The sequence below is a fragment of the Tardiphaga sp. 215_C5_N2_1 genome (assembly GCF_052076055.1).
In the GTDB taxonomy this organism is placed as follows: Bacteria; Pseudomonadota; Alphaproteobacteria; order Rhizobiales; family Xanthobacteraceae; genus Tardiphaga; species Tardiphaga robiniae.
This window is the reverse complement of the sequence record NZ_CP197240.1, coordinates 3,747,501-3,803,884: the sequence shown is the minus strand read 5'-3', so window position 1 is coordinate 3,803,884 and position 56,384 is coordinate 3,747,501. Positions and strand designations below refer to the sequence as shown.

Below are 56,384 nucleotides of genomic sequence, written 5' to 3'. Positions count from 1 at the left end.
GCTCCATCGCCGCGGGCAAGGCGACACTGGCCAGAGGCGTGTGACCGCCCATCACCGCATTTAGCGCGGGACCTGCACCCGTGAACGGCGCATGCACGATGTTGGCCTTGGCGTTGAGCCTGAATATTTTTTCGGCCGACAAATGCGGCGTGGTGCCGACACCGGCGGTGCCATAGGTGAAGTTTTCCTTGGCGGCAGAGGCGATCACCTCGCGCAGGGTCGATGCTGTGAGACTAGGCGCGCCGACGATTAGATTGGGCGTGGTCGCCGCAACCACCACGGTCTTGAATTCGTCCGGCGAATAACCGGCCTTTGCCGACAGGCTCGGATTGACGGCGAATGCGCTTGTAGTCACCAGCACGGTATAGCCATTGGGTTTGGCCCTTGCAGCCGCGGCAGCCGCGATATTGCCACCGGCGCCACCGCGATTCTCGATTACGACGGGTTCGCGCCACAGGTCGTTCAGTTTCTGTCCGACAATGCGCGCGATGATATCGGCGGGGCCGCCCGGCGCGAAAGCGACGAGCAGGCGCACCGGCTGCGCCGGGTAGGGCTGCTGGGCGACGGCGGGACCGATCGCCGTCAACAGCGCTGCGGTGATGACGACCGCACTGGATGCGCGCTTGAAGAAGTGCGTCACGATATTCCTCCTCGATGTCTTTTCGGGAGGCTTTTGCGCCTCCTCAATGGGTGTGGTTCAGAACACCTCGTCCTTGAACCACCGGCCCTGCGCCAGCGCGTATTCGGCTATCTCCATACGCGTGCCGATCCAGACATCGTCGCGCTTGCGCGCCAGCTTGATCATGGCGTCGTAAACCCACGCGCCTGCCGGCCGACCGAACACATGGGTATGCGCGGTGACATCGAGCATGAACGGTGCCGCGTCGGCCTGGCTTGCGTTGTCGAGGATGGCGCGGAACTGGTCGATCAACGTCGCCGGCGCATTGCCGTAGCGGATGCTGTGCGGCAGATCGTTCACGTCCATCGTCAGCGGAATGCCGACGATGCGTTGCTCCGGCGCATCTTTCTGCATGATGATCGAGGGCAGGTCGTCGTCATTGCAGTCGCCGAACCAGACATAGCCTTCCTCAGCGAGCAGCTTTGGCGAAATCAGGCTTCCGGTGCCACGTGGGCTGATCCATCCTTTCGGACGTTCACCGGTGACGGCGGCGATGAGGTCACCGGTGCGGCGGATATTGGCGCGCTCACCGGCCTCGTCGAAATAGACCGGGATGACATCCATGCCATAGGAATGCGCCACGATCTCGTGACCGGCGGCATGAAGCTCCTTCAGCACGGTCGGGTGGGTTTCGGCGAGCACGCCGTTGACCATGATGCTGGTCTTCACATCGTTTGCGGCAGCGATGCGCGTGAGGCGCTGGATGCCGCGCACGGCGCCGTAGCTTGCCCAGGAATGTGCGTTGGTATCGAAAAAGCCGGGCTGCAACACGTTGCCCATCGGCCCGATGCCCGGTGCCTTGCCGGGCGACCAGGCCTCATAGGCCAGATTGAAGACGATGCCGATGCGTGCGCCATTCGGCCAGCGAAAGTCTGACGTCGCGCGCTGTACGCGAAATGTCCGGGAATCACTCATGTTGTTGTCCTTGTTTTTGGCGCGTGCGTTGCCGTGTCAGGCCACGATGCTGTTGGACAGGATGCCGATGCCTTCGATCTCGGCTGTGACGCGATCCCCCTTGAGCAGGAAGCGCGGCGGCGTCATCGCATAGCCGACCCCGGACGGAGTTCCGGTGGCGATCACGTCTCCGGGCTCCAGCGTGAGACCGCGCGTCAGATGTTCGATGATGGCCGGAATATCGAAGATCATGCGGCTGGTGCGGCTGTCCTGGCGTACCTCGCCATTGACCGTGCTGAAGATCCTGATGTCGGCAACATTCGGCAGCGCGGACGCATGGACCACAACCGGCCCGAACGGGCAGGAGCGATCGAGGCCCTTGCCTTTGAACCACTGGCCGTAACGACGCTGCATGTCGCGACCGGTGATATCGTTGATGATCGAATAGCCGAACACATGATCGAAGGCGTTCTGCGCAGAAATGTTGCTGCCCGCCTTGCCGATGATGACGGCGAGCTCGACCTCGTAATCGAGCTGTTCGGTGACATTGGCATGCTGCGGAATGTTTTCACCTGAAGCGATCACGGCGGTCGGCGGTTTGGTGAAGAATTCCGGCACGCTTGGCAGCGGGGCGGGCGCCTTGCCCTGCGCGCGCATGCCTTCGTCGATATGGTCCTTGTAATTGCGGCCGACGCAGAAAACGTTCTTCTTCGGCCGCGGAATCGGTGCCATCAGCGTCAGCGATGCCAGCGCAACAAGGTTCGCGGCATTCACTGCCGATGCGAGACCACGCACGATGGCGAGCCCCGCTTCGCCGGCTTCGGCGAGATCGCCGACATGGCGCGGCGCGGAGGCCTGGCCATCCGGCCACGCCTTCGTCAGATCAAGAACATTGTCATCGATCACGAGGCCGAGATGCGATCCGTCTGCGGCTGCAAAAGTGAGGAAGATCATGTGGTGGTCTCATTCTGTTCGGGGAGGTCAAATTCTTTCAGCGATGCCGCTGCCTGGTCGCGCAGCAAACGGACATGTCGTCGCGCGAGTGTTTCCGCGCGGTCGGGATCGCGCTGTGCGATCGCGTCGATGATGTCGTGATGCTCATGAAACGATTGCGAGCCGCGATTGAGACGCTCGATGAAGCGCAGTCCCGCCATTTTCAGATGGCCGAATGAGTCCCATGTTTTGCCGAGCAGGGCGTTGCCGCTCTCTTTGATCATCAGCGCATGAAAGGCGGTGTTGGCAGCGGCATATTCGGCGGGGCGTGCCAGCGCGCCGGCCTCATCGAAATCGGCGAACACGGCCCGCAGGCGGAGCGCGACATCATTCGCGCCGTTGAGGGCGACTTCGCGGGCTGCCAGACCTTCCAGCATTTCCCGGATCGACAGCCATTCGAGATATTCCGGTAGCGATGTCGGCATCAGCCGTGCGCCGCGGCGCGGGCGAAACGTGATCAGCCCTTCCTGCTCGAGCCTGCGCATGGCCTCACGTACGGGCGTCCGGCTGACCCCGAGCTCTGCCGCAAGCTCCTCTTCTCGAAGTCGCAAGGGGGCCGTGAGGCCGGCCGCGCGCACCCCCAGCCGAACTTTCAGGGCCGTATAGACCTCGTCTCTCAGATAGGGCCTGGCGGCGATCGGGCTGATGCTCATGAATTTTGTATATGTATACAAAATCGAGAAGTCTATGGTATTTCAATGTTGCGTCGCAGCGATCTTGCCGAATGTGAGTGACTTGGATGATCTGTAACTGGGGCTGACAGATCTTTCGTCGAGCGCGGAGATGGCCGCTTTGCCGTCGTATCAGTATGGTCTCTGGCTTCTCGCTCGGTCCTGGATTGATGGGGCCAAACGATTTGCCCGGAGCTTCCGATGAGCGACATAGTCGTCGACGATATCGTTGTTCTGCTGCCGCCCCTGCTGCAGTCGCTCGAGGCGCTGCAATTCGTTGCGCGCAATCTGCATCCGCCGACTTTCGGTGCCGTCATGGAAGCGGTGGGCGAGCCCGATCAGGCGCTCAAGGCGGTGCGCGCAGAGCTCAACGCGTGGCCGGATGATTTTAGCGATCTGCGGGCACATCTCGATGCGGCGAGTGACGCGGCGCTGGCGGCCTTTACCGGCCTGCGCGCCGCCCAGCAGCCCGGTGGCGATCTGCCGATGGTGTTTCGTGCATTGCGCCACGCCACGCGCGCGCAGGAATCGCTTTATGCCACGGTGGCGCGGCTGCCGCCTGTGAGTACGTTCTTTCTTCCGCCTGACGAGCGCGAGAACGCGGCACTGCTTGAACGACTGGCATTGCCTTCGGCAGAGAACACCGGCGTCATTCATGATGGTGAGCCCGGACGTCGCGGCGGTTTCTCGATGTATGTGCCGGAAACCTACACGCCGGATCGTGCCTGGCCGCTGGTGATGGCGCTGCATGGCGGCAGCGGCAATGGCCGGGCTTTCTTGTGGAGCTGGCTCGCCGATGCGCGCAGCTCTGGCGCGATACTCGTCGCGCCGACGGCAATCGGCAGCACCTGGGCGCTGATGGGCGACGATGCCGATACGCCGAATCTTTCGCGCATTCTCGATCTCGTGCAGTCGCGCTGGCATATCGATCCCGCGCAATTGCTGCTGACCGGCATGAGCGATGGCGGCACCTTCTGCTATGTCAGCGGCCTGCGCGCCGAGTCGCCCTTCACCCATCTGGCGCCGGTGGCTTCGACCTTCCATCCGCTGATGGCGCAGTTTGCCGATGCAGATCGCCTGCGCGGCCTGCCGATCCATCTCGTCCATGGCCGTCTCGACTGGATGTTTCCGGTGCAGACTGCGCGCGAGGCACAGCAGGCGCTCACGATCGCCGGCGCCGATGTCACCTATCGCGAGATCGACGATCTCAGCCACTGCTATCCGCGCGAGGTCAATGCGGTGCTGCTGGCGTGGCTCGCACAACGTCGCGGTGCGTAACCAAACGCCGCAGGGCCGCTAAGTTCACAGGCTGGACTTCCACGTCCGCGATCGGTTCTTATATGGCGGGGGCTACCCGTTCCGGACAAAGGAGATTTTGCATGCCTTCACTGACCGAGTGGAAAGTGCCCCCGGGCGTGCAGCCGCGTGCTGAGGATTACGGATTCGACCTCGAACAGGCGCTGGAGGCGGTGGTGGGGCTGCATTGCATCATCCCGGAAGATGCTTTCACGGCAGATACGCTCGGCACCGAGCGCGCCGGCAATGGCGTGTTGATCGGTGACGGCCTCATTCTCACCATCGGCTATCTCATCACCGAGGCCGAAACGATCTGGGTGCATCTCGGCGACGGCCGCGTGGTGCAGGGCACGGCGCTGGGCGTCGATCAGGAAAGCGGTTTCGGACTCGTGCAGGCGCTCGGCGAGATCGACATCGCGCCGCTGCCGCTCGGTGAGTCGGCGAGCGCGAAGATCGGCGATCGCGTGGTGGTCGGCGGCGTCGGCGGACGCACGCGGTCCGTGGCCGGCAAGATCGCCGCGACACAGGAATTCGCCGGCTATTGGGAATACCTGCTCGACGACGCGATTTTCACGCATCCGGCGCATCCGAACTGGGGCGGTGCCGCCCTGATCAACGCCAAGGGCGAGTTGATCGGCATCGGCTCGCTGCAGATCGAGCGCGAGCACGGCGGCAAGAACGAGCATCTCAACATGGTCGTGCCCATCGATCTGCTGAAGCCGGTCCTCGACGATCTCAAGACATATGGTCGTGCCAACAAGCCGCCGCGGCCGTGGCTCGGGCTGTATGCCGCCGAGGTCGAGGACAAGGTCGTCGTGGTCGGGATCGCCAGGAAGGGGCCCGCGGCCCGGGCTGAACTCAAGACCGGCGACGTGATTCTTGCCGTAAACGGTGAGGAGGTATCCGATTCCGTCGAATTCTATCGCGCACTCTGGGCGCTAGGTCCGGCTGGTGTCGACGTGCCGCTGACGCTCTATCGCGGTGGCGATACATTCGATGTCGAATTGGTATCGACGGACCGCTCCAAGATGCTGAAAGCTCCCCGGCTGCACTAACGCCACGATACACCCGACACAATCGCGGCCTTGTCCGTAGACATCAGGCGCACCGCAACATGTGCGGTGCGCAGCATTTCGACGTGATCAGTGCGCGTGTCCGCCGCCGGCTGGTGCCGACGCGCCGACGGCGTTGACGTCGAGTTCGATGTCCACCTTGCCGGCCTTCTCGAACTGCAGCTGCGCCTTCACCTTGTCGCCTTTGGCGAACGGCTTGGCGAGATCCATCAGCATTAGGTGATAGCCGCCGGGCTCGAGCTTCACGGTGGCGCCGGGCTTGATCTCGAGCCCCTCATTGAGCGGACGCATCTTCATCACGCCATCGGTCACGCTCATCTCATGCACTTCGATGCGGCTGCCGCCGGTGAATGTGCCCCCTAGGAGTTTGTCGCTGGTCTTGCCGTTGTTGGTGATGGTGAGATAGCCGCCGGCCACCTTGGCCGCGGGCGGTGTGGCGCGCGTCCAGGGCGTCATGATCATCAGGTCGCCCGCATGGACCATGCCGGCCATCTGCGCCATTGCATCATGTGGTGATGCCGCGGCAAGGCGAACGATCGGCGCCGGTGATTTCAGACTGTGCGGATCCTGCCCCGCAGCCGGGATCTGCGCCCAGTCTTCCGAGCCCTGCTCGCAGGTCTGCAGTGTCGGCACATACAGCGGTGCATCAGCCTTCAATGCGGCAGGCAGATAGGCCGAGAATACGAACTCGTCATAGAAGTCGTTGTCGAGCTTGCCGGTCCAGGTGATTTCCTTGACGCCTTCCGACGCCTTCATGCCGTGCATGAAATCGTAGGACTGCGCATAGGCGCCTTTCTTCACGGCGATGGTCCAGCCTGGCTTCGGCATTGGCTTCACTGCGATCATCCCTTCCGGAATCTGCACGGTGATTTTCGTCGTCGGCGAGGCGCCACAACCATGCGGCACGGCGAGCACTGCGCGATAGGAGCCGCCGACCGTGGCCGGACCGCTCCGCACGAAGACATGGGCATAAGCAGGCGATGCCACTGCGCCCAGCGCAGTGAGAAGCAACAGCATGGAGCGGTTGGTCATGGAACGTCCTTTCGTGGATTGAAGCATAGCGGAATTCATCATCTTCACCACCTCGCCTTGACGCCGGCATAGATGGCGCGGCCGGTGCCGGGTTCGAACAGCGGCGATGTCGCCGTGGCCTGATTGAGAATGCTGGCGGAGGCGATGTAACGGGTATCGAGCACGTTGCGTGCTTCGATATAGCCCGAATATGTGCCGCCATTGTCGACGCCGGCTTTCAGGCCGAGCAGCGCATAGGGTTCGGTCTTCAGCGTATTGGCGCTGTCGACATAGTAAGCTTCCGGCACCCATTCGAGATTGGGGCCGAGATAGAAGCCGTTGGCATGTTTGTAGAGCAATTCCGCGCGCAGATAGTGCCGCGGCGCGCCCGGCAGCAGGTTATTGCCGAAAGTCGCGTCATTGTCGAAGCGGAAGTCGTTGAACGTATAGGCCATGTTGAGCCAGAGCTTGTCCGGCAGTGGCCCCGCATCGAATATGCCCTTGAACACGGCGATGCCGAGACCGGCCTCGATGCCCTGATGGATGGTGCGATCCGCATTGGTGACGTTGCAATTGCCGAAGGCGCTGTAAATACATTGCAATTCGTCGGTGATGTTGGCGCGATAGCCCGTCAATTCCCATGTCAGGTCGGGACGTCGTCCGCGGGTGCCAATTTCATAGGTGGTCGCACGCTGTGGCCGGATGCTGGTGAAGGGAATCGTCGGGATGCCCGGGCCGTTCGAACTCTCGCCGAAGCTCGGCACTTCGGCACTGAGCGAGATATTCGCGTAAGCCTGCCAGGTCGGATCAATATTCCAGAGCAATCCGCCTTTCGGACTCCACAGGTTGAATTCGGTGGCGCCCGATTGGTCGCCATCGTTCAGGAAACGGTCCTGACGGTTGCGCGCGGCATAGAGGAATTGCGTGCCGCCAATCAATGCGACGGTGGGCAGCACATAGAGCGAGTTCTCGACATAAACCGACGTGTTCTTCGAGCGGTCGATCGATGACGACGTCAGCGCACCCTTCTGCCCGGCGACATTGACATACTGGTTGTTGTCGATCCTGCCGTTGATCACATTGACGCCGGCGACAAACACGTTGCGATAGCCGCCGATATTGCGGTCGTCGGTGACCTTCGCGAAGCCGCCATAGTCCTGATAGCTGTAGTCCAGATACTGGAAGATCGGATGCATCAGGTGCCGATCGACGCCGAAGACGCCAAAGTCGATCGTAGTATTGTCGAGCCGGATGGTGGTTTTGTTGGCGAGGCGCACCGTGTCGATATTGCGCTGCTGGTCGCCGGTGAGATTGCCTGCTGCTGCCGTCTCCGGAGAATTCAGCGCCGACGTTTTGCTCACCGAGCCGGGAATGCGCTGCCGCACGCTGTTGGCATTGAGATAGAAGCGGGTCTCGAAGTCCGGCGAGAACTGGTAGCCGACATTGCCGCTGACGCGTGTTGCCTCGCCATTGCTGTGATTGCGGAAGCCATCGGCGGATTGCGTCGAGGCCGTGATGAAACCGTCCCACGGACCATTGGCGCCGCCGGTGTTGGCCTGCAGGCGACGGAAGCCGAAGGCGCCCATGTCGACCGACGCGCCGTTCGGAAAAGGATCGCGGCCAGTGGGCGTCACGAAATTGATCGCGCCGCCGAGCGAATTGGCGCCGAAGCGCAATGCGTTGCCGCCCTTGAACACCTCCACATATTTATAGGCGGTCGGGTCGATCTCCTGGAAATCGCCATAGCCGTCGGCGGTGTTGATCGGGATGCCGTCCATATAGAGCTGCACGCCGCGCAGATGGAAATTGCGCGACAGGCTTGATCCGCGGATCGACAGGCGGGTGTCGTCGCCCCATTTCGGCTGCGCGAACACGCCCGGTACGTAGTCGAGGATGTCCTTGATGGTGTTCGACGGCGTCGATGTTCGCCACGCATCCGCTGTCACCAGCGCGACGCCGCCGGGCGTCTGCTGGATCTCGCGGAGTGCCTGCTGCGCGGTGAGCACCGTAAGGGCCCCTGGGACGCTCGGTGCCTGGGCGTCGACGCGCGCCGGTGTGGCCGCAGGGGTGGTGCGGGCCGTGCGGGCGCTTGGCGCGGCGTTGCGTGGCTTGCGCGCCGCGACTGCGCGCTGCTGTGCGGGCGCATCGACGGTGACCGCTGGAAGCGATGTCGAGGAGGCCGATTGAGCCGACACCGCACCTGGAACGAGCGCGGCCGCGGATGCGAGCAGGACGCTGCGCAGCCGCATGGAAACGGATAGCATGGGGAAAACTCCACCGGGATTGAACTGAGCAACGCGCGCGCTGATGCGCGGCGTCTGACGGCGTGGAACGTCAGCTCAGGCGCGGTGGCGCGCGGGCCCGGTGGTCGGAGGTCGCGGCTTCCGCGACGATGCGATCGTCGAGGGCGGCCACGGGAGCGATCGCGATGGCGATGCGCGAGACGAGGAAAGTGGCGGAGGCAGGCGGGGCACCCGGCGCATGGGTGCCGACGCAGACCGGGCAATGCACCGCAGGTGCGCCTGACGTCTTGCCGGTGTCATCAGGGGATGCGGCAAGGTCGGGATGGGTGAGGCAGAGCTCGAAGCCTGCGGCCTGCGCAGTCGGCGAGATCGCGGCGAGCAACAGGCTGGACAGCACGACATTGAGCACAAGCGCATAGGCAGCGGCCAAAGATGCCACGGCCCCAAACCAGCGTTTGCGCGAAACATGTGTCACGGGAACGATCCTCGCCTCTCGATTAACACGGGGGCGGAACCTGTCAAAGCCGTTCGTGGAGCGAAGTTACCCGAAATCTAGAGAACGACGATGCCGGAATGCTTGGCCTTGTCATCGGGTTCGACATGGATGGTGATCAGAGCCTCGCCGATCTCCTGGCGGATCGCGGTCTCGAGCTTGTCGCAAATGTCGTGCGCGGCGCTCACGGTGGTCGATCCTGCCACCACCAGATGGAAATCGATAAAGGTCATGCTGCCGGCGCGGCGGGTGCGCAGGTCGTGAGCCTCGATGGCGCCGTCGGCATGGGCCGATATGGTCTGCTTGATGCTCGCGAGCATGGCTGGCGGGATGGCCTCATCCATCAATCCGCTGAGCGACTCCTTCATGAGACCCCAACCGGCCCACAGGATGTTGAGCGCGACGAGCGCCGCAAGGATGGGATCGAGAATGGCGATGCCCGACAGTGCCGCTACACCGACGCCGCCGAGAACACCGATTGAAGAATACACGTCGGACAGCAAATGGCGGCCGTCTGCTGCCAGGGCAGGCGAGCGGTGGATGCGACCTTGCCTGATCAGCACCCATGCCCAACCTGCATTGATGACGCTTGCCGCTGCGTTGACGAGTAGTCCGACCCAGGGGGCTTCGACGAGGCGCGGCGTCAGATAGCTTTGATAGGCTTCGCGCAGGATCAGGATCGCGGCGAGCACGATCAGCACGCCTTCGAGCACGGCCGAGAAATATTCAGCCTTATGATGCCCGTAGGGATGATCGTCGTCTGCCGGTTTCGCGCTCAGCGTGGTCGCAAGCAAAACGACGATGGCCGTCACGACATTGACGATGCTTTCAATCGCATCGGACAGCAGTGCGACGCTGCCAGTCAGATAATAGGCGGCGTATTTCATACCGAGGACCAGCAGGCCAACGGCAATGCTGCCTTGCGCAAGACTGCGAACGCTTGTCATCTGAAAATCTCGTTGGGGTAACGCGAAGTCTCACGCGGCTGTGTGCTCTAATATGCCGATCACAACGATGCAAGCCGTGAAATCCAGCTGCAAGTGCTTCGCATTATAAGGCGCGTGGACTTCATCGAACACGTCGTCCTCCCAATGGACATGATATCGATCTCGTCATGCGCGTGGCATTTGTAGCGGTCGTCCGCGCATTGATAGTTGCGGGACGACATCGTGCTGGATCGTGTCGTCATGGCGCGGTTCTCAATGTCGTCGGCCTCAACAAGCCCGGAGGGACCATGGTGGAGCGTTTCGGCGCGCGTCGGCGGGCATCGCGGCGGCGGCGGTTCCATGGGCAGGTTTGCGCTGCGCGCCGGCCGACCCTCAAAGGCGATCGATCAACCTGAGGTTATTCGTGAGCCTGCGCGGCTGTGGCGCGATCACCACAGCGGGGCGCAAAGTGCAGCGCAGAGCTGTTCTATGAGCGAAATGACACGCTGTTGAGCCTGATTTGATCGCTCAGCCCTGTATGAGGTGCGGGTCGTCCGCGTTGGACGCGTTGCAGCAAGGGTTGGGAATGACAGGTTTTGGTGGATCACGCGGGCTGCGCCTTCTGGCGCTTTTGATGTTGCCCGCTGTGCTGGCAGGATGTGCAAGCAGCGGGGTGATGGTGTCGTCCACCGGCTTTGGCGGTCCGTCCGCCAGCTATGCCGAGTTGAATGACGGCGAGCACACGCTGCCGGCCATCGACGTCTCCGGAATCGATTCGGCGATGCTGCGTCAGCGCGTCGCTTACCGCACCAAGGAGCCCGTCGGCACCATTGTGGTCGATACAGCCGCACGGCATCTCTATCTCGTGGAAGGCGATGGCAAGGCGATGCGCTACGGCATCGGCGTCGGCAAGGCCGGCCTCGCTTTTGCCGGCTCTGCTGTGATCAAGCGCAAGGCCGAGTGGCCGCATTGGACCCCGACGGAAAACATGATGAACCGCGAACCCGCGCGCTATCGCAAGATGGCTGGCGGCATGGAGGGCGGCATCGACAATCCGCTCGGGCCGCGCGCGATGTATCTCTATCAGGGCGACCGCGACACCATGTTCCGCATCCACGGCACCACCGAGCCCGAGACCATCGGCCATGCCGTCTCCAGCGGCTGTATCCGGCTGATGAACCAGGATGTCGTGGATCTCTATAATCGCGTGAAGATTGGCAGTCGCGTGGTGGTGATCCAGAGCGGCCGCGCCGAGTCCTAACTCTGTGTCTCAGTAAAATGGGGCGGGCGTTGTTCACGCTCGCCCCATTTTCGTTGATGACATCCCGTCTCAGGCATTCACTCGCGGTATTAGCAAATCGGCGATGCCGATGCGGCGGAACATCTCGGCGCGAACGCGGTCCGCGACACCGTTGACGATCTCGGCGCCATCTTCCGACGGATCGATGTGACTGCGGAACGGGCGCTTGCCGAACGGCAGATCGACCACGCGGACGATCTCTTTTGCCACATCGGCAGCATCCGCATCGGAGGGCTCCAGCGAAGCCAAGCCCTTCAACGCCATATCAGGTACCCCGGCATAGGGACCGTCGTCGTATTCAGCCGCGCGAGCGGTGTCGGCCGGTTTGCCGGAATGTGCGAAGTGGTTGGTTCCCTTGGTGAAGGCGCCGGGCACGATGATCGAGGTTTCGATGCCCCAGCGCGTCAGTTCGCTGGCATAGGAGACTGCAAGCGAATCCATCGCCGCCTTCGCGGCGAAATACAGCGACAGATAGGGTGGTGTGCCGCCGCGTGCGCTGGATGACGATACCCAGACGAGGAGACCTTTGCCCTGCTTGCGCAGTTGCGGTAGCGCTGCGCGATTGACGCGCTGGGTCGACAGAACGTTGATGTCGTAGAGCTGTGCGAATTGCTCCGGCGTGAAGGCTTCTGCGGGCCCAAATGACATGTGCCCGGCATTGTGGATGACGACATCGAGGTGACCGTTGTCGGCGATGATCCGGCCGATGCCGGCATCGGCCGATTCCTGCGAGGCGACGTCGAGTTCGACGCTGCGGAGATCGACTTTGTGCTCAGCGGCATACTTTGCGACGTCGGCGACGGCCGATGCATTGCGGCCGGTGGTCTCACGCATGCTGGCATAAACGGTGTGACCGGCCTCGGCGAGGGCGCGGGCGGTGAGCGCGCCAAAGCCGCTCGATGCGCCGGTGATGACAATGACGTGTTTCATGACACGTATTCCTTTGAATGGTTCTTGAGGGTGTTGGCGTTTGGTTCAGACCAGCCCGCCATTGGCGCGCAGCACCTGGGCGTTGATCCAGCCGCCTTCCGGACCGACCAGGAAAGCAACGGCATTGGCGATGTCCTCGGGTGTGCCGAGGCGCTCCATTGGCGTCGCTTTGGCGAAACGCTCGATCAGCTCCGGTGACTTGCCATTGAGGAACAGGTCGGTTGCGGTCGGGCCGGGTGCGATGGCGTTCACGGTAATCGAGCGGCCCCGCATCTCCTTGGCCATGATACCCGTCATGGTTTCGACCGCAGCCTTGGTGGCGGCATAGATCCCGTAGGTTTCCAGCTTGGTGCCAACCACGCCCGTGGAGAAGTTCACGACCCTGCCCCCGTCGCGCAGCCGCTTGGCGGCCTCGCGCATGGTGTTGAACGTGCCTTTCAGATTGACCGCGATCTGCTGGTCGAACGATGCGTCGTCGGCGTCGGCGAATTTCGCGAGCTTCATGATGCCGGCATTGTTGATCAGCACGTCGATGCCGCCAAAGGCGGTCTCCGCTGCATCGAACATCCCGCGCACAGCGGCGGGATCGCTGACATCGGCCTTGGCGGTCAGCGCGCGGCCACCCGCGGCTTCGATCTTTTGTGCGACGGCCTCGGCCAGCGCGGCATTGCCGGAGTAATTGACGATGACCGTGAAGCCGTCGCGGCCCAGCCGCTCGGCGATGGCTGCACCGATGCCGCGGGATGCGCCCGTCACGATGGCTACCTTGCTGGATTGGTTGGTCATTTCGCTTCTCCTCGATAAGACGGCCGACTGGCAGCGCCGTTCTGATGGGAGAAATCTAGACAGTTTCATTTGCCGGATAATGATGCATTATCTGGCATCACAATCCGGATTTAGCGAACAAAGAGATGGACCGTTTCGAGACGATGCGGGTGTTTACCCGGGTGGTGGAGCGGCGCAGCTTTACGGCGGCAGCGGCGGATCTCGGCCTGCCGCGTTCGACCGTCACCGACGCCGTGAAGCAGATCGAGGCGCGGCTCGGTGTGCGGCTGCTCGAGCGCACCACGCGGCTGGTGCGACCGACGCTGGACGGCGAGGCCTATCACCAGCGCTGCCTGACGCTGATCGCCGATCTCGAAGACGCCGAAAGCGCGTTCTGCGGCGCCAAGCCGAAAGGGCCGTTGCGGGTGGATATGAATGGCACGCTGGCGCGCAATTTCGTGCTGCCGCATCTGCCGGACTTTCTCGCCGAATATCCTGATATCCAGCTCTATCTCAGCGAGGGCGACCGGCTCGTCGATCTGATCCGTGAGGGCATCGACTGCGTGGTGCGTGTCGGCGAGCTCCGCGACAGCGATATGGTGGCGCGCCGGCTGACCATGATGGACGAAGTCACCTGCGCCGCGCCGTCCTATCTCGCGCGCATGGGCATGCCGATGTCGATCGATGCGCTCGAAGGCCATCGGATGGTCGGCTATCACTCCTCGGCGACGGGCGCGGTGCTGCCGCTGGAATTTCAGGACAGCGGCGCGCTGCGTCTTGTCTCTTTGCGGGTGGCGATCACGGTGAACAGCGCGGAAAATTACGTGGCCATGGCGAAACTCGGCTTCGGCCTGGTGCAGGTGCCGCACTATCGGATCAAGGGCGAACTCGCCGATGGCACGCTGGTCGAGGTGCTGCCGCAACATCCGCCGACGCCGTCGCCCGTGTCGCTGCTCTATCCGCGCAATCGCCAGCTCTCGCCGCGGGTGCGTGTGTTCATGGACTGGCTGACGCGTGCTTTCGCGCGCGACCTGATCTAGGCAAACCTGTGATGGCCCCTGTTTTTCGCTTCGCGCCCAGCCCCAACGGCTATCTGCATCTCGGCCACGCCGCTTCGGCGCTGCTGAATTTCGATCTGGCGCGCGAGGCCGGTGGCCGGTTGCTGCTGCGGATCGAGGATATCGATGCCACGCGCTGCCGGCCGGAATTCGAGGCGGCGATCTACGAGGATCTTGCTTGGCTCGGCATCGCCTGGGAGATGCCGGTACGGCGACAGTCGCAGCATTTCACCGACTACCGCGCAGCGACCGAGCGGCTCGCCGCCATGGGACTGCTCTATCCGAGCTTCGAGAGCCGCGCCGAGATCGCGCGCATGATCGCGGCCGAAGAAGCGAAAGGCTCATGGCCGCGCGATCCCGACGGTGCGCCTCTCTATCCCGGCATTGCCAGATCGCTGTCGCCACAAGCCGTCGCCGAACTCAAACAGGCGGATGCGCCGATGGCGTTGCGGCTCGATATGACCAAAGCCATTGCGGCCAGCGGTTCGCTCACATGGACCGAGCAGGACACGGGTCCGGGCGGCGAGACGGGCACCGTCACCGCGCAACCGGAGGCTTGGGGTGATGTCATCCTCGCCCGCAAGGAAACGCCGACCAGCTATCATCTCTCGGTTGTCCTCGATGATGCGCTGCAGGGCGTGACCCATGTGGTGCGCGGCCAGGATCTGTTCTGGTCGACCAGCGTGCACCGGCTGCTGCAGCAACTGCTCGGCCTGCCGCAACCGCTCTATCGGCATCATTTGCTCGTGCGCGATGGCACCGGCGCCAAACTGTCCAAATCGACGGGCTCGACCAGCCTACATGAGTTGCGAGCCGGGGGCACTACACCAGCGGATATCCGCCGCATGGTCGGGCTGCCTGACCCGTCTGCCGCAAGTTAGCCGCAAGCGCGCCGCAAGAAATTCGCAAGCTGGACCAGGCCCGCGGCGTGACTCCGCGCGCCTCGCCGTGGCATGGTGCCGCCGGGACGGGTGGGCAACATATGGCGCTGACATCGCGCTCTCCGCGCAAGATGCGGACGCGCACCAAGCAAACGCTGAAAAAACGCGCGGCCAAGAAGCGTGCGGCAAAGAAGCCTGCATCGAAGCCGCGCGCCAAGCGCAGATCCGCGCATGCCGATACGATGGTGGAAACCGCGCTGGCGGTGTTTGCCCATGAAGTGCGCACGCCGCTGACCGGCATTCTTGCGGTCAGCGACCTGCTGGCCACCTCCGATCTCGACGAGCGTGAGCGGCGCTGGGTCGAGACGATCAAGGCTGGCGCCGAACATCTGGCGGGTCTCGCGACATTGTTCGTCGATGCGGCACGCAGCAGCAAATCCAGGTTCGAACTACGGCAGGACTTCTTCGATCTGCGCGCGCTTGCCCGCAACATCGGCGACTCGCTCGCGGGCCGCGCGGCTGCCAAGGGACTGCTGTCGCGGGTCGCGATCTCCGACAGACTGCCGGTGTTCGTGGTCGGCGATCCCGTGCGGCTGCGCGCGGCGCTGGAAAATCTGATCGACAATGCGGTGAAATTTACCGAGCAGGGCAATGTCGCGCTGAAGGTCTCGCCTGTGCGCATGGCGGGCAAGGTCGGCGTATCTTTCACCGTCTCCGATAGCGGCATCGGGCTCACGCTCGCCGAGATCAAGCGGCTGTTCAAACCGTTCTCGCAGGCCAATGTGTCGATCGCGTCGCGTTTTGGCGGCGCCGGCCTCGGCCTGTCGTCGGTCAAACAACTCGCCCGCGCCATGGGTGGCGACATCACTGTGGCGCAGAGCCGCGGCGGTGGGACAGTGTTCGCGCTGACGGTCGGCCTCGACAAGACGAGCGGTCCGATCGCCATCATGTCGAGCGCCGATGATGCTGCTTTTGCGCCGGGAGACGCGCTGCGGGTGCTGAGCGTTGAGGACAATCCGTTTGGTCGCGTCGTGCTCAATGCCATTCTCACCGAACTCGGTCATCAGGCCGAGTTCATCGGTCGTGGCGAAGCAGCGGCGGAGCGCGTTGCGCAGGGCACGTTCGATGCGGTGCTCATGGACATGGTGCTGCCGGGTATCGATGGCGTCGAGGCGATCCGGCAGATTCGTGCGCTGAGGGCGCCGCATGGCCACGTCGCGATCATTGGCGTGTCCGGTCGCAGTGAAGACGAAGCCGCATCGCGTCACGCGGGCGCCGACGCATTCCTGATCAAACCGGTGTCTCCGCGGGCGCTAGCGACTGCGCTGCTTGAAGCGAGACGCCGTGGGGCAGCCGTGACTTGATGATGGCGGCATTGAGTTCGCCGCCGAATACGAAGATCGCCGCGATAAAGTATAGAAACACCAGCGCGATGATCACCGATGCCAGGCCAGCATACATCGTCACGTAATTGTTGGCGAAGCGCGCCAGATAAAGACCGAAGCCGATGCCCGACGCCAGCGACGCCAGCATCGTGAAGATGATGCCCGGCAGGATCTGACTGAAGGTGCGGCGGCCTGCCGGCAGCCACACATGCAGGATGAATAATGCGATTACCATCGCGACGATGGTGATGCCGTAACGCGCCACCGTCAGCAGCCGCTCGTTGTTCTCGACCATCAGCGGGACATAGCGCCTCACGATTTCCAGCATCAGCGGGCCGAGCACGATCAGGAACGCCATGGCGAGCGCGGTGACGGCAGCGACCAGCGTGTAGCCGATCGACTCCAGCCGCAGCCAGTACCAGCGCCGCAGCTCGATCACCGAATATGCGCGGTTCAGGGCAACGCGCAGGCTCTCGACGCCGTTGGAGGCGAAATACACTGCGAGCACGAGACCGATGGTGAGCGCATCGCCGCGGGTGGTGGTCAGCACGTCGTGGATCTGCGAGGACAGGGCGCCAGCCACCTGATCGGGCCAGACCTCCAGCAGCAGGCCGACGGCCTGATCGGCGAGATTCTTGGAGCCGAAAAAGCCGGCCAGCGAGGCCAGCACGATCAGGAACGGAAACAGCGCCATCAGGGTGGAGAGAGCGATATGGCTGGCGATCGCCCAGCCGTCATCGGCAAGAAACGTATAGAAGGCGTCCATCACAACATCGTAGACGGTGCGTATCTGCCCCACGTGCCACCTGGTCCGGGATCGGCCCGGCAAATCACCGGCCCTCATGTTAGCTTCTGATATCTAACGCGAAAAAGCCAGATCGTTGCATTGCGGCGCGCGCGTAACCGCTGTGCCATTTTGAAGGTCGGCGATAGCGCAGCCCGTGACGCAGTGTTATGTAGCCGATATGACATCAACGCTCAGCAACATTATCCTCCCCATCGCGGTCGGCGCCGTTGCACTGGTCCTGCTGCTTGGCCTGTTCAATATGATGCGCGGCGGCTCGCCTGATCGCTCGCAGAAGCTGATGCGGTGGCGCGTGGTGCTGCAATTCGTCGCTATTATCCTCACCATGGCCACCGTCTGGGCGATGGGCCGCTGACGCAAATTCCTTAACTGGCGCTGGATCAATTCGATGGTCGTTCTCAACCGCATCTACACCCGCACCGGCGATGACGGCACGACGGCCCTCGGCACCGGCGAACGTCGGCCGAAATACGATCTCCGTGTCAGCGCCTATGGAACCGTCGATGAGACCAATGCCGCGATCGGCGTGGTGCGATTGCATCTCGCCCATGCGCGGTCCCTAGATGCGATGCTCGGGCTGATCCAGAACGATCTGTTCGATCTCGGGGCCGATCTCGCGGTTCCGCAGCGCGAGGGCAAGGCCGAGCGGCTGCGCCTGCTGGCGAGTCAGGTCGAGCGGTTGGAGAATGATATTGACATGCTCAACGCGCCGCTGGCCGATCTGACCTCGTTTGTTTTGCCTGGCGGAACTCCTGCCGCCGCTCACCTTCATGTCGCCCGGACGATCTGCCGCCGTGCGGAACGGATCATGGTGGAACTCGCCGCCCAGCCCGATGAGCCGGTCTCCGACGCTGGTATCCAGTATATGAACCGGCTGTCGGACTTCCTGTTCGTCGCCAGCCGCTCGCAGAACGACAATGGCGCCGGCGACGTGCTCTGGGTGCCCGGCCAGAACCGGTAATTTCGGCTAAATCGGCGGGCCTAGAGACATTCGATTTTCGGGTCTGGCGCGTTGACCCCGTGTGGCAGGGGCTTTAGGTTCCGCGCCCAAGCTTCCGAGCAAGCTCTGAAACAATAAAACTCACACGAAAGAGGATCGATGAAGGTTCTGGTCGCGGTCAAACGGGTGGTCGATTACAACGTCAAGGTTCGCGTCAAGAGCGACGGATCGGGCGTCGAACTGTCCAACGTCAAGATGTCGATGAATCCGTTCGACGAAATCGCTGTCGAGGAAGCCCTGCGCCTGAAAGAGGCCGGCAAGGCAACCGAGGTGGTCGTGGTCTCGATCGGTCCCGCACAGGCGTCCGAAACCCTCCGCACCGGCCTCGCGATGGGCGCCGACCGTGGCATCCTCGTCAAGGTTGACGGCACCGTCGAGCCGCTCGCCGTGGCGAAGATCCTCAAGGCCGTCGCCGATGAGGAAAAGCCGGGCCTGGTGATCCTCGGCAAGCAGGCGATCGACGACGACGCCAACCAGACCGGCCAGATGCTGGCCGCGCTGCTCGGCTGGCCGCAGGCGACCTTCGCCAACAAGCTGGTTGTCGAAGGCGACGACGTCACCGTGACCCGTGAAGTCGATGGCGGTCTGCAAACCGTCAAGCTCAAGGGACCGGCAATTGTCACCACCGATCTTCGTCTGAACGAGCCGCGCTATGCGTCGCTGCCGAACATCATGAAGGCAAAGAAGAAGCCGATCGACGAGAAGACCGCCGATGGTTACGGCGTCGATATCTCTCCGCGTCTCGAGATCATCAAGACCAGCGAACCGGGCGGCCGCAAGGCCGGCGTCAAGGTCAAGGACGTCGCCGAACTGGTATCGAAACTCAAGACTGAAGCCGGGGTGCTCTAATGCCGACATTGCTGCTTGCCGATCACGACAACGCCACCCTGAAGGATTCCACCAACAAGGCGCTCACCGCTGCCACCCAGATCGGCGGCGAGGTGCACATCCTCGTTGCCGGCCAGAATGCGAAGCCGGCCGCGGAAGCTGCCGCCAAGCTGCAGGGCGTCACCAAGGTGCTGCTCGCCGACGACGCCTCTTATGCCCACGATCTCGCCGAGCCGCTGGCCGCGCTGATCGTGTCGCTGGCGCCCGCCTATGACGTGCTGATCGCCGCTGCGACCACGCGCTCGAAGAACGTGATGCCGCGCGTCGCCGCCCTGCTCGACGTGATGCAGGTGTCGGAAATCACCAAGGTCATCGCACCCGACACCTATGAGCGTCCGATCTATGCCGGTAACGCGATCCAGACCGTGAAGTCCAAGGATGCCAAGAAGGTCATTACGGTGCGTACCTCGACCTTCGGTGCAGCCGGTGAAGGCGGCAGCGCGGCGGTGGAAGACGTCAAGGCGGCCGAGAATCCGGGTTTGTCGACCTTCGTCGGCGAGGACATGGCCAAGAGCGATCGTCCGGAACTGACCTCGGCGAAGATCATCGTCTCCGGTGGCCGTGCCATGCAGAGCCGCGAGAATTTCGCCAAATATATCGAGCCGCTCGCCGACAAGCTCGGCGCCGGTGTCGGCGCCTCGCGCGCCGCGGTGGATGCCGGCTATGCCCCGAACGACTGGCAGGTCGGCCAGACCGGCAAGGTCGTGGCTCCGGAGCTGTATATCGCCATCGGCATTTCCGGCGCGATCCAGCATCTCGCCGGTATGAAGGACTCCAAGGTGATCGTCGCGATCAACAAGGACGAAGACGCGCCGATCTTCCAGGTCGCCGATTACGGCCTGGTCGCCGACCTCTACCAGGCCGTGCCGGAGCTGACCGAAGCACTCGGCAAGTAGAGGCCCGGCAGGCAAGGATTTGGCAAATAAGGCCTTGCTGAATTAGGGCTTTGCGCCTCAATTAACGACATCGGCCGGAGTGACTGACTCCGGCCGATATTTTATGTAAAGATAGCTTTCCGAACGCGGCATGCGCGGGCGGCGTGTTCCCAGAGATGACAAGCAAGATGGCGGTTATGATCAAGAAAGTCGGCGTGATCGGCTCGGGCCAGATGGGCAATGGCATTGCGCATGTGGCTGCATTGGGCGGCCTCGAAGTTGTGCTGAACGATGTCTCTGCCGACCGCCTGAAGTCTGCCATGGCGACGATCAACGGCAACCTGTCGCGTCAGGTGTCGAAGAAGGTCATCACCGAGGATGCACGCAAGGCCGCGCTGGATCGCATCACCTCGTCGGACACGATGGACGGCCTTGCCGATTGCGATCTCGTGATCGAATCCGCCGTCGAGAAGGAAGAGATCAAGCGCAAGATCTTCCACGATCTCTGCGCCGTGTTGAAGCCGGAGGCAATCATCGCCTCCAACACATCGTCGATCTCGATCACGCGCCTCGCCGCGTCGACCGACCGTCCCGAGAAGTTCATCGGCATTCACTTCATGAATCCGGTGCCGTTGATGGAGCTGGTCGAACTGATCCGCGGTATTGCCACCGATGACGCGACCTTCGATGCGTCCAAGGACTTCGTCACGAGGCTCGGCAAGCAGATCGCCGTTTCGGAAGATTTCCCGGCCTTCATCGTCAACCGCATTCTGTTGCCGATGATCAACGAGGCGATCTACACGCTGTATGAAGGCGTCGGCAATGTCGAAGCCATCGATGCTGCGATGAAGCTCGGTGCGCATCACCCGATGGGCCCGCTCGAACTCGCCGACTTCATCGGCCTCGATACGTGCCTGTCGATCATGCAGGTGCTGCATGAAGGCCTCGCCGACTCCAAGTATCGGCCGTGCCCGCTGCTGGTGAAATATGTCGAAGCCGGCTGGCTCGGTCGCAAGACCCAGCGCGGTTTCTACGACTATCGCGGCGAGAAGCCGATCCCGACGCGCTGAGGCGAAGCGCTCGTCTTTTTTAAGATAGAACGCTGTCATTGCCGGGCTTGACCCGGCAATCCACCTTCACGCATGCAAGGAAGAAGGATGGATCCGCGGGTCATCCAGCGAAGCTTGCTTCGCGCTGCCCGCGGATGACGAGGGTGTGTGTGGTTGGCCTCGCGGCCAAGTTAAACCAACATCCGCATCAAGCTCACCGTCGCCGGTACCATCCCGACGATCATCGCCATGCCCATGCCGACTCCGCACAGATGCGCCGTCAATGTCTCGCGCTGCGTAATCATGTCACGTACTGCGCCACGCCATTGCCGAACGACCAGTTCTCCGGCAGCACCTCGACGAGGTTGATGAAGACGTCTTCGGGCCGCAGGCCCGGTCTGTCAGTCAACTTCTCGACGATCTGTTTGTAGAGCGCCTGCTTCTGCTCACGCGGGCGGGTGTTACTGACCGTCAGCTGGATGATGACGAGGTCATCGGTCCGGCGAATGCCGAGATAATTCGGATCATAGATGAAAGTGCCATCCTCATGCTCCGAGATGGTGACGAAACGGTCGCCCTCCGGGACGTTGAAGGTCTCGCGCAGCGCCTGATAGACGCCTTCGGCGATCGCCTCCCGATAGGCGGCAGGCTTGCCCTTATTCAGTGAAATGCGAACCAGCGGCATGGTGGTCTCCTGTCGTTCAAATCCGATACAGCAAACCTAATCCCATATTGATCATTGGAAAATCGTATGAAATAATATTTCAATGATGTCATATTGAAATGATTGGTCGATGAAAGCGCTCGATATCGAGGCCGTGCAGGCCTTTGTGCTGGTGGCCGATCTCACCAGCTTCACCCGCGCCGCCGAGGCCATGGGAAGCACGCAGTCGGCGATCAGCCTGAAGATCAAGCGGCTGGAAAGCGGGCTGGGTAAGCGCCTGCTGGAGCGAACGCCGCGGCTGGTGCGCCTGTCGGCGGAGGGGGCGGCTTTTCTGGCCTCCGCGCGAAATCTCGTCGCGGCGCATCAGTCGGCCATTGGCTCATTCGCTGCGGAGCGGCGGCGTCTCGTGGTGGGGATCAGCCATCATCTCGTCGGCGCCGATCTTGCCGACGTATTGAAACGCATGAGCGCGACCGATCCGTCCCTGGTGATCGAATTGCGGATCGAGTCATCGCGGGTCCTGCTGTCGGCCTATGATGCTGGCGATCTCGACGCGGCGATCGTGTTGCGGATCGACAGGCGACGTGGTGACGGCGAGGTCTTGATGGAAGAACCATTTGGCTGGATGGGCACGCTGGATTTTCGGCACGCGCCCGGTGAGCCGCTGCGACTCGCGGCGCAATCCGCGCCATGTACGGTCCGTTCGGCGGCGATTGCGGCACTCGATGGGGCTGGCATTCCGTGGACCGAAGCCTTCGTTGGCGGCGGCGTTGCGACCATCGGCGCAGCGATTTCCGCCGGTCTCGCCGTTGGTGCGCTGGTCCGCCGTGTTGCTCCCGCCGGCAGTATCGATCTCGGCCCGCGCCTCGGTCTGCCGAAATTGCAGGATGCCGAGACGATGCTGCATTCCAGCCTCACCGATGCGCGGGCGCGCGGCGCGCTGCGCACGCTGGGTGCGGCATTTCGGGCGAATGCCGGCTGATTGTTGCACCAGGTCAACATTCGTTAACCCCGCACCGCTATACCGGCGGTACGACGTTACGGAGTATTTCTATGGATATGGCCTTGGTTGCCAGCGCGCTTGCCATGAAGGCGGCGGGAACGCAGTCGCAGATCGCCACCTCGATCATGAAGTCGAATGCCGACATGGAAAAGAACACCGTGTTGACGCTGCTCGGCGGCGCGCAGCAGGCCTCGCAGGCCAATCTCGGCGCGGGCGTCGGCGGCAACGTCGATATCGCCGCTTAAGGCGCTGTCGAACCTGGCTGGTCGTCGCTGGACGCAGCAGTCAGTGTCGCGCGAAAATGGCTGGGCGGCGTGCCAATGATGCGCTTGAAGGCACGACTGAACGCTGCTTCCGATTCATAGCCAAGCCGCCGTGCGACGACCGCGATCTTTAGGCGGTCGCGAACGAGCCACTGCTTTGCTTCCTGCATCCGCAATTGCGCGACGTAACGGGCCGGTGTCTGGCCGACGACATTGGCGAAGCGCAACGCAAATGCCGAGCGTGACGCATGCATGACGTTCGCCAGCGCCTCGACGGTCCAATCCCTGGTCGGATCGCGATGGATCGCAGCGAGAACTCGCCCGATACCGGGATCGCGTGCTGCTGCGACCCAACCGGCAGAGCCGCAGCCCTTCTCCACCCAGTTGCGGATCAGTGCAGCGGCGACAACATCGGCCAGCCGCGTCAGCATGCCGCCGGCACCGACGCGATCCAGCGCCAGTTCGGACGTCATGGCCTCAAGCAGATGCGGGATGGCGGGCTCGTCGGTGGCCAGTTCGTGCATCTGCATCAGCTCAGGCATCATCAGCAGTAACGGATGCTGGCTGTCGAGGTTGAAGGTCATGCCGGCGCCGAACAGCACGGTTTCTTCGCCATTTCTGTTGCCGCCGCTGCAGGTGTCGAGGATGCCGCAGCAAACCGGCTCGAACTGGCAATTCTCGACCGGCGCCGGGAAGGCATCGGGTGAACTCGCCAGCGCATGTTCCGCGCCGCGCGGCAGCAAGACCGCATCACCTGGTTCAAGGCGGACCCACGCGTTATCAAGAGTTCGCAGCCAGCAGCCGCGTTCGGCGACGAAGTGGAATTGCGCCTTCGGCCGTGCCGGGAATACCAGCCCCCATGGCTCGGTCATGCGGCAGCGGACGTAATCGACGCCCTCAATCTTCAAGCCCCGGAGCATTTCGGTCAGGGGGTGAGTGGCGACAGTTGTGGACGAATGATCAAGCATTGAGGGTTTTCTAGCATGGAAACTCCAGGAGGTCACCTCCATCTCCGGGGTCCCTGCTGGAGACTGCCATGACTGATTCCGCCACTGCTGCACTTGATGCCGATGTTTCTCCCGTAACCACTGAGCGGACGGACGCGGCTTGGGCGGCTGTTGTCTCCTTGATGCTTGGCGCGTTCAGCCAGGTCACGGCTGAATTCCTGCCCGCCAGTCTGCTTACGCCGATCGCCACCGATCTCGGCGTCTCGGTTGGTGCTGCCGGGCAGGTGGTGACGGCGACTTCCCTTGTCGGAATCATCGCCGGGCTTGCGACGGCCATTGTGACACGCGCCATGGATCGCCGCGTCGTCCTGTGGTCGCTCACAGTGCTGCTGATCGTGTCCAATCTGCTGTCAGCTACCGCAAGCAACCTGCCGATCCTGTTGCTTGCCCGCGTGCTGCTCGGCATCAGCCTCAGCGGTTTTTGGGCAATGGCAACTGCCACAGCGATGCGGCTTGTTCCGGCGGAGGCGCTGCCGCGCGCGATCTCGCTGATTTTCAGTGGCGTTTCGATCGCCACCGTCAGCGCTGCGCCCATCGGTGCATATCTTGGCGATCTGTGGGGCTGGCGGAACGTGTTCTTGCTGGCGGCCGCTGTCGGCGCCGTCGTGCTCGTCTTTCAGGTGCTGACGCTGCCGCGCTTGCCGCCGCTCACATCACCGGATGTGCGCACGCTGTTCGTGCTGATGCATCGGCCCAGTGTCCGGCTTGTGATGATCGCAATCGCCGTCAGTATCTCGGGCCACTTCGCCGGATTCACTTACGTCCGGCATTTCCTCGAACAAGTGCCGCAGCTTCCGGTCACTGCGATCTCGCTCGTCCTGCTGGCTTATGGCGTTGGCGGTTTCTTCGGCAATTTCGCGGGCGGGGTGCTTGTCGCCCGCAGTGCGAAACTTGCGATCGTCACGGGATCTGCGGCGATCGCCGTGCTCGCGCTGGTGCTGTTTGTCTTTGGCGCTTCGGGCCTTGTCGCGGGCATCGCAGTTGGCCTCTGGGGTTTTGCGTTCGGCGTGCTGCCGGTTGGCTTCCAGACATGGATGGTGCGGGTCGCATCGGACGAAGCTGAATCTGCGGGCGGCCTGCTCGTGTCGGCTTTCCAGGTCGCGATCACGGTTGGCGCAGTCGTTGGCGGCATTCTGGTCGACGGTTTCGGTCCGTTCGGTGCCGTTGGTTATCTCGCAGCGGCGACACTGGCGGGCGCGCTGCTCGTATTGCTGTCGCGCAGCGGCGGCGAAGTGCCGGCCTGAAGCGCGAAGGGAGGCAGCAGCCTGCTGCCTCCCGGCTTCTCTTACGCGACCGGTGTGATCCAGCCGATCCCGGCACCGCCGGGCTGCAGCAGGATTGCGAGCCGGCCGACATCGGGAATGTCGAATACCGGCCGCATCAGCGTCGCGCCGGCCGCGACGGCTTTCTTCACTCTGATATCGACATCGTCGACCGCGAGATACGGCATCCAGCCATCGGGTACATTCTCGTAGCCCGGGCCTTCCGCGTGGAAGATGCCGCCGACCGGCACATTGTCCATCATTGCGATCCAGTAGATGCCGCCGCCCGCCAGCTTCTTGGCCTGATAGGTCCAGCCGATGGTCTCCTGATAGAAGGCTTTCGCGCGCTCGGGATCGCGCGTCACGAATTCATTCCAGTTGAAATGACCGTGCGGCGTCATGGCGTCCTCCGTTGTTGCGTCAGACTGAAACCAGCGTCTTGAAGCCACCATAGATCATGCGCTTGGCATCGAACGGCATTGCCTTCGGATCCATCATCTTGGCGAGGCGCGGATCCTTCATCACTTTGGCGTTGATGCGGTCGCGATCTTTGCGCGTCTTGTAGATGATATAGGAAAACACAACGGTCTCGTCGGGTTTCAGTTTCACGCTGCGCGGGAACGATGTCCATTTGCCGACGCTGACGTCATCGGCGACACATTCCTGATAGTCGAGTGCGCCGTATTCGCGCCAGATTTTGCCGGCCTTGCGCGCGATGGCGGCATAGGCTTTTAGCTTCTTCTTCGGCACCGGAACGAGGAATCCGTCGATATAGGCCATTGGTCGTTTCTCCCTGCTGTCATGCGTCGGCGCCGGGCGCGCGTGGCCCGGTTGTTTTCAAGACGAACGCAATTGCGTTCATCCGACAGCATTCTGGAGAATTTTGCGATCCGCGCAGGCGGCCGTATGTCGCAGTGCCGTGGTCTTCAGAAACTGGCCGCGGCGGGCTTCACCGCCGCTTTCAGCAGCTTGATGGCATCTTCGCTGTCCCATTCGGCGGGGCCGGCGATGGTCGCGATCTCGCAGCCCTTGCCGTCGATCAGCACCGAGGTCGGCATACCCAGTGCACGGCCGATGCCCTTGAGGTCCTGGAACACCTTGGCTGAGGTGTCGGTGAAATAATCCAGCCGGTTGAGGCCGCCGTCTTTCAGGAAAGCCTTCGGCTTCTCGGCGTCGCGGGTGTCGATATTGATTGCCACGACCTGGAAATCCGGGCCGCCGAGCTTGGTCTCGAGGTTGTTCAGCGCCGGCATTTCCTTGCGGCAGGGCACGCACCAGGTGGCCCACAGGTTCACCAGCACCGTCCGGCCGCGCCAGTCGGACAGCTTCTTCTCCTGGCCATCGGCATCCCTGAAAGCGAGGTCCGGCAGTTTCAGCGGCGTCCTGGCCATGGTCAGGCCGGCGACTTCGCCGCGCGCCAGCGGCTCGATCTTCTTCGACAGCGCTATGGCCGGTGCACAGGTTGGATCGCCCGGCGCAGCCTGTTGCCGCAGCCGATCCATATTGGATACCGCGGCAAAGCCGATCACGGCGCCCACGAGCACCGCGCCAAGCACGATCAGGCGGCGTTTGGCCGGACGGGGGGCAGGCTGGTCGGGCATAGGGTTTGTCATTCGGTCTCAGTTAGGGCTATGCAACGGTTGGCGACGGACGATCCGTCGGCTGCGGTTAAAGATGAGTGACAATTCATGGCTTCGCGCAAGGGCAACGGCAAGTCCAGCAATGACGGTAAGGGCTCCAATGTGAGCAACAAGATGTGGGGCGGGCTGTTCGATGAAAGCCCCGACGCCATCATGGAGGAAATCAATGTCTCCATCGACGTCGATCGCCACCTCTATGCCCAGGACATTACCGCGTCCAAGGCCCATGCTGCGATGCTTGCCAGGCAAGGGATTATCACCGCGAAAGATGCGAAAAATATCGCAGGCGGTCTAGACACGATCCTGTCAGAGATCAGCAAGGGGGCGTTCACATTCAAGCGGGCGCTCGAAGACATTCACATGAATGTGGAGAGCCGGCTAGGCGAGCTGATCGGCCCGGCCTCCGGCCGTCTGCACACGGCGCGTTCGCGCAACGACCAGGTTGCGACCGACTTCCGGCTGTTCGTGCGCGATACCATCGACGAGATCGATGCGGCCTTTGTGTCGTTGCAGCGGGCACTGGTCGATCGTGCGCTGGAGCATGCCGACACGGTGATGCCCGGCTTCACCCATTTGCAGACTGCGCAGCCGGTGACCTTCGGTCATCATCTGCTGGCTTATGTGGAAATGGTGTCGCGCGATCGCGGCCGTTTCGCCGATGCGCGCAAGCGCCTCAATGAAAGCCCACTCGGCGCCGCCGCGCTGGCCGGCACCTCGTTCCCGATCGACCGCCATGCCACCGCCAAGGCGCTGGGCTTCGATCGCCCGATGGCCAATTCGCTCGATGCGGTGTCGGACCGCGATTTCGTACTCGAGACGCTGTCGGCGGCTTCGATCGCAGCCGTACATCTGTCGCGCTTCGCCGAGGAGATCGTGATCTGGACCTCGCCGCTGGTCGGCCTCGTCAGACTCTCGGACAAGTTCACCACCGGCTCCTCGATCATGCCGCAGAAGCGCAATCCGGATGCCGCCGAACTGGTCCGCGCCAAGACCGGCCGCGTGATCGGCTCGCTCACCGGATTGTTGATTGTCATGAAGGGCCTGCCGCTGGCCTATCAGAAGGACATGCAGGAGGACAAAGCGGGCGCGATGGAGGCCTATTCGGCGCTATCGCTGGCGATCCGCGCGATTGCCGGCATGGTCCGCGATCTCGTGCCCAATGAGGAGCGCATGAAGCTTGCTGCCGGCGAGGGCTATGCCACCGCCACCGATCTGGCGGACTGGCTGGTACGGACGCTGAAAATGCCGTTCCGCGAGGCGCATCACGTCACCGGCCGGATCGTCGGCATCGCCACCAAGAAGGGCGTGGCGTTGCACGAGCTCGACCTGAAGGAGATGCAGGCGGTGGAACCGAAGATCACGGCAGAAGTGATGAAGGTGCTGTCGGTGGAATCGTCGGTGAAGAGCCGGGTCAGCTATGGCGGCACGGCGCCGAAGAATGTGACGTCGCAGGCGAAGGCCTGGCTCAAGCGACTGGAAAAAGAGCGGAAATTGGGCTGATCGGGCTTGGCGTGCGAAAATTCAATGGATTTCGGGGTCTCGCCAGAGCGCGGCAATCTTTGTATGGTGCGCCCGCATTTGGGGATTTAGCTGTGACTCGTCCGACCCGCCCTGCGTCCGCGCGATGGGCCATTCTCGTTCTGACCGTTTCTGCTTTGGCGCTGGCTGGCTGCGGCCGTAAAGGCGGCCTCGATCTGCCGCCACAGGCGTCCGCGCAGCCGATGGGCACCGGCGCTCCGGCAGCGGATCCCGATGCACAGTCGGCTGCCAACAAGGGCAGGGACGTGTTCGCGCCCTCGAACGGTGTCGATGAGGGCCCGCCGGCAGCGACCCGTGGCCGCAAGAAGCCATTCCTGCTCGATCCGATCCTGGACTAACTCGCCATGCGCCATTTCGACTATCGCAACGGCGTGCTGCACGCCGAAGGCGTTGATATTGCCGAAATGGCGGATGCCGTCGGCACGCCATTCTATTGCTATTCGACTGCAACGCTGGAGCGGCACTACCGCGTCTTCACCGAGGCCTTTGCCGATACCAAGGCGCTGGTCTGCTACGCCATGAAGGCGAATTCCAACCAGTCGGTGCTGCGCACGCTGGCCAAGCTCGGCGCGGGCGCTGATGTGGTCTCCGGTGGTGAATTGAAGCGCGCGCTGGCCGCCGGCATCCCGCCGAAGAAGATCGTGTTTTCCGGGGTCGGCAAGACTGCGGACGAGCTGCGGTTGGCGCTCGATGAGGACATTCTCTGCCTCAATATCGAGTCGGAGCCCGAACTCGAAATGCTGTCGGCCATCGCCGGCGAGACCGGCCGTACGGCACGGATTTCGATCCGCGTGAATCCGGACGTGGATTCCGGCACGCATGCCAAGATCTCCACCGGCAAGTCCGAAAACAAGTTCGGCATCCCCATCAGCAAGGCACGCGAGGTCTATGCCCGCGCTGCGAAGCTGCCGGGGATTGAGGTCACCGGCGTCGACATGCATATCGGCAGCCAGATCACCGATCTCGCCCCGATGGAGCAGGCATTTCGCATCCTGGCTGATTTCGTCACCGTGCTGCGCAACGACGGCCACACGATTTCGCATGTCGATTTCGGCGGCGGTCTCGGCATTCCCTATTACGAGGACCGCGCCGCACCGCCGGAGCCGATGGCCTATGCGGCCATGGTCAAGCGTGTGACGCATAATCTCGGCTGCACGCTGATGTTTGAGCCCGGCCGCATGATCGTTGGCAATGCCGGCATTCTCGTCGCGCGCGTCATCCATGTGAAGCATGGCGACGGCAAGACCTTCGTCATCATCGACGCTGCCATGAACGATCTGATCCGGCCGACTTTGTACGAGGCCTACCACGAGATTCTGCCGGTGGCGGCGCCCGCGCCCGGTGCGAAGCTCGCGGCCGTTGATGTGGTCGGCCCGGTCTGTGAAACCGGTGATTATCTGGCGCTGGACCGCAAGCTGCCGGAGCTGAAGTCCGGCGATTTGCTCGCGATCATGACCGCCGGTGCCTATGGCGCCGTGCAGGCGGGAACCTACAACACCCGCGCGCTGGTCCCGGAAGTGCTGGTGAAGGACGATCAGTATGCGGTGGTCCGCCCGCGGATCGAAGTCGAGCAGCTGATCGCCATGGACAAGGCCGCGCCCTGGTTGTGACTCTTGTCCCTCCCCCAAGCGGCGTAGCCGCGCAGCGGGGAGGGTGGATCGACCGCGCAGCGGTCGAGACGGGTGGGGTATATCCTCACGCTCTGCGCCTGCGCAGGCACCCCACCCCGGCCTATCGGCCGACCCTCCCCACTGCGCTTCGCTTGGGGGAGGGATGCCGCTACCATCGGTGTGTACCTGCCTCACGCCTTCGTGACCCCAATCGCCCCGAATCGACTTAGGCTCAGGCTTTGCATGTGCACGGATGGCCCCCGCGCCATGCCTCATTGCCGCCGCCGTGCTAGTGTGTCGTGCGGTAACATCGGAGATCGTCGTTGAGCGCTGCGCCCCCCGACCGACCAGACCCCGAACGCGACGTACATGCCGATCGTCAGGCGGCGGCACAGCTTCAGCTCGCGCAGGCGCTGCAGCGCGCCCGGGTGGCGATTGCCTGGGAGCGGGGCTGGCCGCATCTGGCCCGGCTGCTCAGTGTCGTCGGGTTGTTTCTGGTGGCGTCCTGGGCCGGTCTGTGGCTGACGCTTCCCTTCACTGCGCGTGCCATCGGTCTTGCGTTGTTCGTCATCGCCGCGCTGGCGACGCTGGTTCCTCTCCTGAAGTTTCGCTGGCCGTCGCGTGAAGAGGGCTTGTCACGCCTCGATCGCGGCACCGGCATTGCACATCGCCCCGCAACAGCGCTGACCGACACGCTGTCGTCGCAGGACCCGATGGCCCGGGCGCTGTGGCTGGTTCAGCGCGAGCGGACGCTGGCCTCGCTCAAGAAAATCCGTGCTGGCCTGCCGTCGCCGCGCCTCGCGATCCATGACCCCTGGGCGCTGCGCGCCATCGTGGTCGTGCTGCTGTTCGCCACCTGGTTTGCCGCCAGTGGCGAGCGCGGCGCGCGGATCATGGCGGCGTTCGACTGGAACGGCGTGCTGGCGCCGGCGAATGTACGCGTCGACGCATGGATCACGCCGCCGCCTTATACCGGCAAGCCGCCGATCATCCTGTCGGCCGCCAACAAGGACGCGTCCACAGCCGATGCCGCTGCATTGCCGGTGCCGTCGGGCTCGACGCTGATCGTGCGCTCCAGCGGTGGCGCGCTTGATGTCGTTCTCACCGGCGGTGTCGCTGACGTGGCGCCGACGGCGGAAGCCCCGAAGGGCACCAACGAAAAGCATTTCATCATCACGTCTGACGGGACGGCACATGTCCGTGCGCCGTCCGGCCAGCCGCAGTGGAAGTTCACGGCAACGGGCGATCGTCCGCCGACCATTGCGCTCGCGAAGGACCCCGAGCGTCAGGCGCGCGGTTCGCTGCAGATGTCCTACAAGCTCGAGGACGACTACGGCGTTACCGAAGCCCATGCGCAATTCGCGGCGCGTCCCGCCGAGACCAAGGATGGCATCAAGGAAGCCGCCAAGCCGCGGCCGCTGTTCGATGCGCCGTCATTTGCGCTGGTTCTGCCAAATGCGCGCACGCGCAACGGCGTCGGCCAGACCGTCAAGGATCTCAGCGAGGATCCCTATGCCGGCGCCGATGTCACGCTGACGCTGACCGCGAAGGATGAGTCGGGCAACGAGGGCAAGAGCGAGCCGTTCAGCATGCGACTGCCGGAGCGGCTGTTCACCAAGCCGCTGCCGCGCGCGCTGATCGAACAGCGCCGTATCCTGGCACTCGACGCCAATCAGCGCGGTCAGGTCTCCTTCGCGCTGCAGGCCCTGATGATCGCGCCGGAAGCTTTCACGCCGGAAGCCGGTCAGTATCTCGGGCTGCGCAGTGTTGCCACCCAGATCGAACGCGCCCGCACCGACGCGGCCCTGAAAGAAGTCGTCGCCAGCCTGTGGGCGCTCGCCGTCACCATCGAGGACGGCGACATCACCGATGTCGACAAGGCGCTGAAGGCGGCGCAGGACGCGCTGAAGCAGGCGCTGGAGCGCGGCGCCAGTGACGAGGAGATCAAGAAGCTCACCGAGAACCTGCGTGCGGCGCTGGACAATTTCCTGAAGCAGCTTGCCGAGCAGATGAAGCAGAACCCGCAGCAGCTGGCGCGTCCGCTCGACAAGAACACCAAGGTGATGCGGCAGCAGGACCTCAACAATATGATCGAGCGCATGGAGCGGCTGTCGCGCTCCGGCGACAAGGACGCCGCCAAGCAGTTGCTCGAACAGATGCAGCAGATGCTGGAAAACCTGCAGATGGCGCAGCCTGGCCAGTCCGGTGACAGCGAGATGGATCAGGCGATGAACGAGCTTGGGGATATGATCCGCAAGCAGCAGCAGTTGCGCGACAAGACCTTCAAGCAGGGCCAGGACCAGCGCAACGAGCGCCGCCGCGGCAAGCAGGGCGAGCAGGGTATGGGCGATCTGCAGCAGGATCAGCAAAACCTGCGCGACCGCCTCAAGCAGCTGCAGGATCAACTGGCCAAGCAGGGCATGGGCCAGGGTCAGAAGGGTCAAAAAGGACAGCAGGGGCAAAAAGGCCAGCAGGGCCAGCAAGGGCAGGGCCAAGGTCAAGGCGGCGACGATCAGGCGGACGCCGATGGTGACGGCGACGGTGATGGTCTTGGCGATGCCGACAGTGCCATGGGCGATGCCGGCGGCCAGCTTGGCGAGGGCAATGCCGATGGCGCTGTGGGTTCGCAGGGCAAGGCACTCGATGCGCTCCGCAAGGGTGCACAGAAGCTTGCGCAGGCCATGCAGCAGGGCGAGGGCGAAGGCCAGAACGACGGCCCCGGCAACAATCCCGGCCGCCAGCAGAGCGGTGGCCGGCAAAGCGATCCGCTCGGGCGTCCGCTGCGTGGCCGCGAACTTGGCGACGACCTCACGGTGAAGATTCCCGGCGAGATCGACGTGCAGCGCGTGCGGAGAATCCTGGAAGAGCTGCGTCGTCGCCTCGGCGACACGACGCGGCCGCAGCTTGAGCTGGATTATATCGAGCGGCTGCTGAAGGATTATTGAGGGCGGAGTTAGGAAGTGCCGGTGCCAGTGGTTTCCCTCCCCCAAGCGAAGCGCAGCGGGGAGGGTCGGCCGATAGGCCGGGGTGGGGTGCTTCGGCAAGTGAGAGCGGCGTTTGTGGCACGACCCCACCCGTCTGGCCTTCGGCCAGCCACCCTCCCCGCTGCGCGGCTCCGCCGCTTGGGGGAGGGATAAGAAAGAGCCCTCTATCCCTTATTCTTCACCGCCAGTGCGTCCGCCACCGCAGTGCGGATATCCGCCACCGAAAACGGCTTCGTCACCACATCGTGCACGATCGCATTGAGGCCCGTCGCGCGTTCGCGCTGGTCGGCGTAACCGGTCATCAGCAGGATTGTCAGTTCGGGAAAATCGCGCGCGACGGCCAGCGCCAGCGCGATGCCGTCCATGACAGGCATCTTGATGTCGGTCAGCAGCAGGTCGAATGCGCCGCCCTGCTCGGTAAGGATTTCCAGCGCCTCGGCGCCGTCTTCGGCCGTGACGATCTCGTGGCCATCCATGGCGATGGCGCGGCCGACCAGCAGCCGCATCGATTCTTCGTCATCAGCAATCAGGATACGCGCCACGACAACTCCTTGGACTTACGCGCCGGCGACGTCGCGCTTGGTGAAGAAACGCACATCGATACTGCGGCCCTCGGCCGGCGGCGAGGCCAGCCGCGATCGAAACCATGTCTTGTCGCCGGGATTGAGGCCGGGCTGTTCGAGCACGGCGTTCCAGCCATATATTTCAGTCCCCTTCTCGTCGCGTACCACGAAACGCAGGCGCGGCAATGCGGTGGGCGTGCGGGTTTCGGACACGATCAGGCCTTCGATGAGCAAGACCGACTTGCCATCGACGGTCTCGGTGGTGACCTTGACGTCCTTGAAGGCAAGGCCGCGCACATTCACGTCGAGGCCGACCGCCTGATAGAAGGTCGCGGTCTGCGGCATCAGCTTGACCAGATCGACGCGCCAGATCACCAGTGCGAGCAACAGCGACGCCATGGCCGCGGTGGCGATCGGCAGACTGTGGCGCGGCATGACGAACAGGCGCGGCAGCGACGGCACGAAACGGCGGAGCGCTGCCAAGCGCGACGGCGGGGTGGCCCGCATCGCGGCCACCGCGTCGTGCTGCGCCAGCGTGGCCCAGTCGGCGGTTTCGGTGCGATCATTGGCGTCGGTCGGCCAGTCAGCGGAAATCGACGGGCTTTCCACCACCGGAACGTTCGGCGCCGAGGCGTCGTCGTCCTCGGTCACGTCCCAGGCGCTCATGTCCTCGTTCGGATCGGGCTCGCTGGCCTTCGCCGCCATGGCGGGAACACGGGCTTCGGCGCGGGAGAGGTCCTCCGGCCGCGCCAGCCAGACTTCCTTGCAGCGGGCGCAGCGCACCGTCCGTCCGGCATCGCCGAACGTAGCCGGGTTCACGGCGTAGGACGTCGTGCAATTGGGGCAAACGATATGCATGGAGCCGATAGCCGATGACATGGCCGGCAGGCTACAAGACGACCGTTAACGAATCGGAAACCATAACGGCCGCACAAGCAATTGACCGTCTTTTTGAGGCTTTTTGAACCCATCGAACGGAGCTGAATGTGGTCCGGTTCGAAAATGTTGGTTTGCGCTACGGGCTTGGCCCGGAGATTCTGCGCGACCTCAATTTCCAGATTCCTGCGCATTCGTTCCAGTTCCTGACCGGTCCCTCTGGCGCCGGCAAGACCTCGCTGCTGCGTCTCCTGTTCCTGTCGCTGCGGCCGACCCGCGGGTTGGTCAATCTGTTCGGCCAGGATATCTCGCTGCTCGGCAAGGACGAGATCGCCGACTTGCGCAAGCGCATCGGTATCGTGCTGCAGGATTTCCGTCTGCTCGACCATATGACGACCTATGAGAATGTCGCGCTGCCGTTCCGGGTGATGGGGCGTGAGGAGTCCAGCTATCGGCGCGAAGTCATCGATCTCTTGAAATGGGTCGGGCTCGGCGATCGCATGGATGCGCTGCCGCCGATCCTGTCGGGCGGCGAGAAGCAGCGCGCTGCGATTGCGCGCGCGGTGATCGCGCGGCCCATGCTGCTGCTGGCGGATGAGCCGACGGGCAACGTCGATCCGACGCTGGGCCGGCGTCTGCTGCGGCTGTTCATCGAACTCAACAAGTCGGGCACCGCGGTGATTATCGCGACCCACGATATTACATTGATGGATCAATACGACGCGCGGCGCATGGTGCTGCATCAAGGCCGGCTGCATATCTATGAGTAGAATCGGCGAAGAACACGGCCCGCTGATGGACCTCGGCACCGATCGCCCGCAGGTCCCGGCGAAGGCGCGCAACGCATCCCCGATCGTGCCGCGCGGCTCGATCGCCGGCCGCGCGCTGGTCGCCGTCGTCGCTATCATGACCTTCCTCGCCTCCATCACGACAGGCGCAGTGCTGCTGATCAGCGCCTCGGCGTCGGAGTGGCAATCGGAAGTCGCCAGCGAAATCACCATCCAGGTGAAGCCGCAGGGCGGCCGCGATCTCGACCGCGACACACAGGCGGTGACCGATGCCATTCGCGGCCAGCCGGGGATTGTCGAGGTGCAGCCCTATAGCCGGGAGCAATCGGCGCAGTTGCTGGAGCCGTGGCTCGGCACGGGACTGTCGCTCGACGAGCTACCTGTGCCGCGCGTCATCATTGCACGTGTCGCGCCGGGGACGGTGCTGGACATCATCGGCTTGCGCAAACGGGTGACGCAGGCCGTGCCCTCGGCCAGCGTTGACGATCATCGCGCCTGGGTCGAGCGGATGCGCTCGATGACATCGGCAACGGTGCTGGCCGGGCTCGGCATCCTTGCGCTCGTTATTATCGCCACCATTATCTCTGTATCCTTTGCGACGCGCGGCGCGATGGCGGCGAACCGGCCGATCGTCGAGGTGCTGCATTTCGTCGGCGCGGGCGACCGCTACATCGCCAATCGCTTCTTCCGCCACTTTCTGCGGCTTGGCCTGCAGGGCGGTATCATTGGCGGCGGTGCCGCGATGCTGATGTTCGGGTTTTCAGAGTCGATCGCGAGCTGGTTTTCCGGCACGCCGGTGGGCGACCAGTTCGCTGCATTGCTGGGGACGTTCTCGCTGCGGTCGTCAGGCTATCTCGCGGTGGCAGGGCAGGCGCTGTTGATAGCAGGAATTACCGCCTGGGCGTCGCGCCGCACATTGTTCTCGACGCTGAACGACATCGAGTAACGCGTCAGGTAAAGGCGATGGCATCGCCAAGGCGCCGAAAAATACCTAAGATTGCTGCCAAAGGACCAAACGTCAGACCGATGACCTTGCTCGACGACCAGGACACCACGGAGATGCCCGTTGCCGCGCCACCGCGGCGGCGCGTCATCCGTGCGGCACTTGTGGTCGCATTTGCACTGTCCTTCATGGTCGGCGCCATCGGCTTTGTCGCGTTCCTCGCGCAACTGCGCAGCGGCGAGCTGAAGCCCTCGGCGAATGCCGACGGCATCGTGGTCCTGACCGGCGGTTCGTCGCGCGTTGCGGATGCGCTCGAATTGCTCGCCAATGGCTTCGGCAAACGGTTGCTGATCTCCGGCGTGCATCCGACCAACGGCGCCGCAAATATCTCGCGCACGCTGCCGGACAGCCAGCGGCTGCTGGATTGCTGCGTCGATCTCGATCGCTCCGCCGTCAACACCCGCAGCAACGCGGTGGAGACCAAACGCTGGGTCCATGAGCGCGGCTTCAAGTCGCTGATCGTGGTGACCTCGAATTATCACATGCCGCGCGCGATCGTCGAAATGTCGCACGAGATGCCGGATATCGAGCTGATCCCGTTCTCGGTGATTGGCGACAAATGGCGTGACGAGCCGTGGTGGACCAGTGGCCCGACGCTGCGGTTGCTGCTATCGGAATATGTCAAATATCTCGCGGCCGAAGTGCGGGTGCGGCTGGCGAATATCGGCATTGATCTGATGCCGGATTCCGGCAGCGACCAGCAGAGCGACGCGCCGCAGCGCCGGCCGGCCACGGCGTCTGCGAATTGAACTGCAATTGAGCTGATCGGAACACCATGACTTCGATATTCGTGCGTTCGTTGATCTACAACGTGCTGTTCTATGTGCTGCTGGTGTTCTGGATCCTGGTGGCGATTCCAACCTTCGTGATGCCGCCGCGTGCCTTCATGGCGATCGCGAAGGCGTGGGCGACCAGCAGCATCTGGCTGATGCGTATCGTCTGCAACACCAGGGTCGATTATCGCGGACTCGAGAAAATTCCGGCGGGGCCGCTGGTGGTCGCCTCGAAACATCAATCGATGTGGGAGACCTTCGCGCTGATGCCGTTCTTCGACCGGCCGCTGTTCATCTACAAGCGCGAGCTCGGGCAGATTCCGTTCTTTGGCTGGTACCTGAAGAAGTCGAAAATGATCGGCGTCGATCGCGATGGCGGTGCGCGTTCGCTCATCGATATGGCCAAGCGCGCCACCGAGGAAATCCAGCTCGGCCGTCAGCTCATTATCTTTCCCGAAGGCACGCGTCGGCCTGTCGAGGCACCACCGGATTACAAACCCGGTGTCGCGCAGATCTACGCCAAATCCGGCGCGCCGTGTCTGCCGGTGGCGCTGAATTCCGGCCTGTTCTGGCCGCGCCGCACCTTCCTGCGCTATCCCGGCACGCTGGTGGTGGAGTTTCTCGATCCTCTGCCGGCCGGCCTGCCCCGCAAGGAATTCATCGCGGCGATCAGCACGTCGATCGAGGCCGCCACCGATCGTATCGTTGCGGAGGCGCGCGCGGAGCAGGCGACGATCTTCGGGCGCGTGCCGAATGTGGCAGTGAAAGAAAGCTAGCGCTTGGTCACTCGTGCAGCATGGCTGCGAGCTGATGGAGCTGCGCGTCACGAAAACCTTCGGCCTCGATGGCCTTCACGGTCGACAGCACGTAATCGCGGTTCAGCCCGGAACGACCGTGGCCCTGCCGCACGAAGTGCAATTGTTCGCTAAGGCTCAATCGTCCAGCATATTGCACATGGCCGCGATCGACCACATAGGCCAGCGCGCTGACGCGGGTGCGCTCCACATCATCCAGCCAGACCGAGCGCATGACCTCGCGATAGACATGGGTGGTCTGCTCGCGCTCCCTGAGATAGGCGATGGTGTCGTGGCGCAGCTTGGCCGCCACGCGAAAGGCAATGCCGCGGCAGGCGCCGCCGCGGTCCAGGCCGAGCACGAGGCCGGGCTTTTCCGGCGTGCCGCGGTGGTCAAAGGAATAGACGCAGAGCGCCCGATGTTCGCCGATCAGCCGGGCCGGGACCTGTTCGATGAACTCGAAGCCCGGCCGCCACATCAGCGAGCCATAGCCGAACACCCAGAGATCGCTGTCGGAATCGGGCTGGGCGGTGATTTTCGCGGTCATGATGCCGACCTAGCAGAAACCTTGGGCCCGGGCGATCTTGATTTCCTGCAATGTGGCCCTGCGACGACAGGATAACCCCATGAAAGGGATCGCCGATTTGACAAAATCATGCGATCTACGTCCCGCCATGTCCGAATATGCACAGCCCACCCAGCGCCGCCTCTGGCCGATTTTCATCCTGCCCGTCATCATCGTCGTCCTTGCGGCGGCGTGGAGCGGCTTCTGGTTCTATGCCGCGTCCAAGGTCGACGAAAACGTCGATATCTGGCGCGCCCGAGAGGCCGCGGCTGGCCGCGTCTATGATTGCGCCAACCGTTCGGTCTCCGGCTTCCCGTTCCGGCTCGAAGTCCGCTGCAGCGGTGTCAGCGTTTCGCTGACCTCGCAAACCGCCACCCAGAATGCGACGCAGGTGCCGATCACCGCGAAGCTCGGCGAGATCGTCGTGGTTGCGCAGATCTACACGCCGCGGCTCCTGGTCGCCGAATTCACCGCGCCGGCAGTCCTGTCCGATCGCGGTCAGCCGGCGATGGTAATGAATTGGGGCTCGGCGCGCAGCAGCATCACCGGTCTGCCCGGTACGCCTGACAGCGCCGACATCGTGTTCGACGATGTGTCGCTCGACCGCTTCGCCGGCTCGGTGCAGGCGCCGACCGCACGTGCCAAACAGGTCGAATTGCATGGCCGCACGGCAGCAAACTCCACGCCGGACAAGCCGGTGATCGAGACGGCCCTGCAGATCAGGAGCGGCAGCATTGCCGATGTTCATCCGATCCTCGCAGCGCCGTTCGATGCCGATATCCGCGCATTGCTCAGCGGACTCAAGGATGTCTCGCCCAAGCCCTGGCCGCAGCGTTTCCGCGAGCTTCAGGCTGCAGGTGGACGCGTCGAGATCGTGCAGTCGCGCGTCCAGCAGGGCGAGATCATCTCGCTGGCGACGGGCTCGCTCGGTCTGACCGCCGCGGGCAATCTCGACGGCGAATTGCAGATGACCGTGGCGGGGCTGGACAAGGCTATCGCCGCCCTCGGCATCGACAAGTTGCTGGAGATGGGCGTGCCTCAGGAGGCGCTGGATCGCATTGCGCCCGGCGTGAAGTCGCAAGACGTCAACAACATCCTCGGTGCGCTGGATCGCGCGATCCCCGGTCTCGGCAATGTCGTGCGCAAGAATGCCGGCAGCGGCCTTGCCGCCGGCGTCAATTCGATCGGGACTGCGGCTGTCTTGGAAGGCAAAGCGGCGCGGTCGTTCCCGCTGAAGTTTGTCGATGGCGCGGTGTTCCTCGGGCCGCTGCGCGTGGCGCAGATCCCGCCGTTGTTTTAGGCGTGAGGTTCACCGGCCTCTCCACGTCATTGCGAGGAGCGAAGCGACGCGGCAATCCAGAAGCCGCAAAGCAAGTAAGGCTGGATTGCTTCGCTTCGCTCGCAATGACGGCTGTTGGTCCTGCGCTCAATCCTTCTTCGTCAGCGCCTGATGCTTGCGCCCGAAGTCCGGCGCCGCTTCATCCTGACCGATACTCACGATGCCGCGGCGGATCGCGCGGGTGCGGGTGAAGTGCTCGAACAGCGCATCGCCGTCATCGCGGCGGATGGCACGGGTCAGTTTCGAAAGGTCTTCCTGGAAGGTACCGAGCATTTCCAGCACCGCGTCCTTGTTGGCGAGGAACACGTCGCGCCACATGGTCGGGTCTGATGCTGCGATACGGGTGAAATCGCGGAAACCGCCCGCGGAGAACTTCAGCACTTCCGACCTCGTGACATCTTCGAGCTCGTCGGCCGTGCCTACGATTGTATAAGCGATCAGATGCGGCAGATGGCTGGTGACCGCGAGCACCAGATCGTGATGCGCGGCCTGCATGATCTCGACATTGGCGCCGAGCGCAGCCCAGAAGCCGGTGAGCTTTTCGACGGCCGCAGGATCCGCGCCCTCGGGCGGCGTCAGAATGCACCAGCGATTGCTGAACAGTTCTGCGAAGCCGGAGTCGGGACCGGAGTTTTCCGTGCCGGCGACCGGATGCGCGGGAATGAAGTGGATGTTGTCCGGCAGATATTCCGACATCGCGTGCAGCACGGAGGCTTTCACCGAACCGACGTCGGACACGATCGCGCCGGGCGAAAGATGCGCCGCGATACTTTTCGCAACGTCGCCCGCCACGCCGACGGGGACGCAGGCGATGACCAGATCGGCATCCTTGACGGCGCTGGCATTGTCGTCGGCGATGCGGTCGGCGAGCTTGATTTCCACGGCGCGTGCACGCACGGCCGCCGAATTGTCGGTGGCAACGAGTTCACCGGCAAGGCCAAGCTGCTGAATGCCGCGCGCCAGCGACGAGCCGATCAGGCCGAGGCCGATCAGGGCGATACGTTTGAAGGGCGGCGTGGCGCTCACGTCATTGCCCCGAATTCGATGCCATGAATTCACGCAGCGTCTCGATCACCAGCCTGTTGGCTTCCTCGGTGCCGATGGTCATGCGCAGCGAGTTCGGCAGGCCGTAATTGGTCACGGCGCGCAGCACCAGCCCGCGCCTGGTCAGGAACGCATCGGCATCTGCTGCGGTCTTGCCGGTCGCCGGAAAATGCATCAGCAGGAAATTGGCCACGCTTGGCGTCACCTCGATGCCGAGCTTGGTTATTTCCTCGGTCAGGATGCCGATCCACTTGGCGGTGTATGTGCGCGACATCTCGACATGGCCGGTGTCCTCGATCGCGCCCACCGCGGCCATCATCGCCGGCGCCGAGACGTTGAACGGCCCACGAATCCGGTTCATCGCATCGACGATGTGCGCAGGGCCGAACATCCAGCCGATCCGCAGGGCGGCCAAGCCGTGCACCTTCGAGAAGGTGTAGGTGGCGACGGTATTCTCGGTGGTCTTCGCCAGTTCCAGGCCGTTGTCGTAGTCGCCCTTGGTCACGTAGTCCCAGTATGCGGCGTCGAGCACCAGCAGCACGTGCTCCGGCAGGCCGGCGCGCAGGCGTTTGATCTCGGAGGACGGCAGATAGGTGCCAGTCGGGTTGTTCGGGTTCGCCAGCCACACCAGCTTGGTGCGCGGTGTGACGCAGTTCAGGATCGCATCGACGTTGCAGGTGAAGTTGGTTTCCGGAGCGACCACATTGGTGGCGCCGTTCGCCTGGGTAGCGATCGGGTAGACCAGGAAGCCGTGTGCGGTTGAAATCGCCTCGTCGCCGGGGCCGAGATAGACATGCGCAATCAGGTTCAGAATTTCGTCGGAGCCGGCGCCGCAGATGATCTGCGCGGGATCGAGGCCGAAGCGGTGGCCGAGCGCCTCGCGCAGCACCTTCGACGTGCCTTCCGGATAATCCTCGAGATGCGCGACAGCGGTGGCGAAGGCGTCCTTGGCGCGCGCCGACGGACCGAACGGGGTCTCGTTGGCCGACAGCTTGTAGGTCTTGCGGCCGGGCTCCACCACCGGGCTCTTGCCAGGGGTGTAGGGCGCGATATCGAGAATGCCGGGCTTCGGCACAGGACGGGACATCTTCAACTCCAGAACGTCAGATTGGCTTACGAACGCGGTGCGTCGCTGGCGGCCACGGTATAGCGGGTTGCGTGGCTGCCGACGAGAGCCGTGGAGCGCACCGAGGCGCCGGCTTCGATCAGCGCCGACTTGATCTTGTCGAGGCTGGAGGCTCTCGTGATCGAGATCAGCAGCGCCGCGCCGTCAAAGGCGGTATCCGGCACGGCGACGATTTCGGCCAGCGGCGACAGCGCACGCGCGGTCTCGGCATTCCAGCCGGACACCCGCACGCTCCACATCTCGACCTCGGTCACCATGGCGCTGTCGGCAACGCGCGACACCACGAACACCGGCAATGCGGCCGGATGGTCGGCGCGTTCGATGAACGGCAGGCGTGCGATGATCTTCGGCGCGCCCAGGGCTTCCAGCGGGATCCACCACGGCGTGCGGCTGGACGTCGCCGAGACCAGCGCGAGATCGCCCTTGGACTTGGCCACGGCCTCGACCGCTGCGGCGGCGCTGAAATGCGCGACGTAAGGCACCGTGAAGCCGAAATGAAAGCGCGCGGAATCCCGCATCGCGCTCTCGCCGAGCGACAGATCCGCATGCACCGAGAACGGCGCCTGAACGTAAGTGAAAGTCGAAATGATCACCCGCCAGATGCTCTCGACGGTGTCGATCGGCAGGATGCCGCGATGGCGCTGCACCAGACGGCGCATCATGTCGGCCTCGCGCGCCGGCCGAAAGGCCGAGCCGACCTCCTGGGTCTGCTTCACCGAAATCAGCCGGTCGATGATGTCGCCGCGCTGCATCAATAGGGCGTGAACCTGCGCGTCGATGCTGTCGATCTCTTTGCGCAGTTCATCCAGCGAGGGCGGGGCGGGTGGTAATTTCGACATGTTCAAAACCTTCGGGACGGGAGGCGTGATAGGTCCCGTCGAGCTTGCCGGGCCGGCTCCAGGGAGCCGGCGGGCACGGCCATTGATTAGGTAAGACGGTGCCGGAAAGCAAAGAAAACATGGAAGATTTGGCCGCAGGGCAGTTGGGCAATTTGACCGGGGTATGCCCATATTGACGGCAGGCGGGTGTGGGACTAGTTTCTGGGCTCTTCCGTGGTCATTTGAGCCGGCCGGCTTGCAGCCACGTTAAACAACTCGCTAAACAGGCCGGGGACAGTTTGATCCCGGCCGAGCTATTTGTTCAGGCCGGGTTTTTTATGGCCTGATTCCGGTTTTGGTTTGAGAACCTCCTGAGGAGGCCGGTATCAAGATGGTAAATGTCGAACTGGTGAAGAGTCCGGTTGTCCGCCCCGATGAGCGTGGACATGAAGCCGATCACCCGACCTCGCTGGTCGCGGGTTTTGGCATGGATCAGCCGCTGCGGCTTGATTGCGGCGTCGACCTCGCCCCGTTCCAGATCGCCTATCAGACCTACGGAACGCTCAACGCCGACAAATCCAATGCGATCCTAGTCTGCCACGCTTTGACCGGTGACCAGCACGTCGCCAATATCAATCCGATCACCGGCAAGCCCGGCTGGTGGCAGACACTGGTCGGCCCCGGCAAGGCGCTCGACACCGAACGCTACTTCATCATCTGTTCGAATGTGCTCGGCGGTTGCATGGGCTCGACCGGTCCGGCCTCGACCAATCCCGCCACCGGCAAGATCTGGGGACTGGATTTTCCGGTCATCACCATTCCCGACATGGTGCGTGCGCAGGCGATGCTGATCGACAGTCTGGGTATCGGTCAGTTGTTTTGCGTCGTCGGCGGTTCCATGGGCGGCATGCAGACGCTACAATGGACCGCGGCCTATCCGGAGCGCGTGTTCTCCGCGCTGGCGGTTGCCTGCAGCACGCGGCACTCGGCGCAGAACATCGCGTTCCACGAATTGGGTCGTCAGGCCGTGATGGCCGATCCCGATTGGCGCGGCGGGCGTTATTTCGAGGAAGGCACACATCCGCATCGCGGCCTCGGCGTCGCGCGGATGGCCGCGCATATCACCTATCTGTCGGATGCCGCCTTGCACCGCAAGTTCGGCCGCCGCATGCAGGACAGGGAGTTGCCGACATTCTCCTTCGATGCGGATTTTCAGGTCGAGAGCTATCTGCGCTATCAGGGCTCGTCCTTCGTCGAGCGCTTCGATGCCAACTCCTATCTCTACCTGACGCGTGCGATGGACTATTTCGATATCGCAGCCGACCACAACGGCAAGCTTGCGGAAGCGTTTCGCGATACGCAGACGCGTTTCTGTCTGATGTCGTTCACATCAGACTGGCTGTTCCCGACGGCAGAATCGCGCGACGTCGTGCACGCGCTGAATGCCGGCGGCGTCCGCGTGTCCTTTGCGGAGATCGAAACCGACAAGGGTCATGATGCCTTCCTGCTCGACGTGCCCGAGTTCCTCGATATCGCCGGTGCATTCCTGAACTCCGCAGCCTCCGTGCGCGGCCTGCCTGTTACGGGGACATAGAGATGGCGTTTCCACAACAAGCCTTGCCGCTGAATTCTGCGGTGGCGACGCCGGCGCCGCGCGGCACGCAGGATTATCGTGGCGATCACCTCCTGGTCGCGGAGATGATCAAGCCGGGTTCGAAGGTGCTCGACGTGGGCTGCGGCGATGGCGATCTGCTGCAATTGCTGGAAAGCCGCGGCATTGACGGCCGCGGCATCGAATTGTCGCGCGAGGGCGTCAACCGCTGTGTCGGCAAAGGCCTCGCAGTGGTGCAGGGCGACGCCGATACGGACTTGATCAACTATCCCGACGATGCGTTCGACTACGTGATCCTGTCGCAGACGCTGCAGGCGACGCGGCAGCCGCGCGTCGTGCTGGAAAATCTGCTGCGCATCGGCCGCAGCGCGATCGTGTCGTTTCCGAATTTCGGCTTCTGGAAGATGCGGGTGCAGTTGCTTGTCGGTGGCCGGATGCCGCGTACGGAGAATCTGCCGGCGACGTGGTACGACACGCCGAACATTCACTTCTGTACCATCAAGGATTTCGTTGTCTTGTGCGACGAGATCAACGTGAAGATGGAGCGCGCCGTTGCGCTCGATCTCTATGGCCGTCCGCTGCGCCTCAATGCGCCGTGGTGGTTCTGGAACATGTTCGGGGAGCAGGGCGTTTTCCTGCTGAGCCGCGCGAGTAAATCGGCGCAACCCTGATCGCGTGTAGATTTCTGCCTGATGGAAACAGAAATACCGCATTCCATGCGGCTTTTCACGCCGTGTGTCGACCTGCGATACACGCCAAAGATGTGCGTAAAAGCTAATTCGAATAGGTAATATAAGCGCGCATTCTGTCGAATGGGTGGCTGCTATGTCTATACGTATGGCGTCCGTTGAAGTTGAAGCGATTCCCTCCGATGTCGCCGTTAAAAAATCGTCACTTGAACCGTTCTAGGTCTTGTTATCGCCATACCAACTTCGTTACCACGCCCGTCCCGATTGTTAGCCCGCGTATTTGGGCTGATGGGGTTCGGGGGTGTTAAGAGGAAAAATTCGGTATGGTTCAGTTCTTTGCGTATCGCCGTGCACTTCGCATCTCGGCTCTTGCGGTGTGTTCGGCGGCAGTTCTCGCGTCAGTCTCTCCCGCGTCGGCACGTCCTCATCATGGTGCTTCGCGTCATTCGCACCACGTCGGCAAGTACACACACAGCACGCGTCATCACGTCCGGCATCGCGCGCGGTATGCACGGCGCAGTGCCCGAGTCGAACAGCAGGCGCCTTCGTTCGGCGACTCCACAAATTTCAATAACGCCAATGCAAGCATGAACCAGCCTTCCGGCGGCTTCGGCGGTTCGGGCATCGTCGATGCAGCGCGCAGCTTCATCGGCCGCGGCAATCCGACGGCGCGCGGTCGCTTGTGGTGCGCAGCGTTCATGAACCTCGTATTGAAGCGCACCGGCCATCAAGGCACCGGGTCTGATATGGCGCGCTCGTTCTCGAGCTATGGCCAGCGCATCTCCGGTCCGCAGGTCGGCGCCATCGCCGTGATGTCGCGCGGTCGTCGCGGCGGTCATGTCGGTGTCGTCTCGGGCGTCGATGCCAAGGGCAATCCGATCATCGTCTCCGGCAATCACGGCAACCGCGTCGCCGAGTCGGTGTATTCGCGTGGTCGCGTTTACGCCTACGTGATGCCGACGAGCTGAGTTCGTCTATTCTGCGACGACGATCTTATCGCCGGCGGTGATCGTGCCGCCGGTGATGACCTCAGCGTAAATTCCGCAATCGGCATGACCATAGGTCTGCAGCAGCGTTTTCGGAATCGTCAGATCTCGTGCGGCCGTATCCGGATCGACATTGGTCGCTGCACAGCGGACGATGCGCTTCACCACTTTGAACCGGGTGCTGCCGATAGCGAGCGTCCGATCGATCAGGTCGAATTCATGCCAGGCCGGCCAGCCCGCTACATGCACGTTGCCGCGAAAGCGTAGCGGATGCACCGGCTGTCCGACGGCCTTTTCGAGATCTTTGACGCTGGCGAGGTTGATGATCGACACCACCTTGCGCGGCACATCCGAAAAGCTATGGCCGTCCGCGAACAACACCCTGGGTGGTCCGCGCAATTCATCGGCAAAATTCTTCGCGAAGAACGCTTCGATCTCTGCACGTCCTTCGGTCGTCTGCAGGTCGGCTCGCGCCACCGCTAGATTGTCCTGCCGGATTGTCAGCGTATGGCTGGCGTCGTCGTAGTGGCTGCGGAGCGCCGCCAGGCGCTCGTTGCGCATCAGCATCAGAAACTGGGTCTTGGGAAAATATTGCGGTGCTGCCGGGTCGAACCCGATCGGGCCGTTCTCGATGGCATAGCGCCGGTCGGCCGGCAGGGTCTGACCGGGCTTCAGCGTGACTTGTTCCAGAGGCTCGGGCGTCAGGCCCTTCACCGGATAGCGGTAGATGCTGGCAACGCTGGCGTAAGACTGTTCTGGCATGGTTCCGGTCTTAAGAGATTTGGGCCCGCGGCGCCATCGCCTGGCCGATTGGAATTTTATGCGGACCCCTTCCGTTTCGGGAACTGGCTGCCCACATTTGCATCAAGCTGGTTTTGACGCCAGCGACGACCGCAGCCGGTTGACCACCATCAATGCGGCCTGCGGATACCCAATGAAGATGCCCCATCCGTGCTTTCGAGGCGGACAGGGCAGGCCGAGGGACAACACACAATGAATATTGAGAAATACACCGAACGGGTGCGCGGCTTCATCCAGTCGGCGCAGTCACTGGCCGTGCGCGAGGGCCATCAGCAATTCTCGCCGCTGCACATTCTGAAAGTCCTGCTGGACGACAGCGAAGGTCTGGCCGGCGGCCTGATCGATCGCGCCGGCGGCAACTCCCGCGCCATCCTGAAGGCGACGGAAACCGAGCTGGGCAAGATGCCCAAGGTCTCGGGCGCAGGGGCCGGGCAGGTCTATCTGGCGCCGGCGACCGCGCGCGCCTTCGATGCCGCCGAAAAGGCCGCCGAAAAGGCTGGCGACAGTTTCGTCACCGTGGAGCGGCTGCTACTTGCGCTGGCGCTCGACAAGGACTCCGAAGCCGGCAGCCTGCTGAACAAGGGCGGCGTCACGCCGCAAAATCTCAATGCCGCGATCAATGCGCTGCGCAAGGGCCGCACGGCGGATTCCGCCACGGCCGAAAACGCTTATGACGCGTTGAAGAAATATGCCCGCGACCTGACCCAGGCTGCGCGTGATGGCAAGCTCGACCCGGTGATTGGCCGCGACGAGGAAATCCGCCGCACGATTCAGGTATTGTCGCGGCGAACCAAGAACAATCCCGTGCTGATCGGCGAACCCGGCGTCGGCAAGACCGCCATCGTCGAAGGTCTCGCGCTGCGCATCCTCAATGGCGACGTGCCGGAGAGCCTGAAGGACAAAAGCCTGCTGTCGCTCGATCTCGGTGCGCTGATTGCCGGCGCGAAATATCGCGGCGAGTTCGAGGAGCGGCTGAAGGCGGTGCTCGGCGAGGTGACCTCGGCCGAGGGCGGCATCATCCTGTTCATCGACGAAATGCATCAGCTGATCGGCGCCGGCAAGGGCGATGGCGCGATGGATGCGTCCAACCTGCTGAAGCCTGCGCTCGCCCGCGGCGAATTGCATTGCATCGGCGCCACCACGCTCGATGAATATCGCAAGCATGTGGAGAAGGACGCGGCGCTGGCGCGGCGCTTCCAGCCGATCTTCGTGGCTGAGCCGACTGTGGAAGACACCGTCTCGATCCTGCGCGGCCTCAAGGACAAATATGAACAGCATCACGGTGTCCGCATCACGGATAGCGCACTGGTCGCTGCCGTCACGCTGTCGAACCGCTACATCACCGATCGCTTCCTGCCGGATAAAGCCATCGACCTGATGGACGAGGCTTCGGCACGGTTGAAGATGCAGGTCGACTCCAAGCCTGAAGAACTCGATTCGATGGACCGCGAGATCATCCGGCTCAAGATCGAGCAGGAGGCGCTTGGCAAGGAAACCGATGCAGGCTCGAAGAGCAGGCTCGAAACGCTCAAGAAGGAACTCGCCGAGCTCGAAGAGAAATCGGCAGCGCTGACCCAGCGCTGGTCGGCCGAGAAGAACAAGCTGTCGAATGCGCAGAAGCTCAAGAGCGAGCTTGATGGCTTGCGCTTAGAACTCGCCGAAGCGCAACGCCGCGGCGAATATCAACGCGCGGGTGAGCTGGCCTATGGCCGGATTCCCGATCTTGAAAAGCGTCTGGCCGATATCGAAGCCAACGAGAATTCCGAGATGATGGAAGAGGCGGTCACCGCCAATCACATCGCGCAGGTGGTCTCGCGCTGGACCGGCGTGCCGGTCGACAAGATGCTGGAAGGCGAGAAGGACAAGCTGCTGCGCATGGAGCTGAGCCTTGGCGAGCGCGTCGTCGGCCAGGCCGAAGCTGTGCGTGCGGTGGCAACTGCCGTCCGTCGTTCACGGGCAGGCCTGCAGGATCCGAACCGGCCGATCGGCTCGTTCATGTTCCTCGGCCCCACCGGCGTCGGCAAGACCGAGCTGACCAAGGCGTTGGCGTCCTATCTGTTTGACGATGACACCGCGATGGTTCGCCTCGACATGTCCGAATATATGGAGAAGCACTCGGTCTCACGCCTGATCGGCGCGCCTCCGGGTTATGTCGGTTATGACGAGGGCGGCGCGCTGACCGAAGCTGTGCGGCGGCGGCCCTATCAGGTCGTGCTGTTCGACGAAGTCGAGAAGGCGCATCCGGACGTGTTCAACGTGCTGCTGCAGGTGCTCGACGATGGCCGCCTGACCGATGGCCAGGGCCGCACCGTCGATTTCCGCAACACGCTGATCATCATGACGTCGAATCTCGGTTCGGAATTCCTGGTCAACCAGCCCGAGGGCGAGGATACGTCAGCGGTGCGCGACCTGGTGATGGGCAACGTCCGCGCCCATTTCCGGCCGGAATTCCTGAATCGTGTCGACGAGATCATCCTGTTCCACCGCTTGCAGAAGAGCGAAATGGGCCGGATCGTCGAGATCCAGTTCGCGCGGCTCACCAAGCTGCTGGAAGATCGCAAGATCACGCTGGTGCTGGAGGACGAAGCCCGTGACTGGCTCGCCGACAAGGGCTGGGATCCCGCCTACGGCGCCCGTCCCCTCAAGCGTGTGATCCAGCGCAACGTGCAGGATCCGCTGGCCGAGATGATCCTCGCCGGCGACGTCAAGGACGGTGACCATGTCGACATAAGCGCCGCCGGCAACGTCCTGACCTTCAACGGCAAGCCGGCCCGGACCGCGGAGATCGCCGAGTTCGAGGCGCCGGTGCCGAAGCGGCAGCTGAACTGACGGCACGGGTTTAAACGCAACGAAACGGCCTGAACCTCACGGTTCAGGCCGTTTCCACGTTGGAGAAAGATCATGACCCGCATTCTCGTGGTCGGCGCCACCGGCCTTGTCGGCCGCCATGTCATCGCCAAAGCGCTCGCCGACAGTCGGATCACGCGCATCGTTGCGTCGACGCGGCGGCCGCTCGAGGCGCATGCGAAGCTCGACAACCCGCTGGTCGACTTCGACCGGTTACCAGCCGAGGAGGACTGGTGGGACGTCGATGGTGTGATCTGTGCACTCGGCACGACGCGCGCCAAGGCCGGCTCGGATCAGGCATTTCGCGTTGTGGATTATGATTACCCGCTGGAGGTCGCCCGGCTGGCGCGCAAGCACGGCGCTAGCCGTTTCGCGCTCAATTCGTCGGTGGGTGCCAATGCGCGCTCAAAGCTGCTCTATCCGCGTACCAAAGGCGAAGTGGAGGAAGCGCTGAAGGCGATGGGCTTTCCGTCTTTGACGATTGTGCGGCCGGGCTTGATCGGCGGTGACCGCGACGAATTCCGGCTGGGCGAACACGTCGCGGCGGCGGTGCTCGGTGTGTTGGGTCCGGTTCTGCCGCGCAGTTATCGGATCAGCCCCGCCGACAAGATCGCCGACGCATTGATCGAGGCAGCCGTGATCGGCGCGCCTGGCGTTCACCTGATCGGGTCTGCAGAGCTCGCTGCGGATTGATCGTCGGACCTCAGCGGCCCTTTTGCCACTGTCCCAAGCGTCCCCTAGCCCACGCGGCATCGGTCTGACGCGCAGAACAAGACGAAAAATACGAATTTAGCGGCTGGTCGTCGGCCGTGCTGGTGGCACCGCGCCGGTCACGCCTGCGTCGGACACGCGGGCGCCGGGGCCTCGCATGGTCATCTGGGCGTCGATCCGGTCACGTTCCTTCTCGAAGCCGGCCATGATCGGCCCTTCGAGCGAGCGGCCGCGTGGCAGTTTCACGCGCATAGGATCGACGAAGCGGCCGTTGACCAGAATTTCGTAGTGAACGTGGGCGCCGGTGGACATGCCGGTGGAGCCGACGAAGCCGATGACCTGACCCTGCCGCACGCGCTTGCCGGGCTCCATGCCCTTGGCAAAGGCCGACATATGACCGTAGGCGGTCTCGTAGCCGTTGTTGTGCTTGATGCGGATATATTTGCCGTAGCCGCCTTCCCAGGCTGCTTTTTCGATCACGCCATTGCCGGATGCGAAAATCGGGGTGCCGTAGGGCGTCGACCAGTCCACGCCGGTATGCATCTTGGTGTAGCCGAGGATCGGGTGGCGGCGTCCGCCGAAGCCCGAACGCATGATGGCGTTATTGACGGGCTTGCGGACCAGAAACTTCTTCGCGCTCTTGCCGGTCTCGTCATAGTAGTCGACGACCGAGTCGTCGGTGGTCAGGAAGCGATAGTATTTTTTGGTTTCGCCGCCCACCGTAAGCGAAGCGAACAACACTTCGGTCTTTTCGGTGATGGTGGCGCCTTCGTCTTCGCCGGCAAAGAACACGTCGAACGAGTCGCCGGGCTGTACTTTGCGCTGGAAATCCACGTCGTAGGAGTAGATCCGGATCATGTCCTCGATGACGGTGGCCGGGACCTTGTTGCGCAGTGCCGTCTCGTAAATGCTCTGATAGAGCCGCACGCCGGTGCCGTCATCCTCCTCGTCATCGTCCGATGCGCTTGGCGCTTCGGCGACGGTGTTCATGCTGGAGACATCGACGGCGACGTATTTGCCGAGATCGGAGAGGGCGGCGACAGCTTCGATGGTGGAGTCGTTGGCGACGATCACGCGATACGGCTGCAAACGCTGGCCCGGTCCGGCCGGCGACATCAGGATGCGAACTTTCTGACCTTCCTTCAGTCCGCCGTCGCGGCCACGGGCACCCAGCGTAGTGGCAATGGCCTTGGCTTCCTCGGGCATCGCGCCTTGGTCGCGCAGGATGGTCAGGATGGTGTCGCCCTTCTTGACGATATGGATACGCTCGCCATTCGGGTTGCCGCCGGTCGCCTGATCCTTGGTCTTGGCCAGCAGCGTGACGTTTTCCGGCACGATGCGGGTTTCGAAGCCCGCATAAGGATCGGCTGTGGTGCCTTCGGCGGCATAGGCCATCTTCATGTCGGGCTGTCCGCCGATATCGCCGGTGGCGCTGGCGACCGTCGTGTAGCGAACGCCAGTATTGCCGCGCCAGTTGGAGGCGTCGCGCACGCGCATCAAGACTTCATCAATAGCAACGCTGGCGCCGATCTTGGCTTTCGGCAGTACCTGACCGAGATCGCGGGTGACGAAGGAGACCTCGGCATCGGGCTCGACGGCATTCGGATTGACCGCGGCGTCGTCGCTGTTCGGAGCGGGGCTGCCGACATCGGTCAGCAGGCGCTGTGCATTGAAGGGCGGGATCTTGGCACTGAGATCGCTGGTCGCCATCGCCAGATTGCCGGAAATTCGGATAAAGGGCCGCACACGCATCACGTCGCGATTGCCGACGCGGGTGACGGTGGAGACTTTGAGTACCTGGCGCGCGGCGGAAGAGTCGCTCGGCGGCGGCAGGCGGTCACTCTTATGCAGGCTTGCTTGTTTGTCGGTGGCACTGAAGGCGCCGCGTAGCGCGCCTTCGACACGCTCCGGTACCTTGGCAAAGGTCATCTCGCCGTCAAGCGACGCAAAAACGGCGCCGCCGATCAGAGCCGCGCCGCAGAGACCTGTGAGGATAGTACCACTGAACCACTGTACCGAGACGCGGCGACGATCGATGACTGCGGCTTCGGAGCCATCAACGGATAGCGGCGGCTCGTGGCCGAGATCAATCATCCCGGTCTCACGATTATAGGCGCCACCGCGTGACAGTCCGTGATTCAAGCCGACATCCCCCGAATTCCCAGCATCATGCGAAGAGTCTTCCCCAAGCACATCGCATCGACGGTCGAACAGTGCGCGCCAAAATGCTGGCCGAATGGACGAACGTCAATGCTGCAAACTCTTTCGCTGTGTTCTCTTTGGCCCAAAAGCGCACTGCGATGACGCAGCTCGTTCTTTCGAGAGACCGTTGGGCCCAGATCCAGTTCGACCACCCCTAAAAAGTTTCAGGGGCGACGCAGAATCTTTGCACAAGGCATGCTCAGAACGTCGGAGGAATGTGGCTCTTGTACGGCGTCACCCCTGTAAAACCTACGCTTTTTGGGCCCTGAGGCCTCCTCCACAGCACGTGACGATTTTCTGACGAATGGCGTTGACAGTTTCGGGTGAGGGGGCCTATAACCCGGCCACTGAGCGCAGCGGCGCCGGGGCCTACCAGCCCGGGCGGTTGTTCGTGTCTCGGAAGCTCATCACCGCGAAGAGTGTTTCAGTAGCCGATAGGTGTCGGCTGCTGATCTGTTGTCGGGTGATTGAGTGATAAGATTTTCTCCCTCTCGGGGAGATTGACGCATCTGCGTCGGGCTGTTTGACAAGTTAAATTGAAGAAAGAGAAACGTGGACGGCGGAGTCCTTGCGGGTCTCGTTCGATGGAAGCTTCGGCTTCCTGAGGCGGGGCCGGACGAAAGACTTCGGCGGTACACGTTTTGAACAAAGGTTAACACCATCGTTGTTAGCGCTGTGAAGCGCGGACAGCAGATTGGCTGAACTTCGGTTTGGCTGATTTAGTATGGTGGGACCTCGTCAATACGTTGTGATCAGCCGGTTTAAAGTTTCAAGTCCAACTTGAGAGTTTGATCCTGGCTCAGAGCGAACGCTGGCGGCAGGCTTAACACATGCAAGTCGAACGGGCGTAGCAATACGTCAGTGGCAGACGGGTGAGTAACGCGTGGGAACATACCTCTTGGTTCGGAACAACACAGGGAAACTTGTGCTAATACCGGATAAGCCCTTACGGGGAAAGATTTATCGCCGAGAGATTGGCCCGCGTCTGATTAGCTAGTTGGTGGGGTAAAGGCCTACCAAGGCGACGATCAGTAGCTGGTCTGAGAGGATGATCAGCCACATTGGGACTGAGACACGGCCCAAACTCCTACGGGAGGCAGCAGTGGGGAATATTGGACAATGGGCGCAAGCCTGATCCAGCCATGCCGCGTGAGTGATGAAGGCCCTAGGGTTGTAAAGCTCTTTTGTACGGGAAGATAATGACGGTACCGTAAGAATAAGCCCCGGCTAACTTCGTGCCAGCAGCCGCGGTAATACGAAGGGGGCTAGCGTTGCTCGGAATCACTGGGCGTAAAGGGTGCGTAGGCGGGTTTTTAAGTCAGAGGTGAAATCCTGGAGCTCAACTCCAGAACTGCCTTTGATACTGAAAGTCTTGAGTATGGGAGAGGTGAGTGGAACTGCGAGTGTAGAGGTGAAATTCGTAGATATTCGCAAGAACACCAGTGGCGAAGGCGGCTCACTGGCCCATAACTGACGCTGAGGCACGAAAGCGTGGGGAGCAAACAGGATTAGATACCCTGGTAGTCCACGCCGTAAACGATGAATGCCAGCCGTTAGTGGGTTTACTCACTAGTGGCGCAGCTAACGCTTTAAGCATTCCGCCTGGGGAGTACGGTCGCAAGATTAAAACTCAAAGGAATTGACGGGGGCCCGCACAAGCGGTGGAGCATGTGGTTTAATTCGACGCAACGCGCAGAACCTTACCAGCCCTTGACATGTCTATGACCGGTACCAGAGATGGAACCTTCCCTTCGGGGCATAGAGCACAGGTGCTGCATGGCTGTCGTCAGCTCGTGTCGTGAGATGTTGGGTTAAGTCCCGCAACGAGCGCAACCCCCGTCCTTAGTTGCTACCATTTAGTTGAGCACTCTAAGGAGACTGCCGGTGATAAGCCGCGAGGAAGGTGGGGATGACGTCAAGTCCTCATGGCCCTTACGGGCTGGGCTACACACGTGCTACAATGGCGGTGACAATGGGATGCAAAAGGGCGACCTCTCGCAAATCTCAAAAAGCCGTCTCAGTTCGGATTGGGCTCTGCAACTCGAGCCCATGAAGTTGGAATCGCTAGTAATCGTGGATCAGCATGCCACGGTGAATACGTTCCCGGGCCTTGTACACACCGCCCGTCACACCATGGGAGTTGGTTCTACCTGAAGGCAGTGCGCTAACCGCAAGGGGGCAGCTGACCACGGTAGGGTCAGCGACTGGGGTGAAGTCGTAACAAGGTAGCCGTAGGGGAACCTGCGGCTGGATCACCTCCTTTCTAAGGATGGTTCTTCAGATGCTTGCATCTATCGAACCTCTTTTGAAACATCAGTGGCCAGACATTGGATCAATGTCTGAGCTGCATAGGCGGGACACCGCCGTCTTCGTTTCTCTTTCTTCGCGGACGAACACACGCTGGGGCGTGCTCGTGCTGCTTGTTGGCGTTTGATCGCAAGGTCATGTCGATGAGCCGAGCGCAGTCCTTTGTTGTTAGGGCTTGTAGCTCAGTTGGTTAGAGCGCGCGCTTGATAAGCGTGAGGTCGGAAGTTCAAGTCTTCCCAGGCCCACCATATTTGCGCGCTTTGCTTTCAAGGCTGCTGCTGACGTCGACATCACATGCGCAAGCATCGCATCTGCAAAACGCGAACTACAGCGTTGAGCATTCGTCTTCTGGAACGGGGGCATAGCTCAGCTGGGAGAGCGCGTGCTTTGCAAGCATGAGGTCGTCGGTTCGATCCCGTCTGCCTCCACCAGAAACTTTGGTTGGATGCTGATGAGTGATCGAGACGAAAACAACTTCAAGACATTCAGTGTGTTCAGACAGTGCGCGCCACATGGGCAGCGCCTGATTTAGTCCGCGGTATAACTTCGCTTGTCGGTCTTACGAGATCGGCTGCGGGATTTATGACATCGTAAAGAGGAGATCGTTCCGAGGTTCGGATCTGCAAGCAATTGCGGGTGCCGCAATCATAATCTCCAGGAATTGAGTGCGAACGCTTTGCTTGCAAAGCTTCCGCATCTTTATTCCTTTTCAACGAAGCTTGACCGCCTCGTTGTCGGTTCGATCTTACGAAGCAAACTGGTCTTTCTAAATCATATCCAGCTGCACGAAGTGCGCACGGCTTGACCGCCGGCGTGCGGATTTGGCGTTTCCAATTCGTTGGTTATGCCAAGCAGCGTGCAGCAAACTCTGCCGAGTGTGTGGATATTGATAATGAGAGCAATCAAGTGTCTTAAGGGTATTCGGTGGATGCCTTGGCAATGAGAGGCGATGAAGGACGTGCTACGCTGCGATAAGCTATGGGGAGCCGCGAAGAGGCTTTGATCCATAGATTTCCGAATGGGGAAACCCACCTTCGATAGCCGAAACTCTAAGGTCATCGTTACGCAAGTAACGGTGGTTTTGGATTTTCGGTTATCAGTTGAAGGTATGAGACTCCTGAATACATAGGGGGTTTCAAGCGAACCCGGGGAACTGAAACATCTAAGTACCCGGAGGAAAGGACATCAACAGAGACTCCGTTAGTAGTGGCGAGCGAACGCGGACCAGGCCAGTGGCATATCAAAGACAACCGGAACCAGTCAGGAAAGCTGGACCTCAGAGGGTGATAGTCCCGTACGGGTAATGCAATGATATGTCCTTGAGTAAGGCGGGACACGTGAAATCCTGTCTGA

52 protein-coding genes, 2 tRNA genes, 2 rRNA genes and 1 riboswitch (2 of these 57 cut by a window edge) are annotated in these 56,384 nt (G+C 62.4%); of the genes, 32 read left to right on the top strand and 24 right to left on the bottom strand.

The features are described from left to right. The 4 genes in view from AB7828_RS18120 to AB7828_RS18105 are tightly spaced (at most 57 nt apart) and all read right to left on the bottom strand, a layout consistent with a single transcriptional unit that may run on beyond the window. Positions 1-640 carry the 5' portion of a Bug family tripartite tricarboxylate transporter substrate binding protein gene (locus AB7828_RS18120; protein ID WP_441230792.1) on the bottom strand. Its footprint begins 338 nt before the window's first position, so 640 of the gene's 978 nt are visible here — the first part of the coding sequence; it begins with the start codon at positions 638-640; its stop codon lies beyond the left edge, outside the window. A gap of 57 nt (positions 641-697) precedes the next feature. Next, positions 698-1,594, bottom strand: a complete 897-nt coding sequence (locus AB7828_RS18115; protein ID WP_441230791.1) for a polysaccharide deacetylase family protein — start codon at positions 1,592-1,594, stop codon at positions 698-700. A 36-nt stretch (positions 1,595-1,630) separates the two neighbouring features. Beyond that, positions 1,631-2,527 (bottom strand): fumarylacetoacetate hydrolase family protein, encoded by an 897-nt coding sequence (locus AB7828_RS18110; RefSeq protein ID WP_441230790.1) that lies wholly within the window; start codon positions 2,525-2,527, stop codon positions 1,631-1,633. Beyond that, positions 2,524-3,219, bottom strand: coding sequence for a GntR family transcriptional regulator (locus tag AB7828_RS18105; RefSeq protein ID WP_441230789.1), 696 nt, complete (start codon positions 3,217-3,219; stop codon positions 2,524-2,526). The genes AB7828_RS18110 and AB7828_RS18105 overlap by 4 nt, the downstream gene beginning before the upstream one ends. A 219-nt stretch (positions 3,220-3,438) precedes the next feature. Between AB7828_RS18105 and AB7828_RS18100 the strand changes: the two genes are divergently transcribed. Next, entirely contained in the window at positions 3,439-4,515 is a 1,077-nt protein-coding gene (locus AB7828_RS18100) for a phospholipase (protein WP_441230788.1), read from the top strand. Between the two features lie 101 nt (positions 4,516-4,616). Next, the gene (locus AB7828_RS18095) at positions 4,617-5,588 is read left to right on the top strand and encodes a S1C family serine protease (RefSeq protein ID WP_120287257.1); all 972 of its coding nucleotides are present in this window, start codon (positions 4,617-4,619) and stop codon (positions 5,586-5,588) included. Positions 5,589-5,675: 87 nt separating this feature from the next. Here AB7828_RS18095 and AB7828_RS18090 read toward each other — a convergent pair whose 3' ends face one another. The 4 genes from AB7828_RS18090 to AB7828_RS18075 all read right to left on the bottom strand — a co-directional run bounded on the left by AB7828_RS18090 (position 5,676) and on the right by AB7828_RS18075 (position 10,300). Beyond that, entirely contained in the window at positions 5,676-6,638 is a 963-nt protein-coding gene (locus AB7828_RS18090; RefSeq protein WP_441230787.1) for a DUF1775 domain-containing protein, read from the bottom strand. A gap of 44 nt (positions 6,639-6,682) precedes the next feature. Then, positions 6,683-8,881, bottom strand: coding sequence for a TonB-dependent receptor domain-containing protein (locus AB7828_RS18085; protein WP_441230786.1), 2,199 nt, complete (start codon positions 8,879-8,881; stop codon positions 6,683-6,685). Between the two features lie 70 nt (positions 8,882-8,951). After that, positions 8,952-9,335, bottom strand: a complete 384-nt coding sequence (locus AB7828_RS18080; protein WP_441230785.1) for a DUF2946 family protein — start codon at positions 9,333-9,335, stop codon at positions 8,952-8,954. A gap of 77 nt (positions 9,336-9,412) precedes the next feature. Continuing rightward, positions 9,413-10,300: a cation diffusion facilitator family transporter gene (locus AB7828_RS18075; protein ID WP_320445626.1), complete on the bottom strand. Its 888-nt coding sequence runs from the start codon at positions 10,298-10,300 to the stop codon at positions 9,413-9,415. 655 nt (positions 10,301-10,955) lie between these two features. On the opposite strand from AB7828_RS18075, the gene AB7828_RS18070 reads away from it, so the two are divergent. Next, positions 10,956-11,540, top strand: coding sequence for a L,D-transpeptidase (locus tag AB7828_RS18070; RefSeq protein ID WP_441230784.1), 585 nt, complete (start codon positions 10,956-10,958; stop codon positions 11,538-11,540). A 69-nt stretch (positions 11,541-11,609) separates the two neighbouring features. On the opposite strand, the gene AB7828_RS18065 is transcribed toward AB7828_RS18070, so the two are convergent. Beyond that, a complete protein-coding gene (locus tag AB7828_RS18065; protein WP_441230783.1) occupies positions 11,610-12,509 on the bottom strand; it encodes an SDR family oxidoreductase in 900 nt (299 codons plus the stop codon). 45 nt (positions 12,510-12,554) lie between these two features. Next, entirely contained in the window at positions 12,555-13,295 is a 741-nt protein-coding gene (locus AB7828_RS18060; RefSeq protein ID WP_092150434.1) for an SDR family oxidoreductase, read from the bottom strand. 125 nt (positions 13,296-13,420) lie between these two features. Between AB7828_RS18060 and AB7828_RS18055 the strand changes: the two genes are divergently transcribed. The 3 genes from AB7828_RS18055 to AB7828_RS18045 all read left to right on the top strand — a co-directional run bounded on the left by AB7828_RS18055 (position 13,421) and on the right by AB7828_RS18045 (position 16,577). Continuing rightward, on the top strand, positions 13,421-14,314 hold the full coding sequence (locus tag AB7828_RS18055; protein WP_441230782.1) for a LysR family transcriptional regulator: 894 nt from the start codon (positions 13,421-13,423) through the stop codon (positions 14,312-14,314). A gap of 11 nt (positions 14,315-14,325) precedes the next feature. Beyond that, complete coding sequence (gluQRS, locus tag AB7828_RS18050) at positions 14,326-15,213, top strand: tRNA glutamyl-Q(34) synthetase GluQRS (protein WP_441230781.1); 888 nt, start codon at positions 14,326-14,328, stop codon at positions 15,211-15,213. 101 nt (positions 15,214-15,314) lie between these two features. Then, a complete protein-coding gene (locus AB7828_RS18045; RefSeq protein ID WP_441230780.1) occupies positions 15,315-16,577 on the top strand; it encodes an ATP-binding protein in 1,263 nt (420 codons plus the stop codon). Here AB7828_RS18045 and AB7828_RS18040 read toward each other — a convergent pair. Beyond that, entirely contained in the window at positions 16,504-17,364 is an 861-nt protein-coding gene (locus AB7828_RS18040; protein WP_210269064.1) for a YihY/virulence factor BrkB family protein, read from the bottom strand. The two genes, AB7828_RS18045 and AB7828_RS18040, sit on opposite strands and share 74 nt — an antisense overlap. A gap of 199 nt (positions 17,365-17,563) precedes the next feature. Between AB7828_RS18040 and AB7828_RS18035 the strand changes: the two genes are divergently transcribed. The 5 genes from AB7828_RS18035 (at position 17,564) to AB7828_RS18015 (ending at position 21,236) form a co-directional block, all read left to right on the top strand. Then, positions 17,564-17,758, top strand: coding sequence for a twin transmembrane helix small protein (locus AB7828_RS18035; RefSeq protein WP_068730376.1), 195 nt, complete (start codon positions 17,564-17,566; stop codon positions 17,756-17,758). A gap of 33 nt (positions 17,759-17,791) precedes the next feature. Then, positions 17,792-18,364 carry a cob(I)yrinic acid a,c-diamide adenosyltransferase gene (locus AB7828_RS18030; protein WP_068729209.1) on the top strand — a complete coding sequence of 191 codons (573 nt, stop codon included), beginning with the start codon at positions 17,792-17,794 and terminating at the stop codon, positions 18,362-18,364. 138 nt (positions 18,365-18,502) lie between these two features. Then, the gene (locus tag AB7828_RS18025; RefSeq protein WP_439078476.1) at positions 18,503-19,252 is read left to right on the top strand and encodes an electron transfer flavoprotein subunit beta/FixA family protein; all 750 of its coding nucleotides are present in this window, start codon (positions 18,503-18,505) and stop codon (positions 19,250-19,252) included. Then, positions 19,252-20,187, top strand: a complete 936-nt coding sequence (locus tag AB7828_RS18020) for an electron transfer flavoprotein subunit alpha/FixB family protein (protein WP_093757404.1) — start codon at positions 19,252-19,254, stop codon at positions 20,185-20,187. The genes AB7828_RS18025 and AB7828_RS18020 overlap by 1 nt, the downstream gene beginning before the upstream one ends. 167 nt (positions 20,188-20,354) lie before the next feature. Next, entirely contained in the window at positions 20,355-21,236 is an 882-nt protein-coding gene (locus AB7828_RS18015; RefSeq protein WP_089267834.1) for a 3-hydroxybutyryl-CoA dehydrogenase, read from the top strand. 280 nt (positions 21,237-21,516) lie between these two features. Here AB7828_RS18015 and AB7828_RS18010 read toward each other — a convergent pair whose 3' ends face one another. Then, positions 21,517-21,900, bottom strand: coding sequence for a tautomerase family protein (locus tag AB7828_RS18010; RefSeq protein WP_441230779.1), 384 nt, complete (start codon positions 21,898-21,900; stop codon positions 21,517-21,519). A 109-nt stretch (positions 21,901-22,009) separates the two neighbouring features. Here AB7828_RS18010 and AB7828_RS18005 point away from each other — a divergent pair, with 109 nt between their 5' ends. Together AB7828_RS18005 and AB7828_RS18000 are read left to right on the top strand one after the other, a co-directional pair. Next, positions 22,010-22,861, top strand: a complete 852-nt coding sequence (locus tag AB7828_RS18005) for a LysR family transcriptional regulator (RefSeq protein WP_089267621.1) — start codon at positions 22,010-22,012, stop codon at positions 22,859-22,861. Positions 22,862-22,932: 71 nt separating this feature from the next. Next, positions 22,933-23,127 (top strand): putative motility protein, encoded by a 195-nt coding sequence (locus tag AB7828_RS18000; RefSeq protein ID WP_068729200.1) that lies wholly within the window; start codon positions 22,933-22,935, stop codon positions 23,125-23,127. Here AB7828_RS18000 and AB7828_RS17995 read toward each other — a convergent pair. After that, on the bottom strand, positions 23,124-24,113 hold the full coding sequence (locus tag AB7828_RS17995; RefSeq protein ID WP_441230778.1) for an AraC family transcriptional regulator: 990 nt from the start codon (positions 24,111-24,113) through the stop codon (positions 23,124-23,126). The two genes, AB7828_RS18000 and AB7828_RS17995, sit on opposite strands and share 4 nt — an antisense overlap. Before the next feature lie 68 nt (positions 24,114-24,181). On the opposite strand from AB7828_RS17995, the gene AB7828_RS17990 reads away from it, so the two are divergent. Continuing rightward, positions 24,182-25,396, top strand: a complete 1,215-nt coding sequence (locus tag AB7828_RS17990; RefSeq protein WP_441230777.1) for an MFS transporter — start codon at positions 24,182-24,184, stop codon at positions 25,394-25,396. 41 nt (positions 25,397-25,437) lie between these two features. Here AB7828_RS17990 and AB7828_RS17985 read toward each other — a convergent pair whose 3' ends face one another. The 3 genes from AB7828_RS17985 to tlpA all read right to left on the bottom strand — a co-directional run bounded on the left by AB7828_RS17985 (position 25,438) and on the right by tlpA (position 27,015). Then, complete coding sequence (locus AB7828_RS17985) at positions 25,438-25,815, bottom strand: VOC family protein (RefSeq protein ID WP_120287245.1); 378 nt, start codon at positions 25,813-25,815, stop codon at positions 25,438-25,440. Positions 25,816-25,834: 19 nt separating this feature from the next. Continuing rightward, positions 25,835-26,194: a DUF1428 domain-containing protein gene (locus AB7828_RS17980; protein ID WP_089267616.1), complete on the bottom strand. Its 360-nt coding sequence runs from the start codon at positions 26,192-26,194 to the stop codon at positions 25,835-25,837. Between the two features lie 146 nt (positions 26,195-26,340). Continuing rightward, positions 26,341-27,015, bottom strand: a complete 675-nt coding sequence (gene tlpA, locus AB7828_RS17975; RefSeq protein ID WP_246297386.1) for a thiol:disulfide interchange protein TlpA — start codon at positions 27,013-27,015, stop codon at positions 26,341-26,343. A gap of 141 nt (positions 27,016-27,156) precedes the next feature. Here tlpA and argH point away from each other — a divergent pair, with 141 nt between their 5' ends. From argH to AB7828_RS17955, 4 genes are all read left to right on the top strand, one after another. Then, positions 27,157-28,554 (top strand): argininosuccinate lyase, encoded by a 1,398-nt coding sequence (argH, locus tag AB7828_RS17970; RefSeq protein WP_441232264.1) that lies wholly within the window; start codon positions 27,157-27,159, stop codon positions 28,552-28,554. 92 nt (positions 28,555-28,646) lie between these two features. Continuing rightward, entirely contained in the window at positions 28,647-28,931 is a 285-nt protein-coding gene (gene lptM, locus AB7828_RS17965) for an LPS translocon maturation chaperone LptM (protein WP_175365989.1), read from the top strand. 6 nt (positions 28,932-28,937) lie between these two features. After that, positions 28,938-30,203, top strand: a complete 1,266-nt coding sequence (lysA, locus tag AB7828_RS17960; RefSeq protein ID WP_441230776.1) for a diaminopimelate decarboxylase — start codon at positions 28,938-28,940, stop codon at positions 30,201-30,203. A gap of 323 nt (positions 30,204-30,526) precedes the next feature. Next, entirely contained in the window at positions 30,527-33,148 is a 2,622-nt protein-coding gene (locus tag AB7828_RS17955) for a TIGR02302 family protein (protein ID WP_441230775.1), read from the top strand. 203 nt (positions 33,149-33,351) lie between these two features. Here the strand turns inward: AB7828_RS17955 and AB7828_RS17950 are convergent, their stop codons facing one another. Together AB7828_RS17950 and AB7828_RS17945 are read right to left on the bottom strand one after the other, a co-directional pair. Beyond that, positions 33,352-33,729 (bottom strand): response regulator, encoded by a 378-nt coding sequence (locus AB7828_RS17950; protein WP_175365986.1) that lies wholly within the window; start codon positions 33,727-33,729, stop codon positions 33,352-33,354. A gap of 15 nt (positions 33,730-33,744) precedes the next feature. Continuing rightward, positions 33,745-34,608 (bottom strand): MJ0042-type zinc finger domain-containing protein, encoded by an 864-nt coding sequence (locus tag AB7828_RS17945; protein ID WP_441232263.1) that lies wholly within the window; start codon positions 34,606-34,608, stop codon positions 33,745-33,747. Positions 34,609-34,736: 128 nt separating this feature from the next. Between AB7828_RS17945 and ftsE the strand changes: the two genes are divergently transcribed. From ftsE to AB7828_RS17925, 4 genes are all read left to right on the top strand, one after another. Next, entirely contained in the window at positions 34,737-35,396 is a 660-nt protein-coding gene (gene ftsE / locus AB7828_RS17940) for a cell division ATP-binding protein FtsE (RefSeq protein WP_068729180.1), read from the top strand. Beyond that, positions 35,389-36,360 carry a cell division protein FtsX gene (locus tag AB7828_RS17935; RefSeq protein ID WP_120287240.1) on the top strand — a complete coding sequence of 324 codons (972 nt, stop codon included), beginning with the start codon at positions 35,389-35,391 and terminating at the stop codon, positions 36,358-36,360. Before ftsE ends, AB7828_RS17935 begins: the two co-directional genes overlap by 8 nt. 80 nt (positions 36,361-36,440) lie before the next feature. Beyond that, the gene (locus AB7828_RS17930) at positions 36,441-37,166 is read left to right on the top strand and encodes a YdcF family protein (RefSeq protein WP_120287239.1); all 726 of its coding nucleotides are present in this window, start codon (positions 36,441-36,443) and stop codon (positions 37,164-37,166) included. 26 nt (positions 37,167-37,192) lie between these two features. Then, the gene (locus tag AB7828_RS17925) at positions 37,193-37,966 is read left to right on the top strand and encodes a lysophospholipid acyltransferase family protein (protein ID WP_120287238.1); all 774 of its coding nucleotides are present in this window, start codon (positions 37,193-37,195) and stop codon (positions 37,964-37,966) included. Between the two features lie 7 nt (positions 37,967-37,973). On the opposite strand, the gene AB7828_RS17920 is transcribed toward AB7828_RS17925, so the two are convergent. Beyond that, positions 37,974-38,531 (bottom strand): gamma-glutamylcyclotransferase, encoded by a 558-nt coding sequence (locus AB7828_RS17920; protein WP_120287237.1) that lies wholly within the window; start codon positions 38,529-38,531, stop codon positions 37,974-37,976. A gap of 127 nt (positions 38,532-38,658) precedes the next feature. Between AB7828_RS17920 and AB7828_RS17915 the strand changes: the two genes are divergently transcribed. Next, complete coding sequence (locus AB7828_RS17915) at positions 38,659-39,849, top strand: DUF2125 domain-containing protein (RefSeq protein ID WP_120287236.1); 1,191 nt, start codon at positions 38,659-38,661, stop codon at positions 39,847-39,849. A 126-nt stretch (positions 39,850-39,975) separates the two neighbouring features. On the opposite strand, the gene AB7828_RS17910 is transcribed toward AB7828_RS17915, so the two are convergent. From AB7828_RS17910 to AB7828_RS17900, 3 genes are read right to left on the bottom strand one after another with little or no spacing between them, the layout of a single operon-like run. Continuing rightward, complete coding sequence (locus AB7828_RS17910) at positions 39,976-40,914, bottom strand: prephenate/arogenate dehydrogenase family protein (protein ID WP_315843993.1); 939 nt, start codon at positions 40,912-40,914, stop codon at positions 39,976-39,978. Between the two features lies 1 nt (position 40,915). Next, positions 40,916-42,019 carry a histidinol-phosphate transaminase gene (gene hisC / locus AB7828_RS17905; RefSeq protein WP_093757389.1) on the bottom strand — a complete coding sequence of 368 codons (1,104 nt, stop codon included), beginning with the start codon at positions 42,017-42,019 and terminating at the stop codon, positions 40,916-40,918. A gap of 26 nt (positions 42,020-42,045) precedes the next feature. After that, positions 42,046-42,897 (bottom strand): chorismate mutase, encoded by an 852-nt coding sequence (locus tag AB7828_RS17900; protein WP_089267606.1) that lies wholly within the window; start codon positions 42,895-42,897, stop codon positions 42,046-42,048. Between the two features lie 203 nt (positions 42,898-43,100). Further along, a riboswitch (SAM riboswitch) is annotated at positions 43,101-43,180 on the top strand. Between the two features lie 87 nt (positions 43,181-43,267). Here AB7828_RS17900 and metX point away from each other — a divergent pair. The 3 genes from metX to AB7828_RS17885 all read left to right on the top strand — a co-directional run bounded on the left by metX (position 43,268) and on the right by AB7828_RS17885 (position 46,145). Beyond that, on the top strand, positions 43,268-44,470 hold the full coding sequence (metX, locus tag AB7828_RS17895; protein ID WP_089267605.1) for a homoserine O-acetyltransferase MetX: 1,203 nt from the start codon (positions 43,268-43,270) through the stop codon (positions 44,468-44,470). Positions 44,471-44,472: 2 nt separating this feature from the next. Beyond that, on the top strand, positions 44,473-45,159 hold the full coding sequence (gene metW / locus AB7828_RS17890) for a methionine biosynthesis protein MetW (protein WP_199711970.1): 687 nt from the start codon (positions 44,473-44,475) through the stop codon (positions 45,157-45,159). 341 nt (positions 45,160-45,500) lie between these two features. After that, positions 45,501-46,145: a TIGR02594 family protein gene (locus tag AB7828_RS17885; protein WP_068729161.1), complete on the top strand. Its 645-nt coding sequence runs from the start codon at positions 45,501-45,503 to the stop codon at positions 46,143-46,145. 6 nt (positions 46,146-46,151) lie between these two features. Here AB7828_RS17885 and AB7828_RS17880 read toward each other — a convergent pair whose 3' ends face one another. Then, a complete protein-coding gene (locus AB7828_RS17880; protein WP_120287234.1) occupies positions 46,152-46,925 on the bottom strand; it encodes an MOSC domain-containing protein in 774 nt (257 codons plus the stop codon). Between the two features lie 231 nt (positions 46,926-47,156). Here AB7828_RS17880 and clpB point away from each other — a divergent pair, with 231 nt between their 5' ends. Both clpB and AB7828_RS17870 read left to right on the top strand, forming a co-directional pair. Then, positions 47,157-49,793 (top strand): ATP-dependent chaperone ClpB, encoded by a 2,637-nt coding sequence (clpB, locus tag AB7828_RS17875; protein WP_231079076.1) that lies wholly within the window; start codon positions 47,157-47,159, stop codon positions 49,791-49,793. Between the two features lie 72 nt (positions 49,794-49,865). After that, entirely contained in the window at positions 49,866-50,504 is a 639-nt protein-coding gene (locus AB7828_RS17870) for an NAD(P)H-binding protein (RefSeq protein ID WP_441230774.1), read from the top strand. 96 nt (positions 50,505-50,600) lie between these two features. Here the strand turns inward: AB7828_RS17870 and AB7828_RS17865 are convergent, their stop codons facing one another. Continuing rightward, positions 50,601-52,616 (bottom strand): M23 family metallopeptidase, encoded by a 2,016-nt coding sequence (locus AB7828_RS17865; protein WP_089267828.1) that lies wholly within the window; start codon positions 52,614-52,616, stop codon positions 50,601-50,603. Between the two features lie 884 nt (positions 52,617-53,500). On the opposite strand from AB7828_RS17865, the gene AB7828_RS17860 reads away from it, so the two are divergent. The 4 genes from AB7828_RS17860 to AB7828_RS17845 form a co-directional block, all read left to right on the top strand. Then, positions 53,501-54,987 (top strand): 16S ribosomal RNA (locus AB7828_RS17860). Positions 54,988-55,202: 215 nt separating this feature from the next. After that, positions 55,203-55,279 (top strand) — tRNA-Ile (locus AB7828_RS17855). Positions 55,280-55,386: 107 nt separating this feature from the next. Next, a tRNA-Ala gene (locus AB7828_RS17850) sits at positions 55,387-55,462 on the top strand. A 469-nt stretch (positions 55,463-55,931) separates the two neighbouring features. Further along, positions 55,932-56,384 (top strand): 23S ribosomal RNA (locus AB7828_RS17845); it runs 2,367 nt beyond the window's last position. Together the 16S and 23S rRNA genes with 2 tRNA genes alongside form the textbook arrangement of a ribosomal RNA operon.

Excerpts from the sequence above, each read along its gene's own strand:
- AB7828_RS18055 (WP_441230782.1), top strand. The coding sequence starts at position 13,421 with ATGGACCGTTTCGAGACGATGCGGGTGTTTACCCGGGTGGTGGAGCGG.
- AB7828_RS18040 (WP_210269064.1), bottom strand. The coding sequence starts at position 17,364 with ATGGACGCCTTCTATACGTTTCTTGCCGATGACGGCTGGGCGATCGCC.
- clpB (WP_231079076.1), top strand. The coding sequence starts at position 47,157 with ATGAATATTGAGAAATACACCGAACGGGTGCGCGGCTTCATCCAGTCG.
- AB7828_RS17945 (WP_441232263.1), bottom strand. The coding sequence starts at position 34,608 with ATGCATATCGTTTGCCCCAATTGCACGACGTCCTACGCCGTGAACCCG.
- AB7828_RS18045 (WP_441230780.1), top strand. The coding sequence starts at position 15,315 with ATGGCGCTGACATCGCGCTCTCCGCGCAAGATGCGGACGCGCACCAAG.
- AB7828_RS17985 (WP_120287245.1), bottom strand. The coding sequence starts at position 25,815 with ATGACGCCGCACGGTCATTTCAACTGGAATGAATTCGTGACGCGCGAT.
- AB7828_RS17900 (WP_089267606.1), bottom strand. The coding sequence starts at position 42,897 with ATGTCGAAATTACCACCCGCCCCGCCCTCGCTGGATGAACTGCGCAAA.
- AB7828_RS18025 (WP_439078476.1), top strand. The coding sequence starts at position 18,503 with ATGAAGGTTCTGGTCGCGGTCAAACGGGTGGTCGATTACAACGTCAAG.
- AB7828_RS18095 (WP_120287257.1), top strand. The coding sequence starts at position 4,617 with ATGCCTTCACTGACCGAGTGGAAAGTGCCCCCGGGCGTGCAGCCGCGT.
- hisC (WP_093757389.1), bottom strand. The coding sequence starts at position 42,019 with ATGTCCCGTCCTGTGCCGAAGCCCGGCATTCTCGATATCGCGCCCTAC.
- AB7828_RS17990 (WP_441230777.1), top strand. The coding sequence starts at position 24,182 with ATGACTGATTCCGCCACTGCTGCACTTGATGCCGATGTTTCTCCCGTA.
- AB7828_RS18015 (WP_089267834.1), top strand. The coding sequence starts at position 20,355 with ATGGCGGTTATGATCAAGAAAGTCGGCGTGATCGGCTCGGGCCAGATG.
- AB7828_RS18075 (WP_320445626.1), bottom strand. The coding sequence starts at position 10,300 with ATGACAAGCGTTCGCAGTCTTGCGCAAGGCAGCATTGCCGTTGGCCTG.
- gluQRS (WP_441230781.1), top strand. The coding sequence starts at position 14,326 with ATGGCCCCTGTTTTTCGCTTCGCGCCCAGCCCCAACGGCTATCTGCAT.
- AB7828_RS18105 (WP_441230789.1), bottom strand. The coding sequence starts at position 3,219 with ATGAGCATCAGCCCGATCGCCGCCAGGCCCTATCTGAGAGACGAGGTC.
- AB7828_RS18060 (WP_092150434.1), bottom strand. The coding sequence starts at position 13,295 with ATGACCAACCAATCCAGCAAGGTAGCCATCGTGACGGGCGCATCCCGC.
- AB7828_RS17980 (WP_089267616.1), bottom strand. The coding sequence starts at position 26,194 with ATGGCCTATATCGACGGATTCCTCGTTCCGGTGCCGAAGAAGAAGCTA.
- AB7828_RS18110 (WP_441230790.1), bottom strand. The coding sequence starts at position 2,527 with ATGATCTTCCTCACTTTTGCAGCCGCAGACGGATCGCATCTCGGCCTC.
- AB7828_RS17930 (WP_120287239.1), top strand. The coding sequence starts at position 36,441 with ATGACCTTGCTCGACGACCAGGACACCACGGAGATGCCCGTTGCCGCG.
- AB7828_RS18115 (WP_441230791.1), bottom strand. The coding sequence starts at position 1,594 with ATGAGTGATTCCCGGACATTTCGCGTACAGCGCGCGACGTCAGACTTT.
- AB7828_RS17865 (WP_089267828.1), bottom strand. The coding sequence starts at position 52,616 with ATGATTGATCTCGGCCACGAGCCGCCGCTATCCGTTGATGGCTCCGAA.
- AB7828_RS18090 (WP_441230787.1), bottom strand. The coding sequence starts at position 6,638 with ATGACCAACCGCTCCATGCTGTTGCTTCTCACTGCGCTGGGCGCAGTG.
- AB7828_RS17995 (WP_441230778.1), bottom strand. The coding sequence starts at position 24,113 with ATGCTTGATCATTCGTCCACAACTGTCGCCACTCACCCCCTGACCGAA.
- AB7828_RS17870 (WP_441230774.1), top strand. The coding sequence starts at position 49,866 with ATGACCCGCATTCTCGTGGTCGGCGCCACCGGCCTTGTCGGCCGCCAT.
- AB7828_RS18100 (WP_441230788.1), top strand. The coding sequence starts at position 3,439 with ATGAGCGACATAGTCGTCGACGATATCGTTGTTCTGCTGCCGCCCCTG.
- AB7828_RS18020 (WP_093757404.1), top strand. The coding sequence starts at position 19,252 with ATGCCGACATTGCTGCTTGCCGATCACGACAACGCCACCCTGAAGGAT.
- AB7828_RS18030 (WP_068729209.1), top strand. The coding sequence starts at position 17,792 with ATGGTCGTTCTCAACCGCATCTACACCCGCACCGGCGATGACGGCACG.
- AB7828_RS18035 (WP_068730376.1), top strand. The coding sequence starts at position 17,564 with ATGACATCAACGCTCAGCAACATTATCCTCCCCATCGCGGTCGGCGCC.
- AB7828_RS18070 (WP_441230784.1), top strand. The coding sequence starts at position 10,956 with ATGGTGTCGTCCACCGGCTTTGGCGGTCCGTCCGCCAGCTATGCCGAG.
- AB7828_RS17935 (WP_120287240.1), top strand. The coding sequence starts at position 35,389 with ATGAGTAGAATCGGCGAAGAACACGGCCCGCTGATGGACCTCGGCACC.
- tlpA (WP_246297386.1), bottom strand. The coding sequence starts at position 27,015 with ATGCCCGACCAGCCTGCCCCCCGTCCGGCCAAACGCCGCCTGATCGTG.
- AB7828_RS18085 (WP_441230786.1), bottom strand. The coding sequence starts at position 8,881 with ATGCTATCCGTTTCCATGCGGCTGCGCAGCGTCCTGCTCGCATCCGCG.
- metW (WP_199711970.1), top strand. The coding sequence starts at position 44,473 with ATGGCGTTTCCACAACAAGCCTTGCCGCTGAATTCTGCGGTGGCGACG.
- AB7828_RS17920 (WP_120287237.1), bottom strand. The coding sequence starts at position 38,531 with ATGACCGCGAAAATCACCGCCCAGCCCGATTCCGACAGCGATCTCTGG.
- AB7828_RS18005 (WP_089267621.1), top strand. The coding sequence starts at position 22,010 with ATGAAAGCGCTCGATATCGAGGCCGTGCAGGCCTTTGTGCTGGTGGCC.
- AB7828_RS17915 (WP_120287236.1), top strand. The coding sequence starts at position 38,659 with ATGTCCGAATATGCACAGCCCACCCAGCGCCGCCTCTGGCCGATTTTC.
- AB7828_RS18000 (WP_068729200.1), top strand. The coding sequence starts at position 22,933 with ATGGATATGGCCTTGGTTGCCAGCGCGCTTGCCATGAAGGCGGCGGGA.
- AB7828_RS17925 (WP_120287238.1), top strand. The coding sequence starts at position 37,193 with ATGACTTCGATATTCGTGCGTTCGTTGATCTACAACGTGCTGTTCTAT.
- AB7828_RS18065 (WP_441230783.1), bottom strand. The coding sequence starts at position 12,509 with ATGAAACACGTCATTGTCATCACCGGCGCATCGAGCGGCTTTGGCGCG.
- metX (WP_089267605.1), top strand. The coding sequence starts at position 43,268 with ATGGTAAATGTCGAACTGGTGAAGAGTCCGGTTGTCCGCCCCGATGAG.
- AB7828_RS17885 (WP_068729161.1), top strand. The coding sequence starts at position 45,501 with ATGGTTCAGTTCTTTGCGTATCGCCGTGCACTTCGCATCTCGGCTCTT.
- AB7828_RS18010 (WP_441230779.1), bottom strand. The coding sequence starts at position 21,900 with ATGCCGCTGGTTCGCATTTCACTGAATAAGGGCAAGCCTGCCGCCTAT.
- lysA (WP_441230776.1), top strand. The coding sequence starts at position 28,938 with ATGCGCCATTTCGACTATCGCAACGGCGTGCTGCACGCCGAAGGCGTT.
- AB7828_RS17880 (WP_120287234.1), bottom strand. The coding sequence starts at position 46,925 with ATGCCAGAACAGTCTTACGCCAGCGTTGCCAGCATCTACCGCTATCCG.